Source organism: Rhodococcus sp. NCIMB 12038 (genome assembly GCF_002165735.1).
Lineage (GTDB): Bacteria > Actinomycetota > Actinomycetes > Mycobacteriales > Mycobacteriaceae > Rhodococcus_F.
Genome location: NZ_NHML01000020.1, coordinates 115,344 through 162,299, shown reverse-complemented (window position 1 = coordinate 162,299; position 46,956 = coordinate 115,344). Strand labels below are relative to the sequence as shown.

Sequence of the window (46,956 nt, the reverse complement as noted above, 5' to 3'; positions counted from 1 at the left end):
GCACGGATGCGATGGTGCGGCAGGTCGACAACGCGTTGCTGGGGCTGGGCCGGTACCAGAAGGGTGAACTCGTCGTGATCGTGGCGGGGTCGCCGCCGGGCACCGTAGGCTCGACCAACCTGATCCACGTCCACAGAATCGGCGAAGACGACCACTAGGCCTCGGAGGCGAAGACGACCACTAGGCCTCGGAGGCGAAGACGACCACTAGGCCTCGGAAATGACTATTCCATGCCATCTTTGACACTCACCGTTCGTCTGCTGACGCCCCACTCCGATTTGTGGGACTGGCAGACCCGCGCGCTCTGCCGAACCACCCGGGCGGATCTCTTCTTCGGGCCCGACAGCGAAAGCCGGGCAACGCGAATCCGCCGGGAGAGGCAGGCGCAGGAACTCTGCCGGAGTTGCCCGGTTCGCCACGAATGCCTGCGCCACGCACTCGACGTCGGCGAACCCTACGGCGTCTGGGGAGGGATGACCGAATCGGATCGGCGATTCGGTCTCGATCGGCCCCAACTGAATCCACAGGCAAACCGCAAGCCGGCCAGAAGGCTTCGCATCTCGGCGCGACACCCACGCCCCGGACGGCGGTGAGAGTTTACGGTCTACGCCTCACAGTCCGACGGCGGTTTCGAGGAGATCGAGTTCGGCGTCGAGGTGGTCGAGCATGGGGTGCAGATCCGGGACGGTGCGGCGGCAGCCGGTGAGGCCGAAGACGATCTGGTCGTCGCTGCTGGTGCAGGTGATGTTGAGTGCCTGCCCGGTGGTGGGGATCGACAGCGGGTAGAGGGATTCGAGGCGGGCGCCGTTCCAGTACAACGGGGTTCGGGGTCCCGCGACGTTGGAAATGACGACGTTGAACGGCGGACGCAGCGGCCCCCGCCTGCCGAGGAACATCTCGACTCCGAGCGGGGCGGCGCCGAGAGCGCTCATCGCGAGCACCTGGGCGGGACTCATCGCCTGCAGGGCGGCCTTGCCCTCGTTCATGCAGTTGCGCACCGTCTCGAGGCGGTGCGCGGGGTCGGGAAGGTGCGTGGCCAGGTTGCACATGAGGACTCCGACCCGGTTGCCGCCGGGCGCGCGGTCACCGGTTCCGGTCTCCGGCGCGCGCAGCGACACGGGAACCATCGCGATCAGCGGGTTGTCCGGCAACGCGTCGCGGGTGTGCAGGTAGGCCCGCAGGGTGCCCGCGCACATCGTCAGCACGATGTCGTTGATGGTGGCGTCGGCGTGCTTGGCCAGCAGACGGATCCGTTCGATGGGGAACGACCGGGCGGCGACGTGACGGGCCCCGCTGATCGGCACGTTGAACAGGGTGTGCGGGGCGGTGAGCGACAACGCACCACCCTTGCCGTGCAGGGCGCGGTCCACGGTGCCCAACGCCGCGGGCAGCAGCCCCGCCACCTCGCCCGCCGCAGCACGGGCGGCGTCCCACGCCATGGCCGGAAGCGCGGAGCCAGGACCGCTCGTGACGGCCATCCGCGCGTCCGGCACGGCCGACAGCGTGTTCCGGGGCTGCCAGGGGGTGGGCATGTTCCGGCGATTCGGGTCCTCGCTCATGCTGTCGCGGAGCAGTCGCATCGCCGACGCACCATCGGCGAGGGCGTGGTGGATCTTGGTGTAGACCGCGTAGCGGCCGTCGGCGAGCCCCTCGATCAGGTGCATCTCCCACAACGGGCGACTGCGGTCGAGCAGGGTGCCGTGCAGCCGCGACACCAGGGTCATCAGCTCGGCCATTCCACCCGGCTGGGGCAGGGCGTCGCGGCGCACGTGATGTTCCAGATCGACCTCGTCGTGCCGAAGGCTGTCCCAGCCCCACTGGCCGAGCGACGTCACCGAGCGGCGGGCCCGCTTACGGAAGGGCGCCGCCACCTGGTCGCCGACCAGCGCCGCATCGAACATCGCGCGCACGTCGGCCGCCGACGATCCCTCGGGTGGGGTGAACACCGCCAGGCCGCCGACGTGCATCGGATGCTCGCGGGACTCGCCGAGCAGAAACAGTGAGTCGGTCGGCGCCATCGGGAACAGCATGTGGTGTCCTTACCGTTCCCGAAACGGAATCTGCCTGCGCAAATCCGTTTCCCCCCGGAACTGTCGTTCATATCAATATTGCCGTGTGTAAAAGTAACGTTTAGGTGTGGTTCATGTCACAAACCGGTCTCGCTGTTTTAGTTGTACAGCACAGCCACCGTTTCCGCCACACGCACGGACGGACGAACACGTAGCCGTGGCTCCGCGGGCGGTCAGAGTTCGAGGTACAGGAAGTTGTCGGCCCAGTTGGTCTCGCCGGCGGTCGTGGCGAAATAGAAGATGCGGTCGGAGAATCCGCAGTCGAAGTACTGGGCGATTTTCGATTCGCCGGGAGCGAGCGTGCCGAGGTTCGTGCTGTCGTACACGAGCGGGGTGTGGACCGTGACGCCGGTGGCGGTACCGTCGCCCTCGTTGGTGACGCGCACGGCGCATGCGTTGACGTCTTCGGTATTCGCCTGGGTGATCGCGAGATCGGGGCCGTCACCGAGAGAGCCGAACGGCGCGGCCGACGCCGTTGCCGTTCCGGCGGTCATCAGTCCCGCGATCATGGCCCCCGCCATTGCCGTACGTCGAAGGTTGCGCATGTTGTGCCCTTTCCTCGGTTGTCCGGTGCTCAATACACGTTGATCTGCGTGGTGCTGGGGATGTGCGGTCGGTCGGTGGTCAGCGTGACCTCGACGCGACCGGATCCCGTCTCGAGGTGGGCCCACGGCTCCGCCGGGAAGTCGAGCAGCCCGCCACTCACGTCGGCGGACCATGATCCTGCGGCGCCGGTATCCAGGTTGCGCCAGTGCAACGTCGCGAATACCGAGCACAGCACTCCCTGCGTCGACGACACACCGACGAACGTCCCGTTCAGCCGAACGTAGACCAGGCCGGGCAGCGAGTCGGTGGCAACGGTGACTCCTCCGATCCGGCCGCCACAGGCAAGGCCGTGAGCGACCGTCGCGGTGTCCGGAATGGTCACCCACCTGTCCTGGGTCTGATCCGCCGCGGCCGGGGCGGCGGCACCGAACAAGCCGGCCAGCGCCAGTCCGGTGATCGCGATCGACTTGCCGAGCGTAGGAAGAGACATGGTGCTCCAGATCGCCGTCGGTCAATGGTCCTGACGGTACCTCGGAAACACGCCACAAGTGATGCCTCGTGGTTTGATCGAGTCATGACCGAGGAGAACGGGATTCCCACCGTCGTCACCGCAAGCCGTGTCATCGCCGCTCCGGCGCGGGCGATCTTCGAACTGATCGCCGACCCGGCGCAACAGCCGCGCTGGGACGGCAACGGCAACCTGGCCGAGGCCGCGCCCGGGCAGCGGGTGCGCGCCGTGGGTGACGTGTTCACCATGACGCTGACCAACGCAGGCATCCGCGACAACCACGTGGTGGAATTCGAGGAGGGGCGTCTGATCGCCTGGACGCCGTCGGAGCAGGGCCATCCACCGCCGGGGCATCTATGGCGCTGGGAGCTCGAGCCGCTCGACGAGAACCGTGTTCGCGTCACGCATACCTATGATTGGTCGCGCCTGACCGACGACCCGAAACGCCGAGAGCGCGCTCGCAGCACCACGTCCGACTGGCTGCTGGCGTCCGCTGACCGGCTTGCCGAACTCGCCGAGGCGAACGACGGGCAACCTCCCGCCTGACAATCGAGGACAGTCGGCGGCGGGCACTGTGCGCCACGCCGCCGACAGTTCCGAGTTACCGACCGGGGACGACGGAGATCGTTCCCTGACAGACGGCGTTCTGAGAATTGACGAACCACCATCCCGCGCCGGTCTGGACGGTGACGGTGAACGACACCGTCCCGGTTCCGGTCCAGGTCCGGTTGATCGGGATTCCCGGCTTCTGCTGCAACGCAGCCTCATCGCTGACGCTGTGGCCGCTCGCGCCCGTGGTCGTGTTGTGCCAGTCGACCGACACCCGCGTGCCGTACCAGTTGATTCCGATGCTCGGGATCAGACCGCCGGGCGGCGTGGGCAGTTCGTTCCCGCCGCTGAGCAGGATCGCCGGCTCCAGCGCCGACCCACCCGGTCGCAGCGACTCCCCGGACGAGGCGTTGACGGTCCACGTGAACGGCGGTGCCCAGACGAGGGGATTCGCGCTCGAGCACGTCATCGTCGTCGACGTCGGTGGTGCGGGCTGAGCATGTGCGACCACACCCCCTCCTGCCACGACAGCGGTTCCCAACCCGACAGCAGTGAGTGCCGCAGCGCATGCGCGGCGCCCCAACTGGTTGCTCATGAGCCCTCCCATTTCTTCACTCCCCGAGACTCGAGACGTACCTCGCCCCCTGGAATTTCGGCAGCGAACAAGAATTCGTTACAGAGCGCGCGGGTTGGCACCTCTACGCCCATGCAGTCAGTAGCTCCGGGCCGGTGGCAGGTCGCGTTGCACCAACAGTATCTCCGAGGCTGCGATGACACCGGGGAAGTAGAAATGGCCCTCCGGGGACTGGACCAGATCGGCGTCGTCGATGCCGTGGACTTCCCACACGTCCACCGCCCCACCCGTGTTGTTCATCCGCACGAACCAGTCGCGTTCCCACTCGCCTGCCGCGAGGAAGCAGCCCTGCTGCTCCGGGCTGTAGCTCCCTGCGATACCGCGAGCCGCACCCATCCGAGTCCAGTCCAACCCATATCGCGAGATGGACGCACGATTCAACACCGAGGTGACGTGGTAGCGGGGTGGCATTCTCGGCCGGGGCTTTCAGTTGGATGCTGACGCAAGCTCGTTCGCTGTCAGCGCGAGGATGTCGTCGGCGTGGCTGACGGCGATGAAATGACCACCACCACTGACCGGGTGCCAGACGGCGCCCGGGGTTCTGTCGGCCACCGTCTTGTTGATGACCTCGGGGACCAGGGTGTCCGCGCTGCCCTGCCAGAAGTGCACCGGGCGTTTTACTTTGGTCATGTCGAACGGCCAGGCCTCGTAGAGCATCGTGGCGTCGACGACGAGTCCGTCTGCGCCGTGGCGAAAACACTCTCGGCTTGCGCCCAGAAAGGCTTTGAGGACGTCCTCGTCGGCCAGTACCTCCTGGTCCGCCGCGCACGCCGACTTCTTGATCGCCTGTCCGTAGCGATCCTCGAAATGTGTGGCACTCATGCCGAGAAGCTCGTACATGAGTGTGAAACCCGGGTGGAAGTGCAGCGCCAGGCGACCGCCCAGCGCGTCGACACTGCTCAGATACTTCGCGGCCCAGTTCGCGCCGAACGTTCCGTAGTTGCCGCCTGCGATGCACACGACGTTGGCGAGGCGCATCGGGTCCAGATATGCGGCCGCCGCCAGGGCCCATGGTCCGCCCTCGGACCACCCGGTCACCGCGAACCGGTCGGCGTCGAACGAGTCGGCCAGCAGCAGGAGGTCGTCGGTCCAGCTTTCGAAGGTGCGGCCCGGCTGAGGGTCGGACCCGCCGATGCCCGGCCGATCCGCGCAGACGAATCGCAATCCGTTGGCCTTCGCGTACGGGTCGAACAGTTCGGCCTCCAATCGGCTGGACGGTCCGCCGTGGTTGTGTAGCACGAGCGGTCCGCGCGGGTCACCGGCTTCGAGATATGTAATGGTCCGGCTGCCGATCCGGATGCTTCCCTCGCTCGTCACGTGGACTCCTCACAGCGTTGGCCGGACGCCGAAACTGGGTGGGCGGCGTCGAAACTGCAGGTACTCGGATCTTTTCCATACTAGGCTCGACGGGTGGTTCGTCCCGAGCAGTTAGGGGTATCCGGCGTGGTGCAATCGACGGAGCGGCACGGTGTGCGTAGGCGCGGCGGTCTCGCCTTCCTCTCGATCGTCCTGGCAGGAGTCCTGCTTGCGGCCGGGTGTGGGCAGCAGGACTCCGGGTCCGATGCCGAATCGCAGCAGGACCAGACGACGTCGGACACGAACCTCTTGCCCGAGGACGTGGTCGTCGCGTTGGACGGAGTGCAGAACTACTTCCCGGAGATCGAGCGACAGACCGCGACGAGTGAGAACTCCACCGCGGCCGGTGCCCCCGAAGCGACCAGAATGGTGATCTACGAAGGCGGAGACGGGCGAAGAGTCACCATCTCGGTGGATCGGTACCCCAGCCCCGACGCGGCCTCCACCGCATTCGAGCAGGCGATCGGCAAGAGTGAAGTCGTCCAGGGATTCGTGGCGCTGCCCGCGCCGGCCGATGTGGGCGACAAGGCGTTCGCCGGTGCCGTCACCCAGGGCGAAGACACTCACATCGGGTACGGCGCACTCGACGGCACATATGTCGTCGGGGTGACGTCGGCCGGCTATCCGGCCACCCCCGAGAACGTCGACAAGCTGACCGGTCTCACTCGCGACGCGGTCGCGAAGGCGACCACGGCGTAGGGCCCGCGCCAACACCGCGTCAGGATTGCGGTCGCCGGAGTCAGATCTGTGTCAAGACCGGCCGAAACCTCGCGCGACGGGGGTAGATCTGGAACTGAATCCCCGAGTCGGCCCACCCACGGCCGTCGACGGATCGAGGAGGTTCCGATGACGCTTCACCTTCCCCATCTGTTCGCGCACGAGCAGTCGCGGCAGAACACGCTGCTCGACCTGTCGGTCCTCGGCACGGACGGCCCGGGCATCGAGGACGCACTGCGTGCGGTGATGGAACAGCCGCAACCGCGGCTGGTCGGTATCCGATGCCCTGCCGGTTCGAAGGCCGTCGACGACGCGATCGGGCTGATGGAACGGGTCCGGCGCGACTACGGCGTGATCCTGACGGAACTGGTCCTCGCGGACGCGGATCGGGTCGATCTTCGCGAGGCCGTCGACGAGGCCCTGGACGAGGCATGCGCCCGGAACCGGTTCCCCCGCCCGAGCGTCGTGTTCACCGGGCGCCCGGCTGTTTCCGCCTTGACGAAATCTTGACGCCGTCACCCCTTGCGTCCGGTTGAACACGCGTTTAGCGTACTAAACATGCGTTCAACCAATGCCGCTTCCAGGGTCCCGCAACCCGACATGACCACCCGCGCCCGCGTGCGCGACGCGGCCATCACGGTGTTCGGCAACCACGGTTTCGGCACCGGGGTGCGGGCGATCGCCACCGCCGCCGGGGTGTCACCCGGCCTGGTCATCCACCATTTCGGTTCGAAGGACGGCCTGCGCGCCGAATGCGACGAGCACGTCCTGCGGATCATCCGCGAGCAGAAGGCGGAGGCCGTATCCACACCCGGGCCGGCGGGAGCAATGCAGGCCCTCGCCGACATCGAGCAGTACGCCCCACTCGTCGCGTACATCGTGCGGAGTTTCCAGGCGGGCGGCGGTCTCGGCGAATCCCTCTTCGAGCACATGGTGGAAGACACCACGCAGTACCTCGAACTGGGAGTGGCGACCGGAAGTGTCCGGCCCAGCCGCAACCCGGCGGCGCGGGCCCGCTACCTCACTCTCTACAACGTCGGCGCGATGCTGCTGTATTTGCAGATGCGCGCAGACAAGGAAGTTCCGCTCGATTACGCCACGGCCATCCGCGACCTCGCCACCGACGTCACGCTGCCCGCCCTCGAGATGTACACCGAGGGCCTGCTGCCGGATTCGTCGATGCTCGAGGCATATCTGGCCACCGAAGACGGCGCCGCGCAGGCGGGCGCGGCACCCCCAGTACATACCGACTCCCCGAACTAGGAGCAGCTATGAGCGCGATCATCGAAGTGCGCAACCTGGTGAAGACGTTCGGACGAACCCGGGCGCTCGACGGACTCGACCTCGAGGTCGGCGAAGGGGAAGTGCACGGGTTCCTCGGGCCGAACGGGGCAGGCAAGTCCACCACCATCCGCGTACTCCTCGGCAGCCTGCACGCCGACAGCGGTGAGGCCACCGTGTTCGGCCGCGATCCGTGGCGCGACGCCGTCGCCCTGCACCTCGACATGGCGTACGTCCCCGGCGACGTGACACTGTGGCCGTCGTTGTCCGGCGGCGAGACCATCGACCTCCTCGCGCGGATGCGCGGCGGACTGGACGAGACCCGCAAGAAGGATCTGATCGAGCGTTTCGACCTCGACCCGCGGAAGAAGGGGCGGGCGTATTCGAAGGGCAATCGGCAGAAGGTGGCACTGGTGTCGGCGTTCTCGTCGGACGCCCGACTGCTGCTGCTCGACGAGCCGACCTCCGGGCTGGATCCGTTGATGGAGCAGGTGTTCCGTGAGTGCGTGGGCGAGGCCCGCGACCGCGGGGTGACGGTGCTGCTGTCCAGTCACATCCTGTCCGAGGTGGAGGCACTGTGCGAGCGGGTCACCATCATCAGGTCTGGGCGGGCGGTCGAATCCGGGACGCTGGCGTCGATGCGGCATCTCAGTCGCACGTCGATCACCGCCGAACTTCTCGGTGATCCCGGCGATCTGAGTCGCATCGACGGTGTGGCGGACATCCAGTTCGACGGGTCGACGCTGCACTGCCAGGTCGACAGTGAACATCTCGGCGAACTCATCCGGGTTCTCGGCGACACGGGGGTGCGGAGCCTCGTCAGCAAGCCTCCGACCCTGGAAGAACTCTTCCTGCGGCACTACGAGATCGACGACGGCCCGAGGGCGTCGTCCGACACGGTGGAGAAGGTGCGGGCATGACTACCGCAACGGTGTCCCGGTTCCGGCCAGTGGAACCGGCACCGGTATCGTCGTCGGATTTCAAGGGGACACTGCACTTTCTGCGGTTGTTCCTGCGCCGGGACCGGATCGCGCTGCCCCTGTGGATCCTGATCTTCGCGTTCGCGCCCGCGCTGTACGTCGCGAGCATCGCCGACATCTACACCTCCCCGGCCGACCTGGCGGAGTTCGCGGCCACGACCGCGGCCAGCCCCGCACAGATCGCCATGTACGGGCCGATCTTCAACTCCAGCCTCGGTTCGGTGGGGGTCTGGAAGGCCGGCATCTACTACACGCTGATCGGTATGGTGGTGATCCTGACGGTCATCCGGCACACCCGCGCCGAGGAGGAGACCGGCCGGGCCGAGCTTCTCGACTCCACCGCCGTCGGACGGTATTCGGGTCTGACCGCGGCGCTGATCCTCGCCGGCGGTGCCTCCGTGGTCACCGGGATCCTATGTGCGGCAGCGTTACTCGCCCGCGACCTCCCGGTCGGCGGCTCGGTGGCCTTCGGGACGTCGCTGGCCTGCTCCGGTCTGGTGTTCACCGCGGTGGCGGCCGTTGCGGCGCAGGTGAGTACCGGCGCCCGCGTCGCGCGCGGCATCGCATTGACGGTGCTGGGCGTCGCCTTCGCGTTGCGCGCGATCGGTGACGCCGGCAGCGGCACCCTGTCGTGGTTCTCGCCGCTCGGCTGGGCCCTGCAGATCCGTCCGTACGCCGACGAACGCTGGTGGATCGTCATCCTCAGCCTCGTCACGGCGGCCGTACTCACCTGGGCGGCATACGCTCTCCTGCGCCGGCGCGATGTCGGCGCCGGTCTGATCGCCGAACGTCCCGGACCCACCGACGCATCGCCCGCACTCGCCGGAACCCTCGGACTGGCGTGGCGGATGCACCGCGGCACTCTCGCGGCCTGGACCGCCGGGCTCGGACTGTACGGACTGCTGATCGGCAGCGCCGCGAACGGCGTCGGTGGCCAGGTCGGCAACAGTCAGACGATCCGCGACATCATCCTGCGGATGGGTGGGTCGCAGTCGCTGGAGGAATCGTTCATCGGCTACGCGTTCACCATGCTCGCCATTGCGGCCGCGGCCTATGCGATCTCCGCGTCGCTCCGCCTGTATTCGGAGGAGAACGCCCAGCGTCTCGAACCGGTGACCGCAGGTTCCGTCGGCCGGGTCCGGTGGGCGTCGAGCCACATCCTGTTCGCGTTGCTGGGTCCGGCGGTCGCGATGGTGGTGGCCGGAGTGGCCGCCGGACTCACCTACGGTGCATCCATCGGCGACGTGGGTGGGGCCCTGCCCGGCGTGATCGGGGCGGCGCTCGTGCAGCTTCCCGCGATCTGGATGCTGGCCGGAGTGACGGTCCTGCTGTTCGGTGTCGTTCCGCGGTTCACGCCGGTGGCGTGGGGAGTGCTCGTCGCCTTCCTGCTGATCTTCATGGTGGGGTCGATCGCGCAGTTCCCGCAGACCGTCCTGAATCTCGAGCCGTTCAGCCACGCTCCGAAGCTGCCGGGCGGCCAGTTCGAATGGGCGCCGATCGGGTGGCTGCTGCTGATCACGGCCGCGCTGATCGCGGTGGGTGTGGCGGCGTTCCGGCGGCGCGATCTGCGCTGAGCCCCGGCCGGTGTGCACACTGAAGGCATGGCACGTGTGCACACCGGCGAGTCCGTCCTGGCCCGGACGGTGCGGATAGTCGAATCGTTCCGTTCGGACGATTCGCTGCTCACGGTGTCCGAGATCGCCCGGCGGTCCGGTCTGCACATCTCCACCACGTCGCGGTTGATCGACGAACTGGTGGGGTGCGGCTGGCTCGAGCGGGAGGACCGGAAGGTGCGGATCGGGGTCCGCCTGTGGGAGGTCGCGTCGCGGGCGTCCCCGACCCTCGGGCTCCGGGAGGCGGCGATGCCGTTCATGGAGGATCTGCACGCCGTCGTCGGGCAGCACACTCAGCTCGGTGTCCTCGAAGGCGACGAGGTGTTGTTCATCGAGCGGCTCACGGCGCCGGGAGCCGTCGTCAACTACACGCGCATCGCCGGCCGGATGCCGCTGCACGTCTCTTCGTCCGGGCTGATCCTGCTCGCGCACGGACCGTCGGAGCTGCAGGAGCGGATCCTGGGGGAGCCGTTGAAGGTGTTCACCGACAATACGATTCGCACCCCCCGACAGTTGCGGGGTGTGCTGGCGGACGTGCGCCGGCACGGCTACATCCTCTGCGCCGGTCACCTGTACCCGGACACGACGGGTGTCGCGGTTCCGGTGCGGGACGGCACCGGCAAGGTGGTGGCCGCGCTGTCGGTGGTCGTGCCGAACGACGAGAAGGCGTACGCGCAGATCCCCGCGCTGCAGGCAGCGGCGAAGGGCATCACCCGGGTGATGGCGACCGCGTCGAAGTAGCCCGCCGGCCCGGTGGACTATCCGGCCCGCCCGTGCCACGGTGGAATCGGAACCACTTCTCCCGGAAAGCGCAGCGCCATGGAAAGCACCGCACAACCCAGCCCCCTGGAATGCCCGGACTGCCACGCCCTCACCGCGGATCTCGAGGCCCACAAACACTGGCACTCCCGGCTCGTGCACGACATCGCCACCGCGGTCGACAAGGACATCAGCCGACGGGCACACACCTAGGAAGTCAGTCGGCAGACACCGAGAGCACGACCTTTCCGCGCACCTGCCCGTCGACTAGGCGGCGGAGGGCCGTCGCGGCCTCGCCCAGCGGGTACGTTCGCTCGACGACCGGTGTGACGTCGCCCGACTCGACGAGGTCGCGGAGCACGCGCAGGTCGGCGCCGTCCTCCTTCGAGACGAACGCGCACAGCGTCCGACTCGAGAAGGGGGACAGCGCGAGCGCGCGGAGCTGGCGATCCGTGCCGCCCAGCCACCGTCCGTCCGTTTCGCCGCCGATGATGACGAGTCTCCCGCGCGGCGTGAGGACCCGGCGCAGCCGCGACAGGGACGTGTTGCCACCGATGTCGAGGACGACGTCGTACCGCCGCCCGAGCCGAGTGACGTCTTCGTCCGTGTAGTCGACGACGTGATCGGCGCCGATCGACCGGACCAGGTCGACCTTCGCGGTGCTGCACACGCCGGTGACCTCCGCGCCGTACGCCTTGGCGACCTGCACGGCGAACGTGCCCACGCCGCCGGAGGCGCCGAGGATCAGCACCGACTGCCCCGCCGAGACCCGGCCGTGGTCGCGTACCGCCTGCAGCGCCGGGAGCCCGGAGATCGCGATCGCCGCGGCCTGCTCGAACGTCAGGTCGGTCGGCTTGTGCGCGAGTTTGGCCGCGGGCGCGCACGCGTACTCCGCGAACGTCCCGGTGCCGATGCCGAAGACGTCGTCGCCGGGCCGGAATCCGGTGACGCCGTCGCCCACCGCCTCGACGCGCCCGGCGAGGTCCATCCCGGGAACGGCGACCTTGGGCCTGCGGAGGCCGTACCCGGCGAGGCGCAACGGGTACGGCAGCCCGGTCACGAGGTGTGCCACGCCGCGATCGACACCCGCCGCGTGCACTCGGACCAGCACCTGGTCGGCCGCGGGAACGGGTACCGCGACGTCCCGCAGTTCGAGGATCTCGGGCGGGCCGTAGACGTCCCGGACGACGGCCTTCATCGTGCCGCGTGGGTGCCTGGACGCGTCGGCGGGGCGTTCGGGTTCGGTCGGTGGCACCATCTTCGGACTCCGTTCGGACGGTGGGTCGGGTGCGCAATCCCCGGCCGTCACGTGAAGAATAAGCCGACGTGCCGCAGACCGGGCTCGATCTCGTTCCGGACGGACTCGAGCGTGTGACGGCACTGGGAATTCGCCCGGGGGAGTGACTCCGGTTACGGTCTCGACTTTCAACTATTGAAAATGCTCTGGCGGCTCGGCCCCTGCTCGGAAGATCCTCGAACAAACGCGAGATCGAGGAGTCGAGATGCCACAGAACCCGGTTTCTTCCGGTGCGCCAGCGGACGCGGCGCTGCGAGTTGTTGCCAAAGAGGTTGTCGTGGAAGGTGTCGTAGCGCTGACCTTGCAGCACCCGGACGGCCGGCGGCTGCCGGACTGGGCGCCCGGCGCCCACATCGACCTGATGCTCCCGAACGGGCTGACCCGCCAGTACTCGCTGTGCGGTGACCGTTGGGACGCGCACACCTACCGGGTCGGTGTGCTGCGGGAATCCGCAGGCCGCGGCGGGTCCGCGTACGTCCACGACGAACTCGCCGAGGGCGACCTGGTCGGGGTCGGCGGTCCGCGCAACAACTTTCGGCTCGTCCCCGCGCCGAGGTATCTGTTCGTCGCCGGCGGCATCGGAATCACCCCGCTGCTGCCGATGATCCGCCAGGCCGAACTGATGGGAATCGAGTGGCAACTCGTGTACGGCGGCCGCACCCGGACGTCCATGGCGTTCCGGGACGAACTCGCCGGCTCCGGCGACCGGGTGGTCATCGTGCCCCGGGACGAGCAGGGCCACCCCGATCTGCCTGCGTACCTCGCCGCCGCGGCCGCCGCCGAATCGAAGGTCTATGTGTGCGGACCCGGGCCGCTGCTCGCTGCCGTCGAAAGCTGTTGCGCCGATTGGCGCGTGGGCTCGCTGCGAACCGAACGTTTCGTACCGAAGGACCGGGGCGCACCGCTGCGCGACGAACCGTTCCAGGTGGAGCTCGCGCGCTCCGGCCTCGCGGTGACGGTGACTCCCGGCGCCAGCGTCCTCGACGCGGTGCAGGCGGCCGGGGTCACCGTCCTGTCCTCGTGTCGCGAGGGCACGTGCGGGACCTGCGAGACGACCGTCCTCGCAGGCGCCCCCGACCACCGCGATTCCGTCCTCGACGACGACGAGCGATCCGCCGGCGATTGCATGCTCATCTGCGTCTCACGGTCGTGCTCCGACCGCCTCGTGCTCGACCTCTGACCCACCCAGACGTGACACCCAGCGAAGGGATTTCCCGTGACGATGTTCGCCCCCGCCCCCACGTTGCCCGTCAGCGATGCCGACCCGTTCGCCCTCGACGTCCTGCAGGACCCGTTGCCGTTCCAGGCGGACCTGCGCGATGCGGGCCCGGTCGTGTACCTGCGGCGCTACGACGTCTTCGCGCTCGGCCGCTACGAGCAGGTCCATGCCGCGCTGATCGACTGGCAGTCGTTCCAATCCGCCGCCGGGGTCGGTTTGAGCAACTTCCGGTACGAGACTCCGTGGCGTCCCCCGAGCATCCTGCTCGAGGCCGACCCGCCGCACCACGACGCTCCGCGGGCGGTGCTGAGCAAGATTCTGGGTCCGCGCGCACTGCAGAAGCTCAGGGCGTCGTGGATTCAGGACGCGGACATCCTCGTCGACCAGTTACTCTCGAATGCAACCGAATTCGACGCGGTCACCGACCTCGCTGCCGCGTTCCCGCTGCGGGTCTTCCCGGATGCCGTCGGCATCGCCCGCACCGGGCGGGAGAACCTGCTGCCGTACGGGGACCACGCGTTCAACGCGTTCGGTCCGGTCAACAGCCTGGTGAAGAAGGGCGCGCCGCGGGTGGCCGAACTGTCGGGCTGGGTCAGCGAGCAGTGCGCGCGCGACGCACTCACCGGTGACGGCTTCGGTGCGCAGATCTGGGCGGCGGCGGACCGCGGCGACATCACGTACGAGCAGGCGCCGCTCGCCGTGCGCTCGCTGCTGACGGCAGGGGTGGACACCACGGTCAACGGACTCGCGGCCGTGCTCTACGCGTTCGCGCGGCATCCGGAGCAGTGGGCGAGGCTGCGCGAGAATCGCACGCTGGCCCGGACGGCGTTCGACGAGGCCGTGCGGTGGGAGTCGCCGGTCCAGACGTTCTTCCGCACGGCTACGAGTGACACCGAGATCGGCGGCACGGTGATCCCGGACGGCAGGAAGATTCTGATGTTCCTCGGCGCCGCGAACCGTGATCCGCGCAGGTGGGAGAACCCGGACCTCTTCGATCTCGGCCGGAATCCGTCCGGGCACGTGGGGTACGGGATGGGTATCCACCAGTGCGTCGGCCAGCACGTCGCCCGCCTCGAATCGGAGGCGCTGCTGACAGCGCTGGCGTCCCGGGTGGAGTCGCTGGAGATCGCCGGGCCGGTGCGCCGTCACCTCAACAACACGCTGCGGTCATGGGAATCGGTGCCGGTGCGGGTGCGGCTCGCATGACCATACGTACGTATGTATTGACGGAATAGGGACAGCTCAGGTCGCCGGCGTGGACTCCGATCGGTCGCTGTCGCGGGTGTACAGCAGTTCCGCAGCGCGGACGGCGAGCCAGAGTTCCGACAGTGAATTGGTGTCCGCAAGGTCGCGGGACGTCAGCGCCTCGACCTTGCGGATGCGGTACATGACCGTCTGCCGGTGAATGTGCATCGCCTGCGCGGTCTGCTGCCACGACCGCTGGTTCTGCAGGAAGGCGTCGAGCGTTTCGACGAGTCTCGAGTTGTGCTGTTCGTCGTAGTCCAGAACCGGGCGCAGGATTCTGTCCACCAGGGTTTGTGCGTCGGCCACGCTCGACAGCCCGACCCACGGGACAGCGCTGCCGTATCGGGAGACGACCGTCTCGCGTCGTTCGGCGATCGACAGTGCCCACGCGGCCTCCCGCGCCGCATCCTGAAAACGCGCGAGGGACCCGACGGTTCGGCTGATGCCGATGCGGGCGGTCGGGCCCAGCGCGCGGGACAGCACCGAGTCGGTGTCGGGGCCGTCCGGCACCAGGACGTGCGCGGTGCCCATGCGCAGCAGGCACAGATACGGGAGGGTGTGCCGCCACAGCGAATTGTGCAGTTCGAGCATCCGTTCCGGCTCTTCGCTGCGCGCCGCCACCAACACGGCGGACTCGGGTTTCAAGCCGAGATCGGCGAGTTGGGCGGTGACCCCGGCGACGTCCATGCGGCCTTCGAGCATCTGGGTGAGAAGCCCTGAACCGTAACGGCGTTCGTGTTCGAGCATCAACTGCGTCTGGGACAGTTCGATGGCGACGACGGTGGCAGCGTGCTGAAGCTGGATCGGGTCGACGCCCACCCGCGGATCGCTGAGCGTGACGAGTGCGGCACCTGCATGGCGGGGGATGTCGGTGAGCATCGCGGCCCGGTCGCCGACCGACGGAAGTCCGTACGCGCCGCCCGCCACGTTCTTCGATGCCTCGGACAACGCCACCACGGCGTCGCTGATCGTCGGGTCCAGCGGGGTCGTGCCCGGAAACCAGGGCTCCCCGGTGGCGCGGTCGCACACCTGGATCTCGCAACCCAGTTCGCGTGCGAGTGCGGACAGAAGGTCGGCGGGTGCGGCGCCGCGGGCGGTGTGCCTGCGGATCAGGTCGTAGATCCGGACGGTGCGAGCGAGGCGATGCGACTGGTCGAGAAGGGTGGCTTCGGCCACCGACCGGGAAATGGCGACGAAGGGGAGGGGATACCGGATCCACAGGACCGGGAAGCCCAATTCGTCGCTGGTGCGCGTGAACGCTGCCGTCAGGCGCGGGCAGTACATGTTCTCGCCGATACCCAGCCCGGCCACCCCGGCGTCGGCGAGGTGCCGGACCAGGTCGGCCTGCTCTTTCGCCGACTTCGGGAACGACATGCCGTTGGTCATCAGGAATTCGCCGCCGGTGACCCATCGCCACGGTTCGGGCAGGTCGGAGGTGTGGGTCCAGGTGACTTCGCGACCGAGTCCGGACGCCCCGGAATACACCTCCAGGCGCAGGTGCGGGATCTCCACGAGTTCACCGACGGTGACAGCCACGGAGCCTCCTCTGCGTCAACGCCCAATCAGGTTTGTGCGATCGAATAAAGCGTAACCACTGGTTTTGCGCATTGGCTACTCGTGTTCCTCCTAAACGGCCAGGCATTCTGTGTTGGACGTCACAAACGGCAACACCCGCACTTCATCCAGTCCAGGAGCCCCAATGACAAGTACCGGTCATCTCATAGACGATGCACCGTTGACCTCCTTCCACAAGAAGCTGACAGCGTTCTCCTCCGGCGGGCCGTTCATCGACGGATTCGCGTTGTCGATCATCGGCGTCGCGCTGATCACCATGGAACCGGCGATGAGCCTGAGCACCACCGAGATCGGATTGATCGGTGCGGCAAGCTTGGTCGGGATCTTCGTCGGCGGCGGTGTGTTCGGCTACGTGACCGACAAGATCGGCCGGCATTTCATGTACATCGCCGACCTGGTCGCGCTCGCCGTGTTCTCCGTCCTCTCCGCATTCTGCGGTGAGGCCTGGCAGGTCATTCTGCTGCGGTTCCTGCTCGGTGTCGCGATCGGCGCCGATTACCCGATCGCCACGTCACTGCTGGCGGAATTCCTGCCCAAACGGCAGCGCGGCCGGCTGCTCGGTGCCATGTTCGTGGTGTGGGCGGTCGGGGCCGCCGCTGCCTACATCGTCGGATACCTGGCGAAGGATCTCGGCCCGGATGCCTGGCGCTTCCTCCTCGCGAGTCCCGCCATCTTCGCCGTCATCACGCTGCTCGCCCGGATGGGTACACCCGAGTCGCCGCGGTGGCTGATGAGCAAGGGGCGCATGGCGGAGGCCGACAAGTCGATCAAGCTCGTCTACGGCGAGCAGTACGGTGTCGCCGACCTGCCCGAAGAGCCAGTGGTGAGCACGTCGTTCCTGCGGGTGTTCCAGAAGCCGTACCTCGAGCGCACCATCTTCGTCGCGATCTTCTGGACCGCCCAGGTGATCCCCCTGTTCGCGGTGTACACGTTCGCCCCCGACCTGCTCGAATCCTTCGGGCTGTACGGCGACGCCAACCTCTACGGCGGTTCCCTCATCATCGCGGTCCTGTTCGTGGTCGGCGGCATACCCGGTCTGTGGCTGGTCGAGAAGATCGGACGACGCAAACTGCTGCTCGGGTCGTTCGCCGTCATCGGTGTCACTTTGGCCGTCCCCGCCCTGATCCCCGACGTTCCGGCGGAGATCTTCTTCCTGGCCCTCGCAGTCTTCGCGATCGGCTCCGGTGCCTCGAGCTTCCTCGAGGTGGTCTACCCCAACGAGCTTTTCCCCACCGAGGTTCGAGCCACTGCGGTCGGTGTCGGCACCGCGATCAGCCGAATCGGGTCCGCCGCAGGCACCTATCTGATGCCGATGGCGCTGATCAGCTTCGGCGCGAGCGGCGCACTCATGATCGGAGCGGTTGTCACGCTCATCGGGCTCGTGGCCTCCATTTTCCTCGCACCGGAGACCCGCGGCGCGTCGCTGACGGACACCGCACCGAAAACCGAGTCAGAAGTAGAGAAATCCGACGATCCCGACCCGGCGCCCGTGACCCGCGCCTGACCTGACACGAACCTTCCCGAGTACAGGAGAGACAGCCATGCCCCAGCCCAGAGAATCCCTCGTCGGTGCCCTGCCCGCAACCCAGGTTCCCCGCTACGCCGGCAAGGGCACGTTCGCCCGCATCGCCGACATCCACGAGGTCGACGACTACGACATCGCGATCCTCGGCGTCCCCTTCGACGGCGGCACGTCGTACCGGCCCGGCGCCCGGTTCGGCCCGATGGCCGTCCGGCAGGCGGCGCGAGCACTGCGCCCCGGCTATCACGTCGAACTCGGCGTCGCACCGCTCGAAGAAGTGCAGGTCGTCGACGCCGGTGACGTGACGGTGACGCCGTACGACATCGGCGAGGCCTGCCGGCAGATCGAGGCACACGCCGCCGAGATTCTCGGCGGCGGCGACCGGAAGATCGTCTCGATCGGCGGCGACCACACGATCGCCCTGCCGAATCTGCGGGCGCTGCACGCCAAGCACGGACCGATTGCCCTGGTGCACTTCGACGCTCACCTCGATACCTGGGACACCTACTTCAGTCAGCCGGTGACGCACGGGACGATCTTCCGTCGCGCGTTCGAAGAGGGTCTTCTGGTCGAGGACCACTCCATTCACGTCGGAATACGCGGTCCGATCTACGACCAGGCCGACCTGAACGACGACGCTCGAATGGGATTCCGGATCATCCGCGCGGGTGATCTGGACGTGATGGGCATCGAGGCGGCCGTCGACGTGGTCCGCCGGCGCGTCGGTGACGTCCCGGTGTACGTGTCGATCGACATCGACGTCCTCGACCCCGCGTTCGCCCCCGGAACCGGCACACCCGAAGCGGGTGGCCTGACATCCCGCGAACTGCTCCGGATGCTGCGCCAGCTGACCGGCCTCAACGTCGTCGGCGCCGACGTCGTCGAGGTGGCCCCGGCCTACGATCACGCCGAGATCACCTGTGTCGCAGCCGCTACCGTGGTATTCGACCTCGTGTCGCTCATGGTTGCCGGTTCACAGCGCGACACCGTCGCCGCGGCGGCCGAAGCCATCGGCGCATCGACGCCGAGCTACTGACCGTCCTGAACGACCCGACGCCCTGACGAAGCGGCGCCCCGGCGAGGGCGCCGCTTTTCTGCGGTCAGCCGCGCCGGCCTACCCGAACACGAACAGGGCGTCGCTCCGGTCGTGCTGGAAGGCGGCGGACCTGAGCACGTCGAGTGTGGTGGTATCGGTTGCGTCGACGCTGGTTTCGATGGAGACGGCGCCGCACGCCCAGAGGTGCTCGATCGCGGTCCGGACGACCTCCACCGACCGGTCCCGACTGTCGGCGGCGACGTCGAGGCGTAGTAGGCCGACACGGTGCGTTTCGTCGGTCAGGCCGACCCGGACGTGGCCTGCGACTGCCCCGTCGGCGTCGGTGATGCACAGCCGCCGAGTGTCAGTGGCATCGGCCTCCTCGAAGTGCTGCCACACGGACGCCGGCCCGGTGTCGGGGCCGGCGTCCGCAGTCGCCACGAACGGTGGGTGCGGAGCGCGAGCCATGCGAGACGCGGCGTAGTCGGAACGGGACGGCAGGAGGAGCCTGTCGCGCCGGCCTCGGAATTGTGCGCCGAATCGCCGCGCCAGCCGGCCGGACGCCGGATGCGAGCCGTAGGAGCATCCGACGAACGTTGCACCGTCGATGGTCCCGAACGGTGCGGGCAGCCCCGACAGGTCGGCGCCGACGGTCTCGAAGACGGCGGTGGCGACGCCCATCGACCGGAATTGCGGATCGACCACGATGTCCACGGCCCACAGCGACGATCCCAGTTCGCGCGCAGTGACCACCGCAGCGAGCACGGGCGCACTCGGCGCGGCGGTTGTCCACCGGTGCAGGAGCGTGCGGACCTCGGCGGTCAGGTAGCGCGCCGACGGCCGCGACAAGGACGGGTCCGGTGCGGAGAATCCCATCTCCGCATCGGCATCGCGCGCCGCCCGGAACAGAGGGGCGGTGCCCGGTGATGGGGGACCGTCGTAGCAGCGGAGCGAGATCAGGCCGGGTTCGGTGTCCTCGTACGGGATGGGCACGCTCACGCCTCCGGCGCCGTCTCGACGAGTCGGCGTACTTCCCGCCGGAAGAGGTGACTGGCCAGTTCGTTGCGGCCGAGCAACATCGTTCCCGCATCCATGCTCGACAGCACACGTTGCGAACCGTCGAGGATGGGGAAGTCCTCGTCGTGGAGGATCGAGATGAGGATGTCCCAGTTCTTCTTCCACCGTTTCTCCCAGTGTTCCTCGGCCAGCCCGCTGTCCTCGACCGTCGGGGCCATCACCCGCATCTGCATGATGGACTCGTTCGGATCCGCCCCCACCGGACGAAACGTGAGAAGCTCGATGTGGGTCGCGTGCTTGAGCAGCATGGTGTTCGGTGCGAGAAAGCAACTCTCGATGGTGTGGTTCACCATCGACGGATCCCACGTCACGTCCTGGCCGATGAACTGGTCGATGCTCTTCCGGCTGGTCAGGAACCAGAAGTGGCGACCGTAGTCCTCCATGGCAACGGCGTTGGTGTGCAGCATCTTTCCTGCCGTGTTGGGATGCGCATATTTGACGTGGTAGTTGTCGAGGAACCCGTCCTGCATGATCTTCCAGTTGGTGGGGCGGCGATAGGTGTGCGGATCAATGCTGACGAGGCGGTCGATGCCGAACCCGGCGAGAATTTCGTCCATCTCGGGGCCGAGCCACGCCGCGACGTCGATTTCCCGTCGGGCGTTGTCGATGATCCAGACGAAGCCGTGACGCTCCTCGACGGGAAGCTCGACGAGGCCGAACCGGGACCGGTCGAAGTCACCGAAAGTGTTGTCGAGGGTCACGTTCCGCAGCCGGCCGTCCGGATCGTACGACCACCGGTGATACGGGCACGAGAAGATCCGGCACTTGCCGGATTCCTCGGTCACCAGCTCGGCGCCGCGATGCCGGCACGCGTTGACGAACGCTTTGACGCTGCCGTCCTTCTGCCGGATGACGATGGCCTTGTTGCGCGGCAGTTCGACGGAGATGAAATCGTTCTTGCCGGCGAGTTCGGTGCTGTGCGCGACGATGAACGGCACTTCACCGAAGATGCGGTCCCGTTCGAGTTCGGCCAGCGCCGGATCGTGGTAGTCGGTCGACTGGAATGGTGCGATCTCGTCCCACTGGTCGGTGACGGAATCGCTGAGGTGCGTCAGCAGCTTCCGCAGTGCGCGGTCCCGCACGGTCTGCACGTCGTTGTCGATGGTCATGATGAAAGAACTCCAACTCGTTCGCGATGGACACTTGTGGCTAGGACGCGGTTCGGCCGATGCGATCGTGGTGCTCGGAGAGGTCGGCGTATTCGGCTCGCAGAATCCGTTTGTCGATCTTCATGCTGGAGGTGCGCGGCAACGGGCTGTTCCGGAACACGACATAGCGGGGCACCTTGTAGTTCGAGAGCCGACTCCGGCAGTGCTCGACGATCTCGTCCGAGGAGACGTCACCGGCGGTGCGAAGGAGAACAGCAGGCGTTTCACCGAACTCGTCGTCGGAGACGCCGATGACCGCGGCCTCGAGCACGGCGGGCAACTCGAGGACGGCGCGTTCGAGTTCCGCGGCGTAGATGTTCATCCCGCCCGAGATGATGACGTCCTTGGTGCGGCCCACGACCCGGATCGCGCCCTCGTCGTCCTTGACGCCGACGTCGCCGGTGCGCAGCCAGCCCCCTGCGAACGTCTGCGCGGTGAGCGCGTCGTCCTGCCAGTACCCTCGGGCGACGCCGGGGCCGGAGACCCAGATCTCGCCCGGTGTGCCCGCAGGGCAGGGTGTCCCGTCGAGGTCCATGATCTCGACGGCGGTGAGGATTCCGCCGAAGCCGACCGATTCCGGTTTACGAATGGACAGTTCGACGGTGGGGAAGGTGACCATCGACAGCGATTCGGTGAGCCCGTACGCCTGGCGCAGACCGACTCCCTTCGCGGACCAGGCTTCGATGAGACTGAGGGTCACCGGGTTTCCGCCGATGAACACCACTTTCAGCGACGAGAGGTCGGTGGACTCGAACGACGGGAGTGCTGCCATCTGCTCGAAGAAAATGGTGGTGCCCGCCATCGTCGCCACGCCTTCGGACGCGATGAGCGACATCGCGACCTGCGGATCCCACTTGGGCAGCATCACGATGCTGCCGCCGAGAACGAGGGGTGCGAGGAATCCGTTGAGCAGACCGGCGGCGAACGACATCGAGCTGAGGTTCAGGGTGCGCGCGCCCATGAGTTCGGGCGCCTGCAGCGACCACTCGAAGAACGCGCCGAGCAGCGATTCGTGGGTGTAGACGACGCCCTTCGGCAGTCCGGTCGACCCGGACGTCGGAATGACGCACACCGCGTCGGCCGGATCGGTCGAGGGAGCGGGCAGGGGCGCGTCCAGATCGGTGGTGTACATCGTCCGGGAATCGAGGATCCGGGGCGGTTCGGTGATGCCGGTGCAGGCCGTGTCCGCGGTCTCGCGGTTGACCGCCGCGGTGACCACGACTCTCGGGGTGAGCTTCTGATACACCTCGCCCAGTTCGACGGCCTTGTGCCGCTCGTTCAGTGGGCACAGCAGGGCTCCCGCCCGGATCGCACCCAGGGCGGCGATCGCCCACTCCACGGAGAGACCGCCGAGGACTCCGACCCGGTCGCCGGGTCGCACGCCCGAGGACACGAGATGCGCGGCGGCCCGATCCATCGCGACGCTCAGTTCGCTCCAGGTCAGCGAGAGGTCGTGACAGATCAACGCCGGTGCGTCGGGTTGGCGAACCGTCCAGGCCTGGACGGCGCGGAGAATGGTGGTGTCACGCATCGACGTGCTCCTTGTAGGACTCGGGGGTGGTGGTCTGGGGTGGCGTGTGCGGCCGGATCTGTGGGCCGAGAGCGACGCCGGCCGGGGGTACGATTCGCGCGGACCTGAGGAGGATCAGTGGGACGCAAGCCGGCGATCACGCGGAGCGCTGTGGTGTCTGCCGCGATCGAGATCATCGACCGCGACGGCATGGACGGATTCAGCCTCGAACGGATCGCAACGGCGCTCAATGTGCGGGCACCCTCCCTGTACAACCACTTCGCCGACAAGACCGAGATCCTGTCGGAGGTGGCGCGTGCGGTGGTCCTGGAGACTCCGCGGATTCCGGACCCGGCACCGGGGCAGTGGCGGGACTGGTTGATCGCCGAGTCCCTCGAGTTCCGGAATTCGTTGCTCCGCCACCCGAATGTCGTTCCGGTGGTGTTCACCTGGTTTCCCGAGAACCTCCTGCACAAGTTGTACGCGCAGTATTCGAGGCTGTTGGGCGATCAGGGGGTTCCGTTGTCCCGTCGGCTGTTTCTGCTCGAGGCCACCCACCGCATGACGGTGGGATCCGCGATGTGCACCGCGACCGGCAGACCCGCGCTCGTGGAGTTGCCGCCGAACGGTTCGGTGGAACCGTCCGAGGGAACGTCCGTCGCGGTACGGGACGCCGACGAGGCGCTGTTCGTCGAGATGCTCAGGGCGTTCCTGGTCGGTGTCGACGTCGAAGGTGGACACTGACCGCGGTCCCACTCCGGGTCGAGTCGATCGGTGGGCGGGCGATCGGCGGTGAAGACATCCCAGGCCTCCTCGGGCTGGTGAAGCGCGTGTCTGGTGTGAGACAACGCTACATCGAGCGTGACTTGTCTCACGAGAAATAAACTATAGGCGTTAGTAAATTCGGTCAAGCCCTCTTGTGACCGACATTTCCGATCACGTCGCGCAGCACCCGGGTGACCGTCTGCACCGACGGCGACGGATTCGCGTCCTGCCAGGCCATCGCGATCGGGAGGGTCGGGGCGTCGCCCGCGATGGGCAGGTATTCGACCCCGTCCATCGTGAGGTGTGCCGTCGAATCGACCACGACGGCCACCCCGACCCCGGCGCCGACCATCGCGAGCAGGCTGTACGGGTCGGGTGCCTCGTGTGCGACGACGGGGGCGAACCCTGCCGCCGCGCACAGCGCGAGCGTGGCGTCGCGGACCACGGAACCGTGTTCGGCGGGGTAGATCACGAACCGTTCGCTCGCCAGTTCCTGCGGCACGACGGCACCCGCGTCGACGAGGTGGTGGCCGGCTGGGACCGCGACCATCAGCGCCTCCTCGAGCACGGTGTGCGTCGCGAAACCCCGCGGGACCGGCAATCCGACGATGCCCATGTCGAGGGTGCCGCGGGCGAGGGCGTCGAGGACCTCGCCGGAGTACATCTGCGGGCGAAGGTCGAGTTCGATGCCGGGGTAGGCGTCGGCGAGGGAGCGGGCGAGCACGGACAGCACCGTGTAGCCGCCCGCGCCGCCGAACCCGACGGTCACGCGGCCGGTCTCCCCGGCGGCCGCCGCCTGTGCGATGCCGCGCACGATCCCGATCTGCGCCTCGATGGTGCGGGCCGGACCCACCAGTGCCTCGCCCGCGGCCGTGAGGCGCACCGAGCGGGTGGTGCGGACGAACAGGTCGGTGCCCAGTTCCCGTTCGAGGGCTCGCACGGTCTGGCTGAGCGGCGACTGCGCGACATGGAGACGCTCGGCGGCACGCCCGAAATGCAGTTCTTCGGCCACGGCGAGGAAGGCGTGCAGGTGACGGAGTTCCATGTCGCTCCTCGAGGACTATGTGTCTGGATCACCTAAACAAGCGGAATTAAGTCTTGGACTCTACACGGAATCCCGGCCATAGTGATGCACACCACCTCAACATCGGTGTGACGCCCCGAGCACGAAAGTCAGGGAGAACCGTGAATCCGAATCCCGGCCGCGACGCGGCACCACCCGAATACAGCACCCGGCAGGCCCGCAAGGCGGGTGTCACCGCCTTCGTCGGCACCACCATCGAGTGGTTCGACTTCTACATCTACGGCACCGCCTCCGCGCTGGTGCTGGGCCGCTTGTTCTTCCCCGACGCCTCGCCCGCGGTGGGCACTCTCGCCGCGTTCGCGACGTTCGCGATCGGCTTCGTGGCCCGCCCACTCGGCGGGATCGTGTTCGGTCACTTCGGCGACAAGTTCGGACGCAAGAACGCCGTCATCATCACGCTGATCCTCATGGGGATCGGAACGGTCGGGGTCGGCTGCCTCCCCACCTACTCGCAGATCGGGATCTGGGCACCGGTGCTTCTCGTCGCGCTCCGCGTGGTCCAGGGCGTCGCCATGGGCGGTGAGTGGGGTGGCGCCGTGCTCATCGCCACCGAATTCGCGCCACCGCACAAGAAGGTGCTGTACGGCGCGTTCGCGCAGCAGGGATCGCCCGTCGGCAACCTGCTCGCGACCCTGGCCTTTCTCGCGCTGACGTTGTTGTCGGACAGCGTGTTCGAGTCCTGGGGCTGGCGGCTGCCGTTCCTCGGGTCCGCCGCGCTCGTCGTCGTCGCGCTGTACATCCGGCTGCGCATCTCGGAGACCCCGGAGATGAAGAAGGCCGTCGTCGCGCAGGAACGCACCCGGATGCCGCTCGTCGAGGTGCTGCGCTCGCATCCCGTCGAACTCCTCCTCGGGGTGGGCGCGGTGGTCGCCGGTGTCGCCATCACCTACGTGAAGACCACGTTCGCACTCGCCTGGGCCACCGCCGATCTCGGCTTCGACCGCGGCGACTTCCTCCTCGTGATCACCATCGCGCTCGTCGCACAGGTGCTTGTCCAGCCGTTCGGCGCCGTGCTGGCCACGAAAATCGATCCGGCGCGGGCGATCCGGTGGATGCTGCTACCCGAGCTCGTGTTGCTGCCGTTGATGTTCCTCCTGGTCCAATCCGGGTCGGTGCCACTGGCGATGCTCGGCATGGTGCTGGCCACCGCGCCGCACGCGATGTACTACGCCGCGCTCGCCGGCATCCTCGCCCAGGTCTTCCCGACCAATGTCCGCTACACCGGAATCTCGCTGTCGTATCAGCTGTCCACGGCGATCTTCGCCGGAACCGCCCCGATGCTCTGCCAGTTCCTGCTCACCCGTACCGACTCGATCTGGCCGGTGGTCGCCCTCGGACTCGGTTACGTCGTGCTCTCGCTCGCCTGCATGACGCTGCTGCTCCGCAGGGGCGAAGCCCGTCGGAGCCGGGATGCAGAGCCCCTTCCCGCCCACGCCTCGACCCGGAAAGATGCTGCCCACTCATGAATTTCGCTCACACCGATCCCGCCCTGCGCGCCGTCGTCGACCGCTGGGCCGCACCGTCGGACCGTGACACGCTGAACGCCCTGCTGGACCGGCTCGGCGCAGACGCCGCCGGCCGACTCGACGCACTCGCTGCCACCGCGGACAAGAATCCGCCCGTGCTCGAGCAGTTCGACCGGGACGGCGAACGCATCGACCGGATCACGTACCACCCGGCCTATCAGGAGCTGTGCCGCGCCGCCTACAGCGAATACGGACTGTCCGCGCTGTCGCACCGCGGCGGCCTGCACGGCTGGAACGCGGTCCCGCCGCACCTGGTGAAGTACCTCGCGTCGTACGTCTTCGTGCAGGCCGAGTTCGGGCTGGCGTGCCCCGTGTCGATGACGGATGCCGCCGCCCGCACGCTGCGCATGTTCGGTGACCCGGAGGTGTTCGGGCCGTGGATCGACGCGCTGACCTCCACGGAACCCAAGGGTGCGATGACCGGCGCGATGTTCATGACCGAACCGCAGGCAGGCACGGACATCGCCCGCACGGAGACCCTGGCCGAACGCGACGGCGACGCGTGGCGGTTGACCGGGAAGAAGTGGTTCGCGTCCAACCCCGACGCCGACGTCATCGTGACCCTCGCCCGGTTCCCCGGCGGCGACGACGGCTCCACCCGCGGCGTCGGAATGTTCATGGTGCCCAAGGTTCTCGCGGACGGCGAACGCAACAGTTACACGATCGACCGGCTGAAGGACAAGCTCGGTACTCGCTCGATGCCCAGCGGTGAGGTGTCGCTGACCGGGGCGTACGCCCTGCAGGTGGGCGAACTGGACCGCGGGTTCCGGCAGATGGCCGAGATGGTGAACACGTCGCGGCTGTCGAACGCGATGCGGTCGAGCGCCCTGATGCGGCGGGCCGTGCGCGACGCCGTCGACCACACACGGGTGCGGGTCGTGTTCGGCAAGACCCTGTTCGACCAGCCCCTGATGCGCGCGACTCTGCTGCCGCTCGCGCTCGACGCAGAGGCAGCGCTCGCCCTGGTGGCGTACAGCGCGCAGTGTTTGCAGGCCGCCGACGCCGGAGACGAATCCGCGCGGGGGTTGATCCGGGTCCTCACCCCGCTCGCGAAGCACTACGTGTGCAAGCGGGCCCGGGTGGTCACGGGCGAGGCGATGGAGGTCCGCGGCGGCAACGGCTACATCGAGGAATGGGCACACGCCCGCCTGGTCCGCGACGCCCACCTGGGGTCGATCTGGGAGGGATCGAGCAACGTCATCGCCCTCGACGTGCTGCGGTGCATGCGCAAACTCGGTGCGCACCGTCAGCTGGCGGACACGATGCGCGGCATCCTCGCCGGGCTCGGACCGGACTGCGGCGCAGGCGCCGACGTGCTCCGTCGACGGTGGGAGGACCTCGTCGACGAGGGCGACCTGCTGGTCGCCGGAGACGAGGACACCGCGCAGGCCGGGTGCGCGCGTTACGCCAACGATCTGGCCTGCGCGACGATGGCCACCCTGCTCTACGACCTCGCCGATTTTGCCGTCACGGCGGGCCGCGGCTACCGGTCGCTGCTCGTCGCCAACGCGTACCTGTCGAGCGACTCCGGCGACGTCCCGGGCGTCGCCCTCCGCCACCTCGCGGCCGTCGTCGACGGCACCGACGTCACCGCGGATATCGCGCAGGCCGCCGCACCCCGATCCGACTCTGCGACAGGAGTTCTGCTGTGAACACCACCCACACCGGACCGGCACCCCTGGCGGGGGTGCGGGTACTGGACCTCTCCAAGATCCTCGCCGGGCCGTACGCCACCATGTCGCTCGCGGACCTCGGCGCCGACGTCACCAAGGTCGAGCATCCCGAGGGCGGCGACCCGACCCGGTCGTGGGGCCCGCCGTTCGTCGGCGCCGACGCCACGTACTACCTCGCGATCAATCGGGGCAAGAAGTCGGTGACCGTCGACCTCAAATCGGAAGAGGGACAGGATCTGATCCACCGGATCCTGGAGGAGACCGACGTCGTCGTCGAGAACTTCAAACCCGGCAGCGGGTTGCAGCGGATCTTCGACTACCGGACGCTGTCCGAGCGGTACCCGCACCTGGTCGTGCTGCACATCTCCGCGTTCGGGGAGGAGGGGCCACTCCGTGACGAACCCGGCTACGACATGATCGCGCAGGCCGCCGGCGGCCTCATGTCGCTGACCGGAGAGCCGGGCGGGGCGCCGATGAAGGCCGGATTCGCGATGGGCGATCTGGGGGCGGCGCTGTTCGGGCTGATCGGCGTGCTCGCCGCCCTCGTGGAGCGGTCGCGGACCGGCCGAGGGCAGTACGTGACGACGTCGCTGTTCGAATGCCAGCTCGCGCTGCACGTGAACTGGGCGACGAACTACTTCGCCACCGGGGAGCGTCCCGGCGCGCTGGGCTCCGGTCACCCGAATCTCGCTCCGTATCAAGCGTTCCCCGCGAGCGACGGGTACTTCGTCGTCGCGGTGGGCAACGACACGCAATGGGCGAGCCTGTGCTCGGCGATCGGGCGGGACGACCTGACGGCCGATCCGCGGTTCGAGCGCAACCGGGACCGGGTGGCGAATCGCGGCGATCTCGAGCGGGAACTGTCGGCGGCCTTAGCGCCGGGCACCGTCGAGCACTGGTGCGACACGCTCGCCGCGCACGCCGTGCCCGTGTCACCGATCCGGCACCTCGACGAGATCTACGCAGACCCGCACACCGCGGCGCTCGGCATGATCGGCACGGTCGACCACCCGACGATCGGCAGCCTGCGGCAGATCGCGTTCCCGGTCAGCTTCTCCGGCGAACGCCCGCACCTGACGTCCGCACCGCCGGTGCTCGGCGCCGACACCGACGCGATCGTCGGTGCCCACCGCCCACACTCGATGGTCGGCGGGTAGTCCCGGATCCGGTCAGCTGCCCTCGCGCAGCAGCGCGACGTCGGACACCATCCGGATGTGATCGGCCATCGCACGAGAGGCGCCCGCGGAGTCCTGGTCTCGGATCGCCGTCGCAATGCGACGGTGCCCTTCGAGCGAGGCCCGCGGGCGTTCGGCCTGGGAGAGGGATTCGATCCGGGTCTCCCGGATCAGCCCGGAGATCTCGTGCATCAGCTTGGCGAGCAGCGACGAGTGCGCGGCAACGGTGATGGCCTCGTGGAACTGCTCGTCGCCGACGACGCCGCGATCCCCGGCGGCGACCTCGGCCTCCATCGTCGCGAGGGCGGAATCGATCGCCGCCATCTCCGCGTCGGTCCGGCGCTCGGCGGCGAGCCCCGCCAGTTTGACCTCGAGTGCCTCGCGGGCCTCGATCACCTCGGGGAGCCGGTCGGCGTGTTCCCGCAGGGCCTTGACCGCGCGTTCCTCGATGGGCTGCCGGACGAGGACGGCGCCGTCGCCGTGCCGCACCGACACCACGCCCTGCACCTCGAGCGCGACGAGCGCCTGGCTCAGGGACGCGCGGGACACCCCCAGTTGAGCTGCGAGTTCACGCTCGGCGGGGAGGCGGTCGCCCGGCGTCATCCCGTGTTCGGCGATATGGGCGCAGAGTTGTTCGACGATCACCTCGTACAGCCGCGGTCGCGCCACCGGACGCAGTTGCTCAGCCACTGGGCCACCCACTCTCCATTCCACTGAAACTACTCCACGGTATCTCCCGGAGGCAGGTAACCGCACGCACAGTTCGTATTGACAGTGATCCACAACACTGCTTCGATGAAGTGGCTAGGCCAATTTGCCACTGAGTCAATTCTCGGGGCCTCGGCCGAGACCAGTTGCCACTGCCACAGAACCGGAGACTTTCATGTCGACCGAGTTGATCCCCATCCTCGCGCTTGCCGTCATGTTCCTGGCGGCGACCGTGCTGCCCGTGAACATGGGCGCCCTCGGCTTCGTTGCCGCCTTCTTCGTCGGCACTCTGTCGCTGCACATGAGCAGCGACGACATCATCGCCGGATTCCCCAGCAGCCTGTTCCTGACGCTGGTCGGCATCACCTACCTCTTCGCGATCGCACAGAACAACGGCACCGTCGACCTCATGGTCCGCGGGGCGGTCCGGCTCGTCCGCGGTCGTGTCGCGCTGATCCCCTGGGTGATGTTCGGGATAACGGCGGTCCTCACCGCGATCGGTGCGCTCGGCCCCGCCGCTGTGGCGATCGTCGCGCCGATCGCTCTCGGATTCGCCGCGCGCTACAAGATCAACGCCCTCCTGATGGGCATGATGGTCGTGCACGGAGCCCAGGCCGGCGGATTCTCGCCGATCAGCATCTACGGCGTCACGGTCAACGACATCGCGTCCAAGGCGGGACTGACCAACAGCCCGCTCACCCTCTTCCTCGGAAGCCTCCTGTTCAACGCCGCGATCGGGGTGCTCCTGTTCGTGTTCCTCGGCGGACGGGACCTGATCGGGCGCAGCGTGCACGACGACGGCGTCGAGGACACGGCGGGAACCGGTGCCGGCGGCTCGGGCGGTGGAGCGCCGACGACCGGCGGCGACGCGGGGTCGGGCGGGGCCACCGCCACCAAGGTGCGTCCGGCGCAGACCCTCGCGGGCGCACCCGCGCGCTCCGGCGTCACGTTCGATCAGGGCCTCACCCTGGTGGGTCTCGCCGCGCTCGCCGTGTTCTCGCTGATCCTCGATCTGGACGTGGGATTCATCTCGATGACGGTGGCCGTCGTCCTGGCGCTCGCCTCGCCGAAGGCACAGAAGGGTGCGATCGCGCAGATCAGCTGGTCGACGGTGCTGCTCATCGGAGGCGTCCTCACCTTCGTGGGCGTCCTGCAGGAGGCGGGCACCGTCGAGTACGTCGGCAACGCGGTGGCAAGCCTGGGCATGCCTCTCCTCGTCGCCCTGCTCCTCTGCTACATCGGGGCCATCGTCTCCGCCTTCGCCTCGTCCACGGCGATCCTGGGGGCGACGATTCCGCTCGCGGTTCCGTTCCTTCTCGCCGGTGAGGTGGGTGCGGTCGGCGTCATCGTGGCCCTCGCCATCTCCTCGACCATCGTCGATGTCAGCCCGTTCTCGACCAACGGAGCGTTGGTCCTCGCGAACGCCCAGAACGTCGATCGAGACCGGTTCTACAAGCAGATCCTGAAATACAGCGCCCTCGTCGTCGCCATCGGGCCGCTCGTGGCCTGGGCGATTCTCGTGGTGCCCGGCTGGCTCTGACCGCCGTCGGCGGGTAGGCGTCCGGCCTGCCACCTCGAAAACTCGGCTCTTGACATCGGCCGGATCAGATGTTTCATTTAATTGGCTAGTCCACTAGGTCACTGCACCAACAGTCCAGCTCTCGCGGCTCTCGCCAGGAAGTAATGGTGGTTTCACATGTCCACGAAAACGATGGAGCGCACGGGTCCGCTACAAGGAGTGGTCGTCGTCGATCTGACGCGCGCACTGGCAGGCCCCCACGCGGCGATGATGCTCGGCGACCTCGGCGCGGACGTCATCAAGATCGAAACCCCGCACGGCGGCGACGACACCCGCGGGTGGGGGCCGCCGTTCGTCGAACCCGCCGACGCGCCGCGCGAATCGACGTACTTCCTGTCCGCGAACCGGAACAAGAAGTCGATCACCCTGGACCTCAAGTCCGAGGACGGACGCGACACCCTCGAATCCCTCGTCCGGCGAGCCGACGTCCTCATGGAGAACTTCCGCACCGGGGTCCTCGACCGGCTGGGGTTCACCACCGAGCGTCTCGCGGAGCTGAACCCGCGCCTGGTCGTCCTGTCCATCAGCGGTTTCGGTCACGACGGACCCGAAGGCGGCCGCGCAGGCTACGACCAGATCGCACAGGGCGAGGCCGGGCTGATGTCGCTGACCGGACCGAATCCCGACGACGTCCAGCGTGTCGGCGTTCCCATCGCGGACCTGCTCGCCGGCATGTACGGGGCGTTCGGAGTCGTCGCCGCGTTGCAGGAACGCGAACGCACCGGACGGGGCCGGGTCGTGCGAACGTCGTTGCTGGCCAGCGTCGTCGGCGTGCACGCCTTTCAGGGGACGAAGTGGACCGTCGCCGGCGAGGTCGGCGAGGCGCAGGGCAACCATCATCCCTCGATCTCCCCGTACGGACTGTTCCGCACCGCCGACGGCGCCGTGCAGATCTCGGTCGGCAGCGAAGGACTGTGGAAGCGGTTCTGCGCCGGCTTCCACCTCGACCCCGACGCCCCCGGCATGGCCACCAACCCCGAACGCGTCGAGAACCACAAGCAGGTCCTCGAACTGGTCGAGGACGCGTTCGGCGCGTACACGAGCGATGAACTCCTGATCGAACTCGACCGGATCGGGGTGCCTGCGGGACGCGTCCGGACCATCTCCGAGGTCTACGACTGGGAGCAGACGAAGTCGCAGGGGCTGCTCGTCGACGTCGACCACCGCACCCTCGGCAACATCACGCTGCCCGGCCCGCCGCTGCGGTTCTTCGAACCGGACGGCACCGAGGTTACCGAGACCCGGCACACCGCACCGCCGGTCCTCGGCGCGGACAACGACAGCGTGCTGTCGTGGCTGAAGGAATGCAGCTGATGGCGCGCTTGACCGCTCCCGAACTGCTCGATCTTGTGGTCGACGCCGGCACCTGGGAGTCGTGGGACACCCCACCGATCCAGGTCGCCGCGGACTCCGAGTACGCCGACGAGCTTCTCCGCGCGCAGGAGAAGACCGGCCTCGACGAGGCGGTGCTCACCGGAGTCGCCACCGTCCGCGGCCGCCGAACCGCGATCCTCGTCTGCGAGTTCGGCTTTCTCGGCGGCTCCATCGGCGTGGCGGCGGGGGAGCGTCTGGTCGCCGCGATCCGCCGCGCCACCCACGAGCGGCTTCCACTGCTCGCCCTGCCCACCTCGGGTGGGACGCGTATGCAGGAGGGGACGACCGCGTTCCTGCAGATGGTCAAGATCACGGCGGCGGTGATCAAGCACAAGGAGGCGCACCTGCCGTATCTCGTCTACCTCCGGAGCCCCACGACCGGCGGGGTGTTCGCGTCCTGGGGATCGCTGGGCCACGTCACCATCGCGGAACCGGGAGCGCTCGTCGGATTCCTCGGGCCGCGCGTCTACGAGGCGCTGTACGACGCGCCGTTCCCCACCGGTGTCCAGACCGCCGAGAACCTCCACGCGCACGGACTCATCGACGCGGTGCGGCCGCCGGAACAGCTCGCCGAGATCGTCGACCGCGCACTGCGCATCATCACCTCCAGCCGCGGTGGCCGCCCGGCTCCCGCCGACCCCACCGTGCACGCGAGTCTGCCAGACGTCCCCGCGTGGGAGTCGGTGCTAGCGTCGCGACGCGAGGACCGGCCCGGCGTACGCGACGTGATGTTCCATTCCGCGTCGGATGTGCTTCCGCTCAACGGAACCGGTCAGGGGGAGATCGATCCGGGTCTGATCCTCGCCCTCGTCCGATTCGGTGACATGCCCTGCGTCCTGCTCGGGCAGGACCGCCGCGGGCAGACCACGCGGTCGCCGCTCGGTCCGGCTGCCCTGCGGGAAGCGCGCAGGGGAATGCGGCTGGCGGCGGAACTGAATCTGCCGCTGGTGACGGTCATCGACACTGCGGGAGCGGCATTGTCGAAGGAGGCCGAGGAGGGCGGGCTGGCCGGTGAGATCGCGCGCTGCATCGCCGACATGGTCTCGCTCGACGTTCCCACGATCTCCCTGCTGCTCGGGCAGGGCACCGGCGGCGGCGCGCTCGCGTTGATTCCGGCCGATCGGGTGCTCGCCGCCGAGCACGGCTGGTTGTCACCGTTGCCGCCCGAGGGTGCGAGCGCGATCCTGCACCACGACATCGCGCACGCGCCGGACATGGCTGCCCGGCAGGGCATCCGATCTTCCGATCTCCTCGCGAGCGGCATCGTGGACGAGGTGATCCCCGAATTCCCCGACGCTGCCGAGGAATCCACGGCATTCTGCACCCGGGTCGGTGCGGTGCTCCACCGCGAGCTGGCGCTCCTCGACGCGGCGGACACCACCCAGCGACTCTCCGAACGTGCGGCGCGATTCGACCGGATCGGTCTATTGCAACCCGCACCCGCATGACCGCGGTGCCGGGGATCCCGATCGGATCCCCGGCACCGCGTCCGTGGGGTGGCCCCGCGTCAGCATTCGACGAGGTTCACCGACACGTTGACGGCCAGACCGCCGGTGGACGTCTCCTTGTACTTCGAGCTCATGTCGGCGCCGGTGGCGCGCATCGTCTCGATCACCTGATCGAGGCTGACGCGGTGGGTGCCGTCGCCGCGCAGTGCCATCCGGGCGGCGTTGATCGCCTTGCCCGCCGAGATGGCGTTGCGCTCGATGCACGGAATCTGCACCAGCCCGCCGATGGGATCGCACGTCAGTCCGAGACTGTGTTCCATCGCGATCTCCGCCGAGTTCTCCACCTGCGCGGGGCTGCCGCCGAGGATCTCGGCGAGACCGGCGGCGGCCATCGACGCCGCGGAGCCGACCTCGCCCTGGCAGCCCACCTCGGCCCCGGAGATCGAGGCTCGCTCCTTGTACAGGGAGCCGATTGCGCCTGCCGCCAACAGGAATCGCACCGACGTGCCGTCCGGATCCGCCTTTCCCGCGGCGGTGTAGTGCAGCGCGAAGTGCAGCACCGCGGGGATGATGCCGGCCGCGCCGTTGGTGGGGGCGGTCACGATCCGCCCCCCGGACGCGTTCTCCTCGTTGACGGCGAGGGCCACCAGATTCACCCAGTCCTCGGCGAACGCGGGATCACGGTGCGGGTCTTCCGCGTTCAGCCGCTCGTACCAGCCGCGGGCGCGTCGGCGCACTTGCAGATTGCCGGGCAGGTACCCGTCCCGGCTGATTCCGCGTTGCTGACACTCGACCATCACGTCCCGGATGTGCAGCAGTCGCGCCCGGACCTCCGACTCGGGCCGCAGGGTCCGTTCGTGCTCGAGCATCACCTCGCCGATGCCGAGTCCGTAGTGCTCGCTGAGTTCGAGCAATTCGCGCGCCGACCCGAACGACAGCGAGTTCGCGCCGCCGCCGGTGGACATCGCCGTTTCGGCGCCGGTGACGACGAAGCCGCCGCCGATCGAGAAGTACGTCTGCGCGTGCAGTTCCCGACCGTCCACCGCGGTGGCGGTGAGGGTCATCCCGTTGGGATGAAAATCCAGCACCGTCAACGGATGCAGCACCATCTCGTCCTCGGCGAGCGGGATGTCGACCGTCCCGGCGACGCGGATCCGCCGGCTCGCTCGCACAGTCGCGAGCCGCGTCTCCATCTCCTCGGTGGCGATGGTCTCCGGCCGATACCCTTCGAGGCCGAGGAGGATCGCCGACATGGTTCCGTGCCCGGCACCGGTGGCCGCGAGCGAACCGTACAGATCGACACGGACACCGGCGACGTCCCCGAGAACGCCGAGTGCGCCGAGGTCGTCGACGAACGTCCCCGCCGCCCGCATCGGCCCGACCGTGTGTGAACTGGAGGGGCCGATGCCGACGGAGAAGAGGTCGAAGACGCTGATGGTCATCCCTACAGCTCCGGGTAGAGGGGGTATTTGTCGGCGAGCACCCGGACCTGGGCGGCGAGCCCGGACGTGTCCGAGTCGGCGGGCGCGACGAGGGCCCGGGCGATCAGGTCGGCGACCGTCACGAAGTCGTCCCGGCCGAAACCGCGCGCCGCGAGTGCCGGCGTGCCGATGCGCAGACCGGACGTCACCATCGGCGGCCGCGGGTCGAACGGAACGGCGTTGCGGTTGACGGTGATTCCGATCGCGTCGAGGCGGTCCTCGGCCTGCTGCCCGTCGATGTCGGCGTCCCGGAGGTCGACGAGGACGAGGTGCACGTCCGTGCCGCCGGTGAGGACGCTGATTCCGGCTTCCTTCACGTCGGGGCGGCTGAGGCGCTCGGCGAGGACCTTCGCCCCGTCGAGGCAGCGTTCCTGACGTTCCGCGAACTCGGGTTCGGCGGCCATCTTGAATGCCGTTGCCTTACCGGCGATCACGTGCTCGAGCGGCCCGCCCTGCTGGCCGGGGAAGACCGCCGAGTTGATCTTCTTCGCGATGGCCGCGTCGTTGGTCAGGATGATCCCGCCGCGGGGCCCGCCGAGGGTCTTGTGCGTCGTCGACGTCACGACGTGCGCGTGCGGCACCGGGGACGGGTGGTATCCGGTGGCCACGAGGCCGGCGAAGTGGGCCATGTCGACCATCAGGTAGGCGCCGACCTCGTCCGCGATCTCCCGGAACCGGGCGAAGTCCAACTGGCGCGGGTAGGCCGACCAGCCGGCGATGATCAGTTGCGGCCGGTGCTCACGCGCCGCCTTCGCGACCTCGTCCATGTCGATGAGGTAGTCCTTCTCGGACACCCCGTACGCCGCCACGTTGTAGAGCTTGCCGGAGAAGTTCAGCCGCATGCCGTGGGTGAGGTGACCGCCGTCGGCGAGGGAGAGACCGAGGATGGTGTCGCCCGGCTTGATCAGCGCGTGCATCACCGACGCGTTCGCGGTGGCGCCCGAATGTGGTTGCACGTTCGCGTATTCCGCGGCGAAGAGGGCCTTGACGCGGTCGATGGCGAGCTGCTCGATGGAGTCGACGTGCTCGCAGCCGCCGTAGTAGCGGCGCCCCGGGTACCCCTCCGCGTACTTGTTGGTCAGCACCGATCCCTGCGCCTGCATGACCGCGAGCGGCGCGTGGTTCTCCGACGCGATCATCTCCAGGCCGGTGCGCTGACGCTCGAGTTCCTTGCCGATCAGTGCCGCGACGTCCGGGTCGAAGTCCGCGAGGTCACGGTTCAGGACGCTCATGCGTTCGCTCCGTTCTTCTCGGCGTACTCGGCGGCGGTGAGGAGTTCTCCGGCGTCGGACGGCTGGACGGCGAACAGCCAGCCCTCCCCGTACGGGTCGGACGTCACCAGGCCGGGGTCGTCGACGGCGGCAGTGTTGATCAGGGTCACCCGGCCGCTCACCGGCGGGTACAGCTCGGAGACGGTCTTGGTCGACTCGACCTCGCCGCACGATTCACCGGCGACGATGGTCGTCCCCACCTCGGGCAGGTCGACGAAGACGAGTTCACCGAGCGAGTTGACGGCGACGGACGTGATGCCGACGCGGACGGGCTCGTCGGGCAGTTCGGCGCCCGGCGCGATCAGGACCCATTCGTGGTCGTCGGTGTAGCTGCGGTCGTCGGGGAAGGCTGCTGAAGACATGGCGGTACCTTTTTCGGGGCTGAAGGGATCAGGAGGGTTCAGGAACGGCGGTAGAACGGCGACGGGGTGACCACGAACGGTTCCTTCTTGCCGCGGATGTCGACGGTCAGCTCGGTGCCGGGCTCGCGGAACGCGATGTCCACGAACGCCAGCGCGATCGGATGTCCCAGCGTCGGGGACAGTGCGCCGGACGTGATCGTGCCGACGGCCACTCCGCTCGCGTCGTGGACGGTGTAGTCGGCGCGGGCGGCGCGGCGTCCGGTGCCTGCGAGACCGACGAGCACCCGCTGCGGGGCCTGCTCCGACAACGCCTGCAGGGCGTCGCGGCCGACGAACTCCTTGTTCAGCCGGACCACCTTGCCGAGACCGGCCTCGTACGGGTTCGTGTCGAGGGTCAGTTCGTGCCCGTAGAGCGCCATCCCGGCCTCGAGCCGAAGGGTGTCGCGGCACGCGAGACCAGCGGGGACGCCGTCACGCTCCGTGGTCGCGGTCAGCAGGGCGCGCCACAGCGCCACGGATTGCTCGTTCGGCACGTACAGCTCGAAGCCGTCCTCACCGGTATAGCCGGTGCGGGCCAGGAGGACGTCGATGCCGGCGACGACTGCCCGGGTGACCGCGTAGTACTTCAGTTCCGCGACGGTCTCCACCTGCGACGCGGGAACGAGGGACTGCACGATGTCCTGGGCTGCCGGTCCCTGCACCGCGATCAGCGCGGTCTCCGTGGACTGGTCGTCGACTGTCGCCGAGAAACCGTCGGCGCGTGCCGCCAGTTCGCGATACACGGCCGGGGCGTTCGCGGCGTTCGCGACCACAAGGAAGTGCTCGTTGGCGAGCCGGTAGACGACGAGGTCGTCGATGACGCCGCCGTCCGCGTTGCACAGGAGCGAGTACTTGGCCCGGCCGACGCCGATCTTCGACAGCTCGCCGGCCAGAGCGTGATCCAGCAGTGCGCCGGATTCGGTTCCGGTGACGGCGATCTCACCCATGTGCGAGAGGTCGAACAGTCCGGCGGACTTACGGACGGCGTGGTGCTCGGCGAGCTCGCTGTCGTACTTCAGCGGCATCTGCCAGCCCGCGAAGTCGGTGAAATGCGCTCCGAGAGCGCTGTGCTCGTCCAGTAATGGGGACGCGGGTGTCGTGGTGACGGTCATGCGAAGGCCTCCTCGGGGGTCTCGGCGAGCGCCGGGGAATTTATGTCGGTGGTGTTCTCGAAGGCCTCGGGCGCGGGGCACGAGCACACGAGGTTGCGGTCGCCGTGCACTCCGTCGATGCGGCGAACCGGAGGCCAGTACTTTCCGGCACGCAGCGACGCGACGGGGAAGGCGGCCAGGTGCCGCGGGTAGGGCAGATCCCAGTTGTCGGCGGTGACCTGATCCGCGGTGTGCGGGGCCTGACGAAGCGGGCTGCGTTCGAGCGGCCACACGCCCTCGCCGACCAGATCGATTTCGCGGCGGATCGAGATCATCGCCTCGATGAAGCGGTCGAGTTCGGCCAGATCCTCGGATTCGGTGGGCTCCACCATCAGGGTGCCGCTGACGGGGAACGACAGGGTGGGAGCGTGGAAACCGTAGTCGATCAACCGCTTTGCCACGTCCTCGGCGGTCACGCCGGTTGCCTTCGTGACCGGACGCAGGTCCAGGATGCACTCGTGCGCCACCAGACCCGAGGGCCCGGTGTACAGGACGGGGAAATGCGCGTCGAGAGACTTCGCGACGTAGTTGGCGGCGAGAACCGCCGTCTTGGTGGCGTCCGTCAGTCCGTCCGGGCCCATCAGGGCGATGTACGCCCAGGTGATGGGCAGGATGCCGGCGGAGCCGTAGTTGGCCGCCGACACGGGAGTGCCGAGTTGGTCTCCGCCGAGCGGGTTTCCGGGCAGGAACGGGGCCAGATGCTTACGCACCGCGACCGGTCCGACACCGGGGCCGCCGCCGCCGTGCGGGATGCAGAACGTCTTGTGCAGGTTCAGGTGCGACACGTCGCCGCCGAACTTCCCCGGCTGGGCCAGGCCGACGAGCGCGTTGAGGTTGGCGCCGTCGACGTACACCTGGCCGCCGGCTTCGTGCACGAGATCGCACACCGTCCGCACGTCGTTCTCGTACACGCCGTGGGTGGACGGGTAGGTGAGCATGATCGCGGCGATCTTGTTTTCGTGTGCCGCGATCTTCGCGCGCAGGTCGTCGAGGTCGATGTTGCCGTTCGACGCCGTCGCGACCACCACCACCCGCATGCCGGCGAGTACCGCGGACGCGGCGTTGGTGCCGTGCGCGGACTGCGGGATGAGGCAGATGTCGCGTCCGTGATCGCCGCGGCTGTCGTGGTAGCCGTTGATGGCCAGCAGCCCGGCCAGTTCGCCCTGCGATCCGGCGTTGGGCTGCAACGATACCCGGTCGTATCCGGTGATCTCACCCAGCCACCGCTCGAGGCCGCGGATGAGCTGCAGGTAGCCGCTGGTCTGTTCGACCGGGGCGTACGGGTGGATGGACGCGAACCCGGGCCAGCTGATCGGCTCCATCTCCACGGCGGAGTTGAGCTTCATCGTGCACGAGCCGAGCGGGATCATGGTGCGGTCCAGCGCGAGGTCCTTGTCCGACAGCGCGCGCAGGAAGCGGAGCATCGCCGTCTCGGACCGGTGCTCGTGGAACACGGGGTGCTGCAGGTAGTTCGACGTGCGCAGCAGCGACTGCGGCAGCGCGGAGGTCGTTGCCGTCTCGACTCGGGCGCCGAACGCGGACAGGACGCGGTCGACGATCTCGTCGGTGGTGCACTCGTCGCAGGCGACCGCGACGTGGTCCGCGTCGACCAGCCTCAGGTTGATGCCTGCGTGGTCGGCGCGGTCGACGACGTCGCGTGCCCCGGCCGGAACGTGCACCAGCACGGTGTCGAAGAAGCTGTCGTGGACCACCGAGTGTCCGGCCGTGCGGAGGCCGCCTGCGATGGCCGTCGCGTGTGCGTGTACCCGAGTCGCGATGGCGCGCAGCCCTTCCGGGCCGTGATATGCGGCGTACATGGCGGCGACGTTCGCGAGGAGCGCCTGCGCGGTGCAGATGTTGCTGGTCGCCTTGTCGCGCCGGATGTGCTGTTCGCGGGTCTGCAGCGCCAGCCGGTAGGCGGTCTTCCCGTCCACGTCGACGGACACCCCGACGAGTCGGCCGGGGAGCATGCGCTCGAGCCCGCCGCGCACGGCCATGTAACCGGCGTGCGGCCCACCGAAGAACAGCGGCACCCCGAAACGCTGCGCGGATCCCACCGCGATGTCGGCACCCTGCTCCCCGGGCGGCGTCAGCAGCGTCAACGACAGCAGGTCGGCCGCAACCGTGGTCAGCGCGCCACGCTCCTGGGCGGCGGCGATGAGCGGAGCCAGATCACGCACGTGCCCACTGGCGCCGGGCGCTTGGAACACGACGCCGAACAGATCACCGTCCGGAAGACCGTCGGTCAGGTCGGCGACCTCGACGTCGATGCCCACCGACTTGGCCCGGCCACACACCACCGCGAGGGTCTGCGGCAGACAGTCGGCGTCGACGACGACACGGGGCGTCCCCGACTTCGCCTTGTTCGCGCGCCGCATCAGCAGCACCGCCTCCATCACCGCCGTGGCCTCGTCCAGCAGGGACGCACCGGCGAGGGGGAGGGCCGTGAGGTCTTCGATGACTGTCTGGAACGTCAGCAGCGCCTCGAGCCTGCCCTGGGAAATCTCCGGCTGATACGGCGTGTACGCGGTGTACCAGGCCGGCGACTCGAGCATGTTCCGCCGCAGCACCGCGGGCGTGATGGTGTCGTAGTAACCGAGGCCGATCATCTGGACGCGGGTCTCGTTGCGCTCCGACAGCGTCCGCAGGTCGGAGAGCACCTGCTGCTCGGACCGCGCCACCGGCAGGTCCATGGCCTCCGAGCTGCGGATCTGATCGGGCACCGCGGCATCGATGAGCTGATCGAGCGTGTCGTAACCGAGAGCGCCGAGCATGCGCTGGCTGGCGGAAGCGTCGGGGCCGATGTGGCGTGACGGAAAATCGCTGGTGAGAGGCGCGCTGCGATGCGCGTGACGGGATTCGACTGACACGAGGTGACTCCGGTTTCGTTGAGTCCGGACCGCACCGGACATCGACAGGGGGCACCTCCCCGCTCTGTCCTGAAACCTGAGAGTTTGGGCGTACCGCTTGCGCGGCGTGCTCTTCACCTTCGGTAAGTACCGGCCTTGCGGCCGATTCTGTTCTCCAGAGTTGCCTCTACGCTGCGGTACTGGGGCCTGAGAGATTCCCGGGGAGGAAGTTGCTCCTACGGCGCCTCCGAAAAGGAGGTTCTCCCGCTGCGCGTCAACGGCGTCTTCAGTTGTGGTTGGCCAAACAGTACACAGGCGGTGCCGGTTTGTCTCCCCCGGATTCCCTCGTGGTCGCCGAGCGGCGACGATCTTGCCAAAACGCCTCGTCATTTGGCATCCTCGATTGATCCTCGCTCGGACGTGACCGCACACGCCGATCGATGAGAGCCCAGACAGCCTCGAGTGCAACGGTTGTCGTCGTGTGCTCGCCTTCTCCCTCATTTTCCCCCGTGCCGTGCTGCCGGGGGTCGTCGCATACCGACCGGTTTCGTCCGGTCGTAGGAGTTCCTCCATGACTACAGCCCCTGTATCCCCGGCAGGCAGGCGCCTGCTTCGCCTCGAAGTCCGCAACGCCCAAATTCCGGTCGAACGCAAACCGTCGTGGATGAAGGTGCAGATGCGGACCGGCCCCGAATACCGGGATCTCGCCGCCCTCGTCGAACGCGAGAACCTGAATACCGTGTGTCAGGAAGCCGGATGTCCCAACATCTTCGAATGCTGGGAAGACCGCGAAGCCACGTTCCTCATCGGCGGCAGCCAGTGCACCCGGCGGTGCGACTTCTGCCAGATCGACACCGGCCGTCCCGCGGCCCTCGATCGGGGTGAACCCCGGCGGGTCGCGGAATCGGTGCAGACCATGGGTCTCCGGTACGCCACCGTCACGGGTGTGGCGCGTGACGATCTACCGGACGGCGGCGCCTGGCTGTACGCCGAGACGGTCCGGCAGATTCACGACCTGTGCCCGGGCACCGGCGTCGAACTGCTGATCCCGGATTTCAATGCCGACGCCACGCAGTTGCGCGAAGTGTTCGACACCCGCCCGGAGGTACTGGCACACAATGTGGAGACCGTTCCCCGGATCTTCCGTCGGATCCGGCCGGCGTTCACCTACGAGCGTTCCCTCGACGTGATCACCCGCGCGCGGGAGGACGGTCTGATCACCAAGTCGAACCTCATCCTCGGGATGGGGGAGACCACGGACGAGGTGATCCAGGCGCTCCGTGACCTGCACGCCGCCGGTTGCCAGTTGATCACGATCACGCAGTACCTCCGGCCCTCGGCCCGGCATCATCCGGTGGAGCGGTGGGCGAAACCCGAGGAATTCGTGATGCTCGACGGGGTCGCCCGCGAGATCGGATTCCTCGGCGTCCTGTCCGGACCGCTCGTGCGGTCGTCCTACCGGGCGGGCCGCCTGCACGCCGACGCCGACGCCGTCGCCGCGACCGCTTCCCTCTGATGTCGATTACCTTTCCGTTCCAGCAAGGAGTTCCCATGTCCCGATCTGCAGATGTCGTCATCCTCGGTGGCGGTTCCGGCGGCTACGCGGCCGCCATCCGCTCGGCCGAACTGGGCCGTTCGGTCATTCTGATCGAAGAGAACGAACTCGGCGGCACCTGCCTGCACAAGGGGTGCATTCCGACCAAGGCGCTGCTGCATTCCGCGGAGGTCGCGGACAGTGCCCGCACGGCCGCGCAGTTCGGGGTCGACGTCACGTTCGGCGGGGTCGACCTCGAGAAGGTGCTGAGCTACCAGAACACCATCGTCACCCGCCTGCACAAGGGCCTGCAGGGACTCGTCGACTCCTACGGCATTACCGTCGTCAACGGACGCGGGCGGCTGGTGGGGCCCAACGGTGTCGAGGTCGACGGCGAGCTGATCACCGGCGCCGCCGTCGTCCTGGCGACGGGCTCGTCTCCGAAGACGTTGCCGGGCATCAGCATCGGCGGCAGGGTCGTCTCCAGTGACCAGGCGCTGGTGCTGCCGACGGTCCCGAAGAAGGCGATCATCCTCGGCGGCGGCGTCATCGGCGTCGAATTCGCCAGTGTGTGGGCGTCGTTCGGTGCGTCGGTGACGATCGTCGAGGCGATGCCGAGGCTGGTCCCGAATGAGGACGAGACGGTCTCCAAGTACCTCGAGCGGGCGTTCCGTCGCCGCAAGATCGCCGCGAAGACCGGGGTGTGCGTCACCGAGGTGGCGCAGGACGACGACGGGGTGACCGTCACACTCGACTCCGGCGACGTGCTCGACGCCGACGTCGTGCTGGTCGCGGTGGGCCGCGGTCCGAACACCGCCTCGATGGGGTACGAGGAGACCGGAGTGGTCCTCGACCGGGGATTCGTGGTCACCAGCGACCGGCTGCGCACCACCGTGCCGAACGTCTACGCGGTCGGCGACATCGTGCCCGGACTCCAGCTCGCGCACCGCGGCTTCCAGCAGGGCATCTTCGTGGCGGAGGAGATCGCCGGCCTCCGTCCGGACGTCATCGACGAGACCGGCATCCCCCGCGTCACGTACTCCCACCCCGAGGTCGCATCGGTCGGGCTGACCGAGACCGCGGCACGGGAGAAGTTCGGCGACGAGATCCGGACGGTCGTCTACGACCTCGCCGGCAACGGCAAGAGCCAGATCCTCAAGACGTCGGGGGCGGTCAAACTCGTCGTGGCGCCGGACGGCGTCGTGGTCGGCGTGCACATGGTCGGCGACCGCGTCGGCGAACTGATCGGCGAGGCACAGCTGCTGTACAACTTCGGGGTCGGCGCCGCCCAGGTCGCGAAGTTCGTGCACGCCCACCCCACCCAGGGCGAGGCCCTCGGCGAGGCGCTGCTGGCGGTGGCAGGCAAACCGCTGCACGTGCACGCCTAGGCCCTCCGGGCCCGTGCGCCTTTCTGGTTGTTCCCGCTACCAGAAAGGCGCACGAGTGGCGGAGCCGCCTCAGTGGGTCGTCAGCGGTGCGTCCGCGGCGGTGCCTGCGGTGGTCTTCTCGAACCGCAACCGCGACACGGCGATCCCGGCGAGGGCGAAGGATGCGGCGACCAGGATGTACAGCTGCGTGGGCGACCAGTCGCGGTCGAGGAGGGCGCCCGCGACGATCGGGGACGCGATGGCGCCGACGCGTCCGATGCCGATGCCCCAGCCGACTCCGGTGGCGCGGACGGCCGGCGAGTAGACGGACGGGGTGATCGCGTACAGCCCGGCGATGCAGCCGTTGGCGAAGACGCCGATGAGGGCGCCGAGCCCGAATGCGATGACGATGGATGCGGTGGCGGGGACGAAGACGACGAGGAGCACCCCGGCGATCGCCAGGTACGCGATGAGCACCCGCTTCAGGGCGAACCGCGCCGACAGCGCGCCGAGCAGGGTGGCGCCGAAGATGCCGCCGAGGTTGAGGAGCACGCCGCCGGTGACGCCCTGGTTGGCGGACATGCCCGCCTCGACCAGCAATTTCGGGGTCCAGCTGGTGACGAAGTAGAAGCCGAACATCGCCATGAAGAACGCGAACCACACCAGCAGGGTGCTGCGGCGCCGCTCCGGGGAGAGGAGCACGCGCACCGCGAATCCGGCGTCCGCTGCGGCGGCGGCACGCGGTGCGGGCAGTTCGTCGAGGGGCGGCTGACCGGCCCGTTGCGCGAACGCGTTGATCCGGTCGAGGGCGCTGGCCGGGCGACGGACGAGCAGGAAGTCGATCGATTCGGGGAGCCGCGCGTAGACGACGGGGATGATCACGGCCGTGCACAGGCCGCCGAACAGGAACACCGAGCGCCAGCCGAGCGAGCTCTGCAGCACGACGGCGATGATGCCGCCGAGGGTGGCGCCGACGGCGTACCCGGTGGAATTGAGGCTCACGGCCAGCCCGCGCCAGCGGTTCGACGCGTACTCACTGGCAATGACGTTGCTGCTGGCGAGGATTCCGCCGATACCGACGCCGGTGAGCGCGCGGAGCAGACCGAGTTGCAGCGCGTTCTGGCTGACCGCCGACAGCAGCATGCCCGACGACGCGAGCGCCAGGCACAGCAGGATCATGGCCCGGCGACCGATGGTGTCTGCCCACGGCGCCAGAAACAGCGACCCCGCGGCCATGCCGAACAGTCCGGCGCTGAGCAGGAGGCCGACGACGGAGCCGGACAGATTCCACTCCTGCGACACCGACTGTGCGGTGAACGCCATGACGAGGACGTCGAAGCCGTCGAGAACGTTGAGTAGACCGCAGATGGCGATGGCGCCCCATTGGTAGCGCGTCATCGGACTGCTGTCGATGCGTTCGCGTAGGTCGAATTGCATGCGCGGGACCTGCTCTTCCTCGGAGATGGCCTGTGATGTGGCTCACGACCCATTTACCGTGGCGGACAGGTCACCCGTTTCCAACTTCGATTCCGAATGTCGGAAGACGAGGCCGGACGTGCGCAGTTTCCCCGAGTGGGCTTTCGGGTAGGCGTGACCGATGAACGACGATCAGCACGCCGAACCGGAACCAGACGATTCGCGCAAGCCGGATTCGCCTGCGGACCTGACGAAACCGTCCTGGTGGTATGTCGTCAGGAAGACGGCGCACGAGTTCACGCGCGACCAGTGCACCGACCTGGCCGCCGCCCTGACGTACTACGCGGTCCTCTCGCTGTTCCCCGCGCTGCTGGCGCTGGTGTCTTTGCTGGGGGTGTTCGGGCAGGGGCAGCGCACCACGGATGCGGTGCTGCAGATGGTCGACGATCTCGGTCCGTCCTCGGCGGTGGACACGTTGCGCGACCCCATCGCGCAACTGGTCGAGACTCCGACCGCGGGAATGGCCCTGATTCTCGGTCTGCTGGGTGCGGTGTGGTCGGCATCCGGCTACATCGGGGCGTTCGGACGCGCCATGAACCGCATGTACGAAGTCGAGGAGGGGCGTCCCATATGGAAGCTGCGGCCGTTGATGCTGGCCGTCACCGTGGTCGGTCTGGTCCTGGTAGCGGCCGCCGCGGCGATGCTCGCCCTGAGCGGACCCGTCGCACGCTCGGTGGGTGACGCGTTCGGATTCGGCGACACCGCCCTGACCGTCTGGAACATCGCCCGCTGGCCGTTCGTCCTCGGCGTCGTCGTGGTGGCGGTGGCCATCCTCTACTACGTCACGCCCAACGTGAAACAACCGAAGTTCCGCTGGATCAGTGCCGGCGCGTTCCTCGCCATCGTGACGTGGATCCTCGCGTCGGTCGTGTTCGGTCTGTACGTCGCCAACTTCGGCAGCTACAACAAGACGTACGGGTCCCTGGCCGGTGTGATCGTGTTCCTGCTCTGGCTCTGGATCACCAACCTGGCGTTGCTGTTCGGTGCCGAACTGGACGCCGAACTCGAACGCGGACGCGAATTGCAGGCCGGAATGCCGGCCGAGGACGAACTGCAACTCCCGCCTCGCGACACCCGGGTCTCCGACAAGAACGCCGAGAAGTATGAGCAGTACGTGCAGCAGGGCAGGGCATTACGCGAAAGTGACGGCGGCACGTCCGACCTCGACGAGGTGCAGCGGTGACCGCCCTCCGGGCCCGTGAGTACTTGTTAACCGCCGGCGGTTAACAAGTACTCACGGGCGGAACGCCATCGCGTCGTCGACGATCTTGCCGTGCCGCAGCGTGACCAGGTCGCGGAAGTAGTTCATCCGCAGCCGCCACGGCGCCTTCGAGCCCTGCTTCGGGAACGACTCCACCGACCGCAGCACGTAGCCGGCGGCGAAGTCGAGGAACGGCTCCTCGTCGACCGCGCTGTCCCGCTCCGGGGAGCACTGGGTGAATCCGTTCGCGTC

44 protein-coding genes and 1 riboswitch (1 of these 45 cut by a window edge) are annotated in these 46,956 nt (G+C 68.0%); of the genes, 24 read left to right on the top strand and 20 right to left on the bottom strand.

Annotation, left to right across the window (positions count from 1 at the left end):
• Both CA951_RS42985 and CA951_RS28130 read left to right on the top strand, forming a co-directional pair.
• Positions 1-158, top strand: a 158-nt coding sequence (locus CA951_RS42985) for a pyruvate kinase alpha/beta domain-containing protein (RefSeq protein WP_373414454.1), incomplete at its 5' end; no start/stop codon positions are given.
• 72 nt (positions 159-230) lie between these two features.
• Complete coding sequence (locus CA951_RS28130; protein ID WP_087559963.1) at positions 231-593, top strand: WhiB family transcriptional regulator; 363 nt, start codon at positions 231-233, stop codon at positions 591-593.
• A gap of 18 nt (positions 594-611) precedes the next feature.
• On the opposite strand, the gene CA951_RS28125 is transcribed toward CA951_RS28130, so the two are convergent.
• The 3 genes from CA951_RS28125 to CA951_RS28115 form a co-directional block, all read right to left on the bottom strand.
• Entirely contained in the window at positions 612-2,030 is a 1,419-nt protein-coding gene (locus CA951_RS28125; RefSeq protein ID WP_087559962.1) for a wax ester/triacylglycerol synthase family O-acyltransferase, read from the bottom strand.
• A 212-nt stretch (positions 2,031-2,242) separates the two neighbouring features.
• Positions 2,243-2,614 (bottom strand): hypothetical protein, encoded by a 372-nt coding sequence (locus tag CA951_RS28120; protein WP_087559961.1) that lies wholly within the window; start codon positions 2,612-2,614, stop codon positions 2,243-2,245.
• Between the two features lie 29 nt (positions 2,615-2,643).
• On the bottom strand, positions 2,644-3,105 hold the full coding sequence (locus tag CA951_RS28115; protein WP_087559960.1) for a hypothetical protein: 462 nt from the start codon (positions 3,103-3,105) through the stop codon (positions 2,644-2,646).
• Positions 3,106-3,189: 84 nt separating this feature from the next.
• Between CA951_RS28115 and CA951_RS28110 the strand changes: the two genes are divergently transcribed.
• Complete coding sequence (locus CA951_RS28110) at positions 3,190-3,669, top strand: SRPBCC family protein (protein WP_087559959.1); 480 nt, start codon at positions 3,190-3,192, stop codon at positions 3,667-3,669.
• Positions 3,670-3,724: 55 nt separating this feature from the next.
• On the opposite strand, the gene CA951_RS28105 is transcribed toward CA951_RS28110, so the two are convergent.
• The 3 genes from CA951_RS28105 to CA951_RS28095 all read right to left on the bottom strand — a co-directional run bounded on the left by CA951_RS28105 (position 3,725) and on the right by CA951_RS28095 (position 5,623).
• On the bottom strand, positions 3,725-4,267 hold the full coding sequence (locus tag CA951_RS28105; RefSeq protein WP_087559958.1) for a hypothetical protein: 543 nt from the start codon (positions 4,265-4,267) through the stop codon (positions 3,725-3,727).
• A gap of 117 nt (positions 4,268-4,384) precedes the next feature.
• Complete coding sequence (locus CA951_RS28100) at positions 4,385-4,642, bottom strand: hypothetical protein (protein ID WP_087559957.1); 258 nt, start codon at positions 4,640-4,642, stop codon at positions 4,385-4,387.
• Between the two features lie 90 nt (positions 4,643-4,732).
• Positions 4,733-5,623, bottom strand: coding sequence for an alpha/beta fold hydrolase (locus tag CA951_RS28095; RefSeq protein ID WP_087559956.1), 891 nt, complete (start codon positions 5,621-5,623; stop codon positions 4,733-4,735).
• Positions 5,624-5,749: 126 nt separating this feature from the next.
• Here CA951_RS28095 and CA951_RS28090 point away from each other — a divergent pair, with 126 nt between their 5' ends.
• The 7 genes from CA951_RS28090 (at position 5,750) to CA951_RS43540 (ending at position 11,225) form a co-directional block, all read left to right on the top strand.
• A complete protein-coding gene (locus tag CA951_RS28090; RefSeq protein ID WP_087559955.1) occupies positions 5,750-6,361 on the top strand; it encodes a hypothetical protein in 612 nt (203 codons plus the stop codon).
• Between the two features lie 147 nt (positions 6,362-6,508).
• A complete protein-coding gene (locus CA951_RS28085; RefSeq protein ID WP_087559954.1) occupies positions 6,509-6,889 on the top strand; it encodes a decarboxylase in 381 nt (126 codons plus the stop codon).
• Positions 6,890-6,937: 48 nt separating this feature from the next.
• Positions 6,938-7,642 (top strand): TetR/AcrR family transcriptional regulator, encoded by a 705-nt coding sequence (locus CA951_RS28080; protein WP_087559953.1) that lies wholly within the window; start codon positions 6,938-6,940, stop codon positions 7,640-7,642.
• Positions 7,643-7,650: 8 nt separating this feature from the next.
• Positions 7,651-8,580 carry an ABC transporter ATP-binding protein gene (locus CA951_RS28075; protein WP_087559952.1) on the top strand — a complete coding sequence of 310 codons (930 nt, stop codon included), beginning with the start codon at positions 7,651-7,653 and terminating at the stop codon, positions 8,578-8,580.
• Positions 8,577-10,214, top strand: a complete 1,638-nt coding sequence (locus CA951_RS28070; protein WP_087559951.1) for an ABC transporter permease — start codon at positions 8,577-8,579, stop codon at positions 10,212-10,214. The genes CA951_RS28075 and CA951_RS28070 overlap by 4 nt, the downstream gene beginning before the upstream one ends.
• Before the next feature lie 27 nt (positions 10,215-10,241).
• Positions 10,242-10,994 (top strand): IclR family transcriptional regulator, encoded by a 753-nt coding sequence (locus tag CA951_RS28065; RefSeq protein WP_087559950.1) that lies wholly within the window; start codon positions 10,242-10,244, stop codon positions 10,992-10,994.
• A gap of 78 nt (positions 10,995-11,072) precedes the next feature.
• Complete coding sequence (locus CA951_RS43540) at positions 11,073-11,225, top strand: hypothetical protein (protein WP_179220325.1); 153 nt, start codon at positions 11,073-11,075, stop codon at positions 11,223-11,225.
• A gap of 4 nt (positions 11,226-11,229) precedes the next feature.
• Here CA951_RS43540 and CA951_RS28060 read toward each other — a convergent pair whose 3' ends face one another.
• Positions 11,230-12,270 carry an NAD(P)-dependent alcohol dehydrogenase gene (locus tag CA951_RS28060; RefSeq protein WP_256974112.1) on the bottom strand — a complete coding sequence of 347 codons (1,041 nt, stop codon included), beginning with the start codon at positions 12,268-12,270 and terminating at the stop codon, positions 11,230-11,232.
• A gap of 244 nt (positions 12,271-12,514) precedes the next feature.
• Between CA951_RS28060 and CA951_RS28055 the strand changes: the two genes are divergently transcribed.
• Together CA951_RS28055 and CA951_RS28050 are read left to right on the top strand one after the other, a co-directional pair.
• The gene (locus CA951_RS28055; RefSeq protein WP_087559949.1) at positions 12,515-13,489 is read left to right on the top strand and encodes a PDR/VanB family oxidoreductase; all 975 of its coding nucleotides are present in this window, start codon (positions 12,515-12,517) and stop codon (positions 13,487-13,489) included.
• Between the two features lie 42 nt (positions 13,490-13,531).
• Positions 13,532-14,734, top strand: a complete 1,203-nt coding sequence (locus CA951_RS28050) for a cytochrome P450 (RefSeq protein ID WP_179220328.1) — start codon at positions 13,532-13,534, stop codon at positions 14,732-14,734.
• 36 nt (positions 14,735-14,770) lie between these two features.
• Here CA951_RS28050 and CA951_RS28045 read toward each other — a convergent pair whose 3' ends face one another.
• Positions 14,771-16,309, bottom strand: coding sequence for a PucR family transcriptional regulator (locus tag CA951_RS28045; protein WP_179220324.1), 1,539 nt, complete (start codon positions 16,307-16,309; stop codon positions 14,771-14,773).
• A gap of 163 nt (positions 16,310-16,472) precedes the next feature.
• Here CA951_RS28045 and CA951_RS28040 point away from each other — a divergent pair, with 163 nt between their 5' ends.
• Both CA951_RS28040 and speB read left to right on the top strand, forming a co-directional pair.
• Positions 16,473-17,852 carry an MFS transporter gene (locus CA951_RS28040; protein WP_087559947.1) on the top strand — a complete coding sequence of 460 codons (1,380 nt, stop codon included), beginning with the start codon at positions 16,473-16,475 and terminating at the stop codon, positions 17,850-17,852.
• 37 nt (positions 17,853-17,889) lie between these two features.
• Positions 17,890-18,906 carry an agmatinase gene (gene speB / locus CA951_RS28035; protein WP_087559946.1) on the top strand — a complete coding sequence of 339 codons (1,017 nt, stop codon included), beginning with the start codon at positions 17,890-17,892 and terminating at the stop codon, positions 18,904-18,906.
• Positions 18,907-18,984: 78 nt separating this feature from the next.
• Here speB and CA951_RS28030 read toward each other — a convergent pair whose 3' ends face one another.
• Genes CA951_RS28030 through CA951_RS28020 form a run of 3 tightly spaced genes read right to left on the bottom strand, consistent with a single transcriptional unit; the run spans position 18,985 to position 22,662 of the window.
• Complete coding sequence (locus CA951_RS28030) at positions 18,985-19,905, bottom strand: hypothetical protein (protein ID WP_087559945.1); 921 nt, start codon at positions 19,903-19,905, stop codon at positions 18,985-18,987.
• The gene (locus CA951_RS28025; RefSeq protein WP_087559944.1) at positions 19,902-21,092 is read right to left on the bottom strand and encodes an aromatic ring-hydroxylating dioxygenase subunit alpha; all 1,191 of its coding nucleotides are present in this window, start codon (positions 21,090-21,092) and stop codon (positions 19,902-19,904) included. Before CA951_RS28025 ends, CA951_RS28030 begins: the two co-directional genes overlap by 4 nt.
• Before the next feature lie 40 nt (positions 21,093-21,132).
• Positions 21,133-22,662: a class I adenylate-forming enzyme family protein gene (locus tag CA951_RS28020; protein ID WP_087559943.1), complete on the bottom strand. Its 1,530-nt coding sequence runs from the start codon at positions 22,660-22,662 to the stop codon at positions 21,133-21,135.
• 117 nt (positions 22,663-22,779) lie between these two features.
• Here CA951_RS28020 and CA951_RS28015 point away from each other — a divergent pair, with 117 nt between their 5' ends.
• Complete coding sequence (locus CA951_RS28015) at positions 22,780-23,385, top strand: TetR family transcriptional regulator (RefSeq protein ID WP_087559942.1); 606 nt, start codon at positions 22,780-22,782, stop codon at positions 23,383-23,385.
• Between the two features lie 163 nt (positions 23,386-23,548).
• Here CA951_RS28015 and CA951_RS28010 read toward each other — a convergent pair whose 3' ends face one another.
• Positions 23,549-24,451 carry a LysR family transcriptional regulator gene (locus tag CA951_RS28010; protein ID WP_087559941.1) on the bottom strand — a complete coding sequence of 301 codons (903 nt, stop codon included), beginning with the start codon at positions 24,449-24,451 and terminating at the stop codon, positions 23,549-23,551.
• A 140-nt stretch (positions 24,452-24,591) separates the two neighbouring features.
• Here CA951_RS28010 and CA951_RS28005 point away from each other — a divergent pair, with 140 nt between their 5' ends.
• Genes CA951_RS28005 through CA951_RS27995 form a run of 3 tightly spaced genes read left to right on the top strand, consistent with a single transcriptional unit; the run spans position 24,592 to position 28,846 of the window.
• Positions 24,592-25,956, top strand: coding sequence for an MFS transporter (locus tag CA951_RS28005; protein ID WP_087559940.1), 1,365 nt, complete (start codon positions 24,592-24,594; stop codon positions 25,954-25,956).
• Positions 25,953-27,668: an acyl-CoA dehydrogenase family protein gene (locus CA951_RS28000; RefSeq protein WP_087559939.1), complete on the top strand. Its 1,716-nt coding sequence runs from the start codon at positions 25,953-25,955 to the stop codon at positions 27,666-27,668. The genes CA951_RS28005 and CA951_RS28000 overlap by 4 nt, the downstream gene beginning before the upstream one ends.
• Positions 27,665-28,846 (top strand): CaiB/BaiF CoA-transferase family protein, encoded by a 1,182-nt coding sequence (locus CA951_RS27995; protein ID WP_087559938.1) that lies wholly within the window; start codon positions 27,665-27,667, stop codon positions 28,844-28,846. The genes CA951_RS28000 and CA951_RS27995 overlap by 4 nt, the downstream gene beginning before the upstream one ends.
• A 12-nt stretch (positions 28,847-28,858) precedes the next feature.
• On the opposite strand, the gene CA951_RS27990 is transcribed toward CA951_RS27995, so the two are convergent.
• On the bottom strand, positions 28,859-29,554 hold the full coding sequence (locus CA951_RS27990) for a FadR/GntR family transcriptional regulator (RefSeq protein ID WP_087559937.1): 696 nt from the start codon (positions 29,552-29,554) through the stop codon (positions 28,859-28,861).
• 193 nt (positions 29,555-29,747) lie between these two features.
• On the opposite strand from CA951_RS27990, the gene CA951_RS27985 reads away from it, so the two are divergent.
• From CA951_RS27985 to CA951_RS27975, 3 genes are all read left to right on the top strand, one after another.
• A complete protein-coding gene (locus CA951_RS27985) occupies positions 29,748-31,112 on the top strand; it encodes an SLC13 family permease (RefSeq protein ID WP_087559936.1) in 1,365 nt (454 codons plus the stop codon).
• Between the two features lie 156 nt (positions 31,113-31,268).
• On the top strand, positions 31,269-32,465 hold the full coding sequence (locus CA951_RS27980) for a CaiB/BaiF CoA-transferase family protein (RefSeq protein WP_087559935.1): 1,197 nt from the start codon (positions 31,269-31,271) through the stop codon (positions 32,463-32,465).
• A complete protein-coding gene (locus tag CA951_RS27975; protein WP_087559934.1) occupies positions 32,465-33,973 on the top strand; it encodes a carboxyl transferase domain-containing protein in 1,509 nt (502 codons plus the stop codon). The genes CA951_RS27980 and CA951_RS27975 overlap by 1 nt, the downstream gene beginning before the upstream one ends.
• A 59-nt stretch (positions 33,974-34,032) precedes the next feature.
• Here CA951_RS27975 and CA951_RS27970 read toward each other — a convergent pair whose 3' ends face one another.
• The 5 genes from CA951_RS27970 to gcvP are packed head-to-tail and all read right to left on the bottom strand — an operon-like array spanning position 34,033 to position 41,189.
• Positions 34,033-35,415 carry an L-serine ammonia-lyase gene (locus tag CA951_RS27970; RefSeq protein WP_087559933.1) on the bottom strand — a complete coding sequence of 461 codons (1,383 nt, stop codon included), beginning with the start codon at positions 35,413-35,415 and terminating at the stop codon, positions 34,033-34,035.
• Positions 35,416-35,417: 2 nt separating this feature from the next.
• Positions 35,418-36,686: a serine hydroxymethyltransferase gene (gene glyA / locus CA951_RS27965; RefSeq protein WP_087559932.1), complete on the bottom strand. Its 1,269-nt coding sequence runs from the start codon at positions 36,684-36,686 to the stop codon at positions 35,418-35,420.
• Positions 36,683-37,087 (bottom strand): glycine cleavage system protein GcvH, encoded by a 405-nt coding sequence (gene gcvH / locus CA951_RS27960; protein ID WP_087559931.1) that lies wholly within the window; start codon positions 37,085-37,087, stop codon positions 36,683-36,685. The genes glyA and gcvH overlap by 4 nt, the downstream gene beginning before the upstream one ends.
• Positions 37,088-37,125: 38 nt before the next feature.
• Positions 37,126-38,238, bottom strand: a complete 1,113-nt coding sequence (gene gcvT, locus CA951_RS27955; RefSeq protein ID WP_087559930.1) for a glycine cleavage system aminomethyltransferase GcvT — start codon at positions 38,236-38,238, stop codon at positions 37,126-37,128.
• The gene (gcvP, locus tag CA951_RS27950; protein WP_087559929.1) at positions 38,235-41,189 is read right to left on the bottom strand and encodes an aminomethyl-transferring glycine dehydrogenase; all 2,955 of its coding nucleotides are present in this window, start codon (positions 41,187-41,189) and stop codon (positions 38,235-38,237) included. The genes gcvT and gcvP overlap by 4 nt, the downstream gene beginning before the upstream one ends.
• A gap of 122 nt (positions 41,190-41,311) precedes the next feature.
• A riboswitch (glycine riboswitch) is annotated at positions 41,312-41,403 on the bottom strand.
• Positions 41,404-41,697: 294 nt separating this feature from the next.
• Between gcvP and lipA the strand changes: the two genes are divergently transcribed.
• Positions 41,698-42,642 (top strand): lipoyl synthase, encoded by a 945-nt coding sequence (gene lipA / locus CA951_RS27945; RefSeq protein WP_087559928.1) that lies wholly within the window; start codon positions 41,698-41,700, stop codon positions 42,640-42,642.
• 35 nt (positions 42,643-42,677) lie between these two features.
• A complete protein-coding gene (lpdA, locus tag CA951_RS27940; protein ID WP_087559927.1) occupies positions 42,678-44,048 on the top strand; it encodes a dihydrolipoyl dehydrogenase in 1,371 nt (456 codons plus the stop codon).
• A gap of 69 nt (positions 44,049-44,117) precedes the next feature.
• Here the strand turns inward: lpdA and CA951_RS27935 are convergent, their stop codons facing one another.
• Positions 44,118-45,464, bottom strand: a complete 1,347-nt coding sequence (locus CA951_RS27935) for an MFS transporter (protein ID WP_087559926.1) — start codon at positions 45,462-45,464, stop codon at positions 44,118-44,120.
• Between the two features lie 160 nt (positions 45,465-45,624).
• Between CA951_RS27935 and CA951_RS27930 the strand changes: the two genes are divergently transcribed.
• Positions 45,625-46,686, top strand: a complete 1,062-nt coding sequence (locus CA951_RS27930; RefSeq protein ID WP_087559925.1) for a YihY/virulence factor BrkB family protein — start codon at positions 45,625-45,627, stop codon at positions 46,684-46,686.
• A 51-nt stretch (positions 46,687-46,737) separates the two neighbouring features.
• On the opposite strand, the gene CA951_RS27925 is transcribed toward CA951_RS27930, so the two are convergent.
• On the bottom strand, positions 46,738-46,956 hold the final stretch of the coding sequence (locus CA951_RS27925; protein ID WP_087559924.1) for an NAD(P)/FAD-dependent oxidoreductase. Its footprint extends 1,275 nt past the window's final position; 219 of the gene's 1,494 nt are visible here — the last part of the coding sequence; its start codon lies beyond the right edge, outside the window; the stop codon is at positions 46,738-46,740.

Excerpts from the sequence above, each read along its gene's own strand:
- CA951_RS28130 (WP_087559963.1), top strand. The coding sequence starts at position 231 with ATGCCATCTTTGACACTCACCGTTCGTCTGCTGACGCCCCACTCCGAT.
- CA951_RS28125 (WP_087559962.1), bottom strand. The coding sequence starts at position 2,030 with ATGCTGTTCCCGATGGCGCCGACCGACTCACTGTTTCTGCTCGGCGAG.
- CA951_RS28120 (WP_087559961.1), bottom strand. The coding sequence starts at position 2,614 with ATGCGCAACCTTCGACGTACGGCAATGGCGGGGGCCATGATCGCGGGA.
- CA951_RS28115 (WP_087559960.1), bottom strand. The coding sequence starts at position 3,105 with ATGTCTCTTCCTACGCTCGGCAAGTCGATCGCGATCACCGGACTGGCG.
- CA951_RS28110 (WP_087559959.1), top strand. The coding sequence starts at position 3,190 with ATGACCGAGGAGAACGGGATTCCCACCGTCGTCACCGCAAGCCGTGTC.
- CA951_RS28105 (WP_087559958.1), bottom strand. The coding sequence starts at position 4,267 with ATGAGCAACCAGTTGGGGCGCCGCGCATGCGCTGCGGCACTCACTGCT.
- CA951_RS28100 (WP_087559957.1), bottom strand. The coding sequence starts at position 4,642 with ATGGGTGCGGCTCGCGGTATCGCAGGGAGCTACAGCCCGGAGCAGCAG.
- CA951_RS28085 (WP_087559954.1), top strand. The coding sequence starts at position 6,509 with ATGACGCTTCACCTTCCCCATCTGTTCGCGCACGAGCAGTCGCGGCAG.
- CA951_RS28080 (WP_087559953.1), top strand. The coding sequence starts at position 6,938 with ATGCGTTCAACCAATGCCGCTTCCAGGGTCCCGCAACCCGACATGACC.
- CA951_RS28075 (WP_087559952.1), top strand. The coding sequence starts at position 7,651 with ATGAGCGCGATCATCGAAGTGCGCAACCTGGTGAAGACGTTCGGACGA.
- CA951_RS28070 (WP_087559951.1), top strand. The coding sequence starts at position 8,577 with ATGACTACCGCAACGGTGTCCCGGTTCCGGCCAGTGGAACCGGCACCG.
- CA951_RS28065 (WP_087559950.1), top strand. The coding sequence starts at position 10,242 with ATGGCACGTGTGCACACCGGCGAGTCCGTCCTGGCCCGGACGGTGCGG.
- CA951_RS43540 (WP_179220325.1), top strand. The coding sequence starts at position 11,073 with ATGGAAAGCACCGCACAACCCAGCCCCCTGGAATGCCCGGACTGCCAC.
- CA951_RS28060 (WP_256974112.1), bottom strand. The coding sequence starts at position 12,270 with ATGGTGCCACCGACCGAACCCGAACGCCCCGCCGACGCGTCCAGGCAC.
- CA951_RS28055 (WP_087559949.1), top strand. The coding sequence starts at position 12,515 with ATGCCACAGAACCCGGTTTCTTCCGGTGCGCCAGCGGACGCGGCGCTG.
- CA951_RS28050 (WP_179220328.1), top strand. The coding sequence starts at position 13,532 with ATGTTCGCCCCCGCCCCCACGTTGCCCGTCAGCGATGCCGACCCGTTC.
- CA951_RS28040 (WP_087559947.1), top strand. The coding sequence starts at position 16,473 with ATGACAAGTACCGGTCATCTCATAGACGATGCACCGTTGACCTCCTTC.
- speB (WP_087559946.1), top strand. The coding sequence starts at position 17,890 with ATGCCCCAGCCCAGAGAATCCCTCGTCGGTGCCCTGCCCGCAACCCAG.
- CA951_RS28025 (WP_087559944.1), bottom strand. The coding sequence starts at position 21,092 with ATGACCATCGACAACGACGTGCAGACCGTGCGGGACCGCGCACTGCGG.
- CA951_RS28020 (WP_087559943.1), bottom strand. The coding sequence starts at position 22,662 with ATGCGTGACACCACCATTCTCCGCGCCGTCCAGGCCTGGACGGTTCGC.
- CA951_RS28010 (WP_087559941.1), bottom strand. The coding sequence starts at position 24,451 with ATGGAACTCCGTCACCTGCACGCCTTCCTCGCCGTGGCCGAAGAACTG.
- CA951_RS28000 (WP_087559939.1), top strand. The coding sequence starts at position 25,953 with ATGAATTTCGCTCACACCGATCCCGCCCTGCGCGCCGTCGTCGACCGC.
- CA951_RS27985 (WP_087559936.1), top strand. The coding sequence starts at position 29,748 with ATGTCGACCGAGTTGATCCCCATCCTCGCGCTTGCCGTCATGTTCCTG.
- CA951_RS27980 (WP_087559935.1), top strand. The coding sequence starts at position 31,269 with ATGTCCACGAAAACGATGGAGCGCACGGGTCCGCTACAAGGAGTGGTC.
- CA951_RS27975 (WP_087559934.1), top strand. The coding sequence starts at position 32,465 with ATGGCGCGCTTGACCGCTCCCGAACTGCTCGATCTTGTGGTCGACGCC.
- CA951_RS27970 (WP_087559933.1), bottom strand. The coding sequence starts at position 35,415 with ATGACCATCAGCGTCTTCGACCTCTTCTCCGTCGGCATCGGCCCCTCC.
- glyA (WP_087559932.1), bottom strand. The coding sequence starts at position 36,686 with ATGAGCGTCCTGAACCGTGACCTCGCGGACTTCGACCCGGACGTCGCG.
- gcvH (WP_087559931.1), bottom strand. The coding sequence starts at position 37,087 with ATGTCTTCAGCAGCCTTCCCCGACGACCGCAGCTACACCGACGACCAC.
- gcvT (WP_087559930.1), bottom strand. The coding sequence starts at position 38,238 with ATGACCGTCACCACGACACCCGCGTCCCCATTACTGGACGAGCACAGC.
- gcvP (WP_087559929.1), bottom strand. The coding sequence starts at position 41,189 with ATGTCCGGTGCGGTCCGGACTCAACGAAACCGGAGTCACCTCGTGTCA.
- lipA (WP_087559928.1), top strand. The coding sequence starts at position 41,698 with ATGACTACAGCCCCTGTATCCCCGGCAGGCAGGCGCCTGCTTCGCCTC.
- lpdA (WP_087559927.1), top strand. The coding sequence starts at position 42,678 with ATGTCCCGATCTGCAGATGTCGTCATCCTCGGTGGCGGTTCCGGCGGC.
- CA951_RS27935 (WP_087559926.1), bottom strand. The coding sequence starts at position 45,464 with ATGCAATTCGACCTACGCGAACGCATCGACAGCAGTCCGATGACGCGC.
- CA951_RS27930 (WP_087559925.1), top strand. The coding sequence starts at position 45,625 with ATGAACGACGATCAGCACGCCGAACCGGAACCAGACGATTCGCGCAAG.